Source organism: Pseudomonas sp. FW300-N1A1 (assembly GCF_058789115.1).
This window is the reverse complement of record NZ_JBYTBK010000014.1, coordinates 1-57,034: the sequence shown is the minus strand read 5'-3', so window position 1 is coordinate 57,034 and position 57,034 is coordinate 1. Positions and strand designations below refer to the sequence as shown.

General features: G+C 60.3%; 53 protein-coding genes (1 of these 53 cut by a window edge). 34 read left to right on the top strand and 19 right to left on the bottom strand.

The window, feature by feature from the left end:
• The 13 genes from AC3WQN_RS12370 to AC3WQN_RS12310 all read left to right on the top strand — a co-directional run.
• Nucleotides 1-515 carry the end of a cobalt-precorrin-5B (C(1))-methyltransferase gene (locus AC3WQN_RS12370; RefSeq protein ID WP_103400123.1) on the top strand. The gene continues 583 nt to the left of window position 1, outside the view, so the window shows 515 of its 1,098 coding nt (coding positions 584-1,098); its start codon lies beyond the left edge, outside the window; its stop codon occupies nt 513-515.
• Nucleotides 512-1,240 (top strand): cobalt-precorrin-6A reductase, encoded by a 729-nt coding sequence (locus AC3WQN_RS12365; RefSeq protein WP_103400124.1) that lies wholly within the window; start codon nt 512-514, stop codon nt 1,238-1,240. Before AC3WQN_RS12370 ends, AC3WQN_RS12365 begins: the two co-directional genes overlap by 4 nt.
• 202 nt (nt 1,241-1,442) lie before the next feature.
• Nucleotides 1,443-1,745, top strand: coding sequence for a type II toxin-antitoxin system RelE/ParE family toxin (locus AC3WQN_RS12360; protein ID WP_103400125.1), 303 nt, complete (start codon nt 1,443-1,445; stop codon nt 1,743-1,745).
• 3 nt (nt 1,746-1,748) lie between these two features.
• The gene (locus AC3WQN_RS12355) at nt 1,749-2,039 is read left to right on the top strand and encodes an addiction module antidote protein (RefSeq protein ID WP_095144803.1); all 291 of its coding nucleotides are present in this window, start codon (nt 1,749-1,751) and stop codon (nt 2,037-2,039) included.
• Nucleotides 2,040-2,135: 96 nt separating this feature from the next.
• Complete coding sequence (locus AC3WQN_RS12350) at nt 2,136-2,537, top strand: DUF2946 domain-containing protein (protein WP_103400126.1); 402 nt, start codon at nt 2,136-2,138, stop codon at nt 2,535-2,537.
• A 47-nt stretch (nt 2,538-2,584) separates the two neighbouring features.
• Nucleotides 2,585-3,079 (top strand): copper chaperone PCu(A)C, encoded by a 495-nt coding sequence (locus tag AC3WQN_RS12345; protein WP_103400127.1) that lies wholly within the window; start codon nt 2,585-2,587, stop codon nt 3,077-3,079.
• A gap of 27 nt (nt 3,080-3,106) precedes the next feature.
• The gene (locus AC3WQN_RS12340) at nt 3,107-3,565 is read left to right on the top strand and encodes a DUF2946 domain-containing protein (RefSeq protein ID WP_492589486.1); all 459 of its coding nucleotides are present in this window, start codon (nt 3,107-3,109) and stop codon (nt 3,563-3,565) included.
• Nucleotides 3,566-3,655: 90 nt separating this feature from the next.
• Nucleotides 3,656-5,785 (top strand): TonB-dependent copper receptor, encoded by a 2,130-nt coding sequence (locus AC3WQN_RS12335; protein WP_103400953.1) that lies wholly within the window; start codon nt 3,656-3,658, stop codon nt 5,783-5,785.
• Nucleotides 5,786-5,903: 118 nt separating this feature from the next.
• On the top strand, nt 5,904-7,286 hold the full coding sequence (locus tag AC3WQN_RS12330) for a PepSY-associated TM helix domain-containing protein (RefSeq protein ID WP_103400952.1): 1,383 nt from the start codon (nt 5,904-5,906) through the stop codon (nt 7,284-7,286).
• 210 nt (nt 7,287-7,496) lie between these two features.
• On the top strand, nt 7,497-8,285 hold the full coding sequence (locus tag AC3WQN_RS12325; protein WP_103400950.1) for an ABC transporter ATP-binding protein: 789 nt from the start codon (nt 7,497-7,499) through the stop codon (nt 8,283-8,285).
• Nucleotides 8,282-9,241 carry an ABC transporter substrate-binding protein gene (locus AC3WQN_RS12320; protein WP_103400949.1) on the top strand — a complete coding sequence of 320 codons (960 nt, stop codon included), beginning with the start codon at nt 8,282-8,284 and terminating at the stop codon, nt 9,239-9,241. Before AC3WQN_RS12325 ends, AC3WQN_RS12320 begins: the two co-directional genes overlap by 4 nt.
• Complete coding sequence (locus tag AC3WQN_RS12315; protein WP_103400948.1) at nt 9,238-10,248, top strand: FecCD family ABC transporter permease; 1,011 nt, start codon at nt 9,238-9,240, stop codon at nt 10,246-10,248. The genes AC3WQN_RS12320 and AC3WQN_RS12315 overlap by 4 nt, the downstream gene beginning before the upstream one ends.
• A gap of 275 nt (nt 10,249-10,523) precedes the next feature.
• Complete coding sequence (locus AC3WQN_RS12310; protein ID WP_103400947.1) at nt 10,524-10,946, top strand: hypothetical protein; 423 nt, start codon at nt 10,524-10,526, stop codon at nt 10,944-10,946.
• A gap of 183 nt (nt 10,947-11,129) precedes the next feature.
• Here AC3WQN_RS12310 and AC3WQN_RS12305 read toward each other — a convergent pair whose 3' ends face one another.
• Nucleotides 11,130-14,495 carry a hypothetical protein gene (locus AC3WQN_RS12305; RefSeq protein ID WP_103400946.1) on the bottom strand — a complete coding sequence of 1,122 codons (3,366 nt, stop codon included), beginning with the start codon at nt 14,493-14,495 and terminating at the stop codon, nt 11,130-11,132.
• A gap of 278 nt (nt 14,496-14,773) precedes the next feature.
• On the opposite strand from AC3WQN_RS12305, the gene urtA reads away from it, so the two are divergent.
• The 11 genes from urtA (at nt 14,774) to ureC (ending at nt 24,953) form a co-directional block, all read left to right on the top strand.
• The gene (gene urtA, locus AC3WQN_RS12300; RefSeq protein WP_103400945.1) at nt 14,774-16,039 is read left to right on the top strand and encodes an urea ABC transporter substrate-binding protein; all 1,266 of its coding nucleotides are present in this window, start codon (nt 14,774-14,776) and stop codon (nt 16,037-16,039) included.
• Between the two features lie 160 nt (nt 16,040-16,199).
• On the top strand, nt 16,200-17,702 hold the full coding sequence (gene urtB / locus AC3WQN_RS12295; protein ID WP_103400944.1) for an urea ABC transporter permease subunit UrtB: 1,503 nt from the start codon (nt 16,200-16,202) through the stop codon (nt 17,700-17,702).
• On the top strand, nt 17,702-18,781 hold the full coding sequence (urtC, locus tag AC3WQN_RS12290) for an urea ABC transporter permease subunit UrtC (RefSeq protein ID WP_103400943.1): 1,080 nt from the start codon (nt 17,702-17,704) through the stop codon (nt 18,779-18,781). Before urtB ends, urtC begins: the two co-directional genes overlap by 1 nt.
• A complete protein-coding gene (gene urtD / locus AC3WQN_RS12285; protein ID WP_103400942.1) occupies nt 18,778-19,650 on the top strand; it encodes an urea ABC transporter ATP-binding protein UrtD in 873 nt (290 codons plus the stop codon). The genes urtC and urtD overlap by 4 nt, the downstream gene beginning before the upstream one ends.
• A 130-nt stretch (nt 19,651-19,780) precedes the next feature.
• Complete coding sequence (gene urtE, locus AC3WQN_RS12280; protein ID WP_103400941.1) at nt 19,781-20,479, top strand: urea ABC transporter ATP-binding subunit UrtE; 699 nt, start codon at nt 19,781-19,783, stop codon at nt 20,477-20,479.
• 30 nt (nt 20,480-20,509) lie between these two features.
• The gene (locus tag AC3WQN_RS12275) at nt 20,510-21,349 is read left to right on the top strand and encodes an urease accessory protein UreD (RefSeq protein ID WP_103400940.1); all 840 of its coding nucleotides are present in this window, start codon (nt 20,510-20,512) and stop codon (nt 21,347-21,349) included.
• Nucleotides 21,350-21,408: 59 nt separating this feature from the next.
• Entirely contained in the window at nt 21,409-21,711 is a 303-nt protein-coding gene (gene ureA / locus AC3WQN_RS12270; protein ID WP_095144787.1) for an urease subunit gamma, read from the top strand.
• Between the two features lie 9 nt (nt 21,712-21,720).
• Entirely contained in the window at nt 21,721-22,254 is a 534-nt protein-coding gene (locus tag AC3WQN_RS12265; protein ID WP_103400939.1) for a GNAT family N-acetyltransferase, read from the top strand.
• Between the two features lie 6 nt (nt 22,255-22,260).
• On the top strand, nt 22,261-22,794 hold the full coding sequence (locus tag AC3WQN_RS12260; protein ID WP_103400938.1) for a GNAT family N-acetyltransferase: 534 nt from the start codon (nt 22,261-22,263) through the stop codon (nt 22,792-22,794).
• On the top strand, nt 22,791-23,099 hold the full coding sequence (locus tag AC3WQN_RS12255) for an urease subunit beta (RefSeq protein WP_103400937.1): 309 nt from the start codon (nt 22,791-22,793) through the stop codon (nt 23,097-23,099). The genes AC3WQN_RS12260 and AC3WQN_RS12255 overlap by 4 nt, the downstream gene beginning before the upstream one ends.
• Nucleotides 23,100-23,252: 153 nt before the next feature.
• Nucleotides 23,253-24,953 carry an urease subunit alpha gene (ureC, locus tag AC3WQN_RS12250; RefSeq protein ID WP_103400936.1) on the top strand — a complete coding sequence of 567 codons (1,701 nt, stop codon included), beginning with the start codon at nt 23,253-23,255 and terminating at the stop codon, nt 24,951-24,953.
• 65 nt (nt 24,954-25,018) lie between these two features.
• Here ureC and AC3WQN_RS12245 read toward each other — a convergent pair whose 3' ends face one another.
• From AC3WQN_RS12245 to AC3WQN_RS12235, 3 genes are all read right to left on the bottom strand, one after another.
• Nucleotides 25,019-30,106, bottom strand: coding sequence for an NEL-type E3 ubiquitin ligase domain-containing protein (locus AC3WQN_RS12245; protein WP_103400935.1), 5,088 nt, complete (start codon nt 30,104-30,106; stop codon nt 25,019-25,021).
• 198 nt (nt 30,107-30,304) lie between these two features.
• Nucleotides 30,305-30,610, bottom strand: a complete 306-nt coding sequence (locus AC3WQN_RS12240; protein WP_103400934.1) for a chaperone modulator CbpM — start codon at nt 30,608-30,610, stop codon at nt 30,305-30,307.
• A gap of 41 nt (nt 30,611-30,651) precedes the next feature.
• On the bottom strand, nt 30,652-31,593 hold the full coding sequence (locus tag AC3WQN_RS12235) for a DnaJ C-terminal domain-containing protein (protein ID WP_103400933.1): 942 nt from the start codon (nt 31,591-31,593) through the stop codon (nt 30,652-30,654).
• A 292-nt stretch (nt 31,594-31,885) separates the two neighbouring features.
• On the opposite strand from AC3WQN_RS12235, the gene AC3WQN_RS12230 reads away from it, so the two are divergent.
• Nucleotides 31,886-33,160, top strand: coding sequence for an Hsp70 family protein (locus tag AC3WQN_RS12230; RefSeq protein WP_103400932.1), 1,275 nt, complete (start codon nt 31,886-31,888; stop codon nt 33,158-33,160).
• 48 nt (nt 33,161-33,208) lie between these two features.
• Here AC3WQN_RS12230 and AC3WQN_RS12225 read toward each other — a convergent pair whose 3' ends face one another.
• Nucleotides 33,209-34,222 (bottom strand): AI-2E family transporter, encoded by a 1,014-nt coding sequence (locus AC3WQN_RS12225; protein ID WP_103400931.1) that lies wholly within the window; start codon nt 34,220-34,222, stop codon nt 33,209-33,211.
• Between the two features lie 120 nt (nt 34,223-34,342).
• The gene (locus AC3WQN_RS12220; RefSeq protein WP_103400930.1) at nt 34,343-35,128 is read right to left on the bottom strand and encodes an AraC family transcriptional regulator; all 786 of its coding nucleotides are present in this window, start codon (nt 35,126-35,128) and stop codon (nt 34,343-34,345) included.
• Between the two features lie 95 nt (nt 35,129-35,223).
• Here AC3WQN_RS12220 and AC3WQN_RS12215 point away from each other — a divergent pair, with 95 nt between their 5' ends.
• A complete protein-coding gene (locus AC3WQN_RS12215; RefSeq protein ID WP_103400929.1) occupies nt 35,224-36,099 on the top strand; it encodes a DMT family transporter in 876 nt (291 codons plus the stop codon).
• Between the two features lie 115 nt (nt 36,100-36,214).
• On the opposite strand, the gene AC3WQN_RS12210 is transcribed toward AC3WQN_RS12215, so the two are convergent.
• From AC3WQN_RS12210 to AC3WQN_RS12200, 3 genes are all read right to left on the bottom strand, one after another.
• Nucleotides 36,215-37,105, bottom strand: a complete 891-nt coding sequence (locus AC3WQN_RS12210) for an esterase/lipase family protein (protein WP_103400928.1) — start codon at nt 37,103-37,105, stop codon at nt 36,215-36,217.
• Between the two features lie 115 nt (nt 37,106-37,220).
• A complete protein-coding gene (locus tag AC3WQN_RS12205) occupies nt 37,221-37,526 on the bottom strand; it encodes a DMT family transporter (RefSeq protein WP_095078187.1) in 306 nt (101 codons plus the stop codon).
• Nucleotide 37,527: 1 nt separating this feature from the next.
• Nucleotides 37,528-38,166, bottom strand: a complete 639-nt coding sequence (locus AC3WQN_RS12200) for an FMN-dependent NADH-azoreductase (RefSeq protein ID WP_103400927.1) — start codon at nt 38,164-38,166, stop codon at nt 37,528-37,530.
• A gap of 122 nt (nt 38,167-38,288) precedes the next feature.
• Between AC3WQN_RS12200 and AC3WQN_RS12195 the strand changes: the two genes are divergently transcribed.
• The gene (locus tag AC3WQN_RS12195; RefSeq protein WP_103400926.1) at nt 38,289-39,191 is read left to right on the top strand and encodes a LysR substrate-binding domain-containing protein; all 903 of its coding nucleotides are present in this window, start codon (nt 38,289-38,291) and stop codon (nt 39,189-39,191) included.
• A 90-nt stretch (nt 39,192-39,281) separates the two neighbouring features.
• On the opposite strand, the gene AC3WQN_RS12190 is transcribed toward AC3WQN_RS12195, so the two are convergent.
• The 3 genes from AC3WQN_RS12190 to AC3WQN_RS12180 all read right to left on the bottom strand — a co-directional run bounded on the left by AC3WQN_RS12190 (nt 39,282) and on the right by AC3WQN_RS12180 (nt 43,154).
• Nucleotides 39,282-39,989, bottom strand: a complete 708-nt coding sequence (locus AC3WQN_RS12190; RefSeq protein WP_103400925.1) for a hypothetical protein — start codon at nt 39,987-39,989, stop codon at nt 39,282-39,284.
• A 62-nt stretch (nt 39,990-40,051) separates the two neighbouring features.
• Complete coding sequence (locus AC3WQN_RS12185; RefSeq protein WP_103400924.1) at nt 40,052-40,834, bottom strand: hypothetical protein; 783 nt, start codon at nt 40,832-40,834, stop codon at nt 40,052-40,054.
• A 250-nt stretch (nt 40,835-41,084) separates the two neighbouring features.
• Nucleotides 41,085-43,154, bottom strand: coding sequence for an AsmA family protein (locus AC3WQN_RS12180; RefSeq protein WP_103400923.1), 2,070 nt, complete (start codon nt 43,152-43,154; stop codon nt 41,085-41,087).
• A gap of 388 nt (nt 43,155-43,542) precedes the next feature.
• Here AC3WQN_RS12180 and AC3WQN_RS12175 point away from each other — a divergent pair, with 388 nt between their 5' ends.
• From AC3WQN_RS12175 to AC3WQN_RS12145, 7 genes are all read left to right on the top strand, one after another.
• Complete coding sequence (locus AC3WQN_RS12175) at nt 43,543-43,884, top strand: hypothetical protein (RefSeq protein ID WP_103400922.1); 342 nt, start codon at nt 43,543-43,545, stop codon at nt 43,882-43,884.
• A 167-nt stretch (nt 43,885-44,051) separates the two neighbouring features.
• Nucleotides 44,052-44,684: a TetR family transcriptional regulator gene (locus tag AC3WQN_RS12170; RefSeq protein WP_095078180.1), complete on the top strand. Its 633-nt coding sequence runs from the start codon at nt 44,052-44,054 to the stop codon at nt 44,682-44,684.
• 196 nt (nt 44,685-44,880) lie between these two features.
• A complete protein-coding gene (gene ureE / locus AC3WQN_RS12165; RefSeq protein WP_103400921.1) occupies nt 44,881-45,381 on the top strand; it encodes an urease accessory protein UreE in 501 nt (166 codons plus the stop codon).
• Nucleotides 45,378-46,052 carry an urease accessory protein UreF gene (locus AC3WQN_RS12160; RefSeq protein WP_103400920.1) on the top strand — a complete coding sequence of 225 codons (675 nt, stop codon included), beginning with the start codon at nt 45,378-45,380 and terminating at the stop codon, nt 46,050-46,052. Before ureE ends, AC3WQN_RS12160 begins: the two co-directional genes overlap by 4 nt.
• A 9-nt stretch (nt 46,053-46,061) precedes the next feature.
• The gene (ureG, locus tag AC3WQN_RS12155; protein ID WP_103400919.1) at nt 46,062-46,676 is read left to right on the top strand and encodes an urease accessory protein UreG; all 615 of its coding nucleotides are present in this window, start codon (nt 46,062-46,064) and stop codon (nt 46,674-46,676) included.
• 37 nt (nt 46,677-46,713) lie between these two features.
• A complete protein-coding gene (locus tag AC3WQN_RS12150) occupies nt 46,714-47,286 on the top strand; it encodes a HupE/UreJ family protein (protein ID WP_103400918.1) in 573 nt (190 codons plus the stop codon).
• Between the two features lie 128 nt (nt 47,287-47,414).
• Complete coding sequence (locus AC3WQN_RS12145) at nt 47,415-48,548, top strand: AGE family epimerase/isomerase (RefSeq protein WP_103400917.1); 1,134 nt, start codon at nt 47,415-47,417, stop codon at nt 48,546-48,548.
• Nucleotides 48,549-48,586: 38 nt separating this feature from the next.
• Here AC3WQN_RS12145 and AC3WQN_RS12140 read toward each other — a convergent pair whose 3' ends face one another.
• From AC3WQN_RS12140 to amaA, 7 genes are all read right to left on the bottom strand, one after another.
• Entirely contained in the window at nt 48,587-49,354 is a 768-nt protein-coding gene (locus AC3WQN_RS12140; protein ID WP_095144766.1) for an SDR family oxidoreductase, read from the bottom strand.
• A 746-nt stretch (nt 49,355-50,100) separates the two neighbouring features.
• Nucleotides 50,101-50,817: an ABC transporter ATP-binding protein gene (locus tag AC3WQN_RS12135; protein ID WP_103400915.1), complete on the bottom strand. Its 717-nt coding sequence runs from the start codon at nt 50,815-50,817 to the stop codon at nt 50,101-50,103.
• Nucleotides 50,814-51,686, bottom strand: coding sequence for an ABC transporter ATP-binding protein (locus tag AC3WQN_RS12130; RefSeq protein WP_095078171.1), 873 nt, complete (start codon nt 51,684-51,686; stop codon nt 50,814-50,816). Before AC3WQN_RS12130 ends, AC3WQN_RS12135 begins: the two co-directional genes overlap by 4 nt.
• The gene (livM, locus tag AC3WQN_RS12125; RefSeq protein ID WP_103400914.1) at nt 51,683-52,984 is read right to left on the bottom strand and encodes a high-affinity branched-chain amino acid ABC transporter permease LivM; all 1,302 of its coding nucleotides are present in this window, start codon (nt 52,982-52,984) and stop codon (nt 51,683-51,685) included. The genes AC3WQN_RS12130 and livM overlap by 4 nt, the downstream gene beginning before the upstream one ends.
• A gap of 3 nt (nt 52,985-52,987) precedes the next feature.
• A complete protein-coding gene (locus tag AC3WQN_RS12120; RefSeq protein WP_103400913.1) occupies nt 52,988-53,902 on the bottom strand; it encodes an ABC transporter permease subunit in 915 nt (304 codons plus the stop codon).
• A 167-nt stretch (nt 53,903-54,069) separates the two neighbouring features.
• A complete protein-coding gene (locus AC3WQN_RS12115) occupies nt 54,070-55,203 on the bottom strand; it encodes an ABC transporter substrate-binding protein (RefSeq protein WP_095078168.1) in 1,134 nt (377 codons plus the stop codon).
• A gap of 365 nt (nt 55,204-55,568) precedes the next feature.
• Nucleotides 55,569-56,852, bottom strand: a complete 1,284-nt coding sequence (gene amaA / locus AC3WQN_RS12110) for an L-pipecolate oxidase (RefSeq protein ID WP_103400912.1) — start codon at nt 56,850-56,852, stop codon at nt 55,569-55,571.
• Nucleotides 56,853-57,034: the final 182 nt, after the last annotated feature.

Sequence of the window (57,034 nt, the reverse complement as noted above, 5' to 3'; positions counted from 1 at the left end):
CGATCCACCAGGGCATCGATGTCGCCAAGACCAACGGCTACCTGCACATCGCCGCATGCACCGGCAATGCCAGCGAAGACACCATGCGCCGGGTCTATGACCTGCCGGAAATCGCCCTGATCGAAATGGGTGACTTCGTCGGGGCCGTGCTCAAGCACCTGCGCAAAGTGCCTGTGGATAAACTCAGCCTATGCGGTGGCTTTGGCAAAATCAGCAAGCTCGCCGCCGGGCACATGGACCTGCATAGCCGTCATTCGAGCATCGACCTGCCACAACTGGCCGAATGGGCCGCTGCCATCGGGGCCGACGAGGCGTTGCAGCAGAACATTCGCGAGGCCAATACCAGCCAGCAGGCCCTGGCGATGGCCAGCGACGCCGGTATCGCCCTGGGTGATGCGGTCTGCCAGCACGCGCTGGATTTCGCCCGCAGCGTGGTGCCCCGACAGGTACAGGTCGAGGTGTTTGCCATCGACCGCCAGGGTGGCATCGTCGGCCATGCGGGAGCATTGCAATGAAACGTCTGTTGCTGCTCGGTGGCGTCACCGAAGCCCTGGCGATTGCCCGCACCCTGGGCCCGAGCCACCTCTACAGCCTGGCCGGTGTGGGTCGAGTGCCCACCGACCTGAACTGTCAGGTGCGGGTGGGTGGCTATGGCGGCGCTGAAGGCCTGGCGCGCTTCATCCAGGAGCAAGGCATCGACTTGCTGCTCGACGCCACTCACCCCTACGCCGCGCAGATCAGCCAGAACGCCGCGACTGCCGCGCAACGCAGTGGCATCCCGTGCTGGGCCTTGCGCCGTCCTGCGTGGCAAGCGCAGGCCGGGGACGATTGGCGGGAAGTCAGCGACTGGGCCGAACTGGTCAAGGCACTGGAACCCTTCAAGCGCCCGTTGTTCACCCTGGGCCGCGAGCCGCTGCAGCACCTGGATGAAATTCCGCCCGAACAGTTCTGGACCCTGCGCGCGCTGGAGGTTTACCCCGGCAATGGGCGCTGCGAAGTGATCGGAGCCCGCGGGCCGTTCCACATTGAAGACGAACGCGCGCTGTTCGAACGCCGACAGATCGACGTGCTGATCAGCAAGAACAGTGGCAGCAGCGCCACCGAACCCAAGCTTGAAGTGGCGCGAGAGCGTGGGGTACCGGTGTTGATTCTCAAGCGACCGGTGCTGCCGGAGGTTGAGCGGGAGTTTGATTGCGTAGCGCAGGTACTGGAAGCACTGGCGCTGTCAGACCGTTCCTGACATTACCTCACATGAAAGAACAATCAGGCAAAACACCCAAAAAGGGCTGTCTGGCCTGACTTAACACGCCTGTTCTACATTGCTGCACCCTCTCGAAACACCTCAGGTTCTCAAACAGCATGAACCCTCTGCGATGGGCAACCGTGATTGCCCAGAGAAGAGTGTCGCTTGCCAACCTGTATCCCAAGGAATACGATCCGGCATGATCGACTTCGAACAGTCACAAGCATTTTCCGACTGGCTTGACTCAATCAAGGACACCATCGGCAAGGCCCGTCTTCTTGCCAGGCTTCGAGCCGCCGAACACGGAAACTTCGGCGATTGTGAGGCAGTTGGCGAAGCTGTTCATGAAATGCGTGTTCATTACGGTCCCGGCTACAGGATGTACTTCACCCGTAAGCACAAGGTGATTTACCTGTTGCTGGCGGGAGGTGACAAGTCGACGCAAAAACGTGACATCAAGCGCGCACAACATATGGCGCGAAACATCGGTAGTGAGGAGTAAGCCATGGCCGAACAATTTACCCGCTTCGACGCCGCCGAATATCTCAAGACACCAGAGGACATGGCGGCCTACCTGGACGCTTGCTTCGAAGAGGATGCAGGCGACGGCGTGTTGATACGGGCCGCACTCAATGACATTGCGCGAGCAAAGGGCATGACACTGGTTGCCCGTGATGCCGGACTGGGCCGAGAAAGCCTGTACAAGGCATTGGGCAGCACTGGCAATCCGGAATTCGCGACTATCATGAAGGTCATGAAAGCCTTGGGCCTCAAGCTTCACGCTACAGCCATCTGAGTGAGCTGCGACACCACACCGCACAACGGATTTTTACTTATCAATCCCGATCAGGCTAAATACGCCACCTGATCTCCCACTCGACCGGATATGACCATGTCCCGACAACGGCTCGCATTTGCCTGGATCGCCTGCTTCGCAGTGCTGTTCAACATGCTTGCAATGCCGATGTCCAGTGCGATGGCCAAAGCGTCCGGCCAGTCGCCGGCCGAGCAGTTGTTGTGGGGCAGTTTCTGTTCCTCCAGCGGCACCAAGCTGGTGGCGATATCCCTCGGTGATCTCGAGCAAAAAGCCCCGCAAAACGACGATCACTCCAACATGCAGCATTGCTGGTGCTGCTCCGGCTCGGCGCCCTTGATGGCGCTACCAGGCCATGCGCCGCACCTGTACTTCGCGCACTTCGAGAGCAATCGAAGCCTGCCACCGCCGACCCTCGACACTCCCACGCCTCGCCAGCAATGGCCCAGTCTCAACCCGCGCGCCTCCCCCCTGGCCTGATTCGATTCGCAATTGACCTGCGTTTTAAATCGTTCCGGAGAACTGCCATGTTGAAACTATCCCTGGTCAAGCAGTCGCTGCTGCTGGCCGCGTTGCTGTTGCCTGCCTGCTTTGCCAATGCCCACGAATACACCGTCGGCGACCTGCAGATCGCCCACCCCTGGTCGCAAGAGCTGCCGCCCAATGCACCGACCGTGGCAGCCTACTTCGTGATTCAGAACCACGGTAAAACCGCCGATCGCCTGCTCAGCGTCGCGTCGCCGATTGCCGGCAAGGCCGAACTGCACGAGCACGTGATGCAAAACGACCTGATGAAAATGCAGCAGGTCCCGAGTGTCGACATCCCGGCTGGCGGCACCGTCACCTTCGCGCCAATGGCGTACCACGTCATGTTGCTGGAGCTCAAGGACCGTAGCCTGCTCACCGACGGCAAGCGCTTCGCGCTGACCCTGCATTTCGAGAAATCCGGCGACGTGACCGTTGAGGTCGCGGTGCAGAAGCAACCGCCTGCCGGCAGCCAAGTGCACCAGCACGCCCAGTAGTCGCCGCCTGGGTTTCCCGTGAACGCATTGCGCTCACGCGGCCGCAGGCGATCCGTGCCACGCAAGACCTCGTTGACGGTCGCGCGCGGCAGCTGGATCAGCCTGTTCGCCATGCTGATGATCTTTATCGGTCCACTGATCTCTCAGTCGATGCCGATGGATCAACGCGCGCCGATGTCCATGAACATGTCCATGAATATGTCGATGGACATGAGCATGGACATGTCGCCCTCTGCCCATGCCGGGCATGACGTACAACCGGCCGCCGAACACTGCCCGCCGCAATCCGACCATCACGCCATCTGGGAAAAGTGCGGCTATTGCAGCCTGCTCTTCAACTGCCCCGCCCTGCCCGGCAGCCTGTCGCTGGCGCTCTTCGACACACCGCCCGCCCCTCACTTCATCAGCCCCTCCCCACGCCTGGGCCATGCCCGGCAAACCGTCTTCCCCGGCGCCCGCACCCGCGCCCCGCCCATCGTCACGTAAACCCCTTCACCACCACCGACACGGCCGACTGTCCAGTTCGACAGCCAAAGGCGGCTGGCCGTGTGTTTACGACTGATTGATGGAATCTTTATGTCCAGGTTTTCTGCTGACACACGCTTGAGCGCTGCTCAAGCATCCTTCACCCCGAACCCATGCCGGGTTCGTATCAAACAGGCCGTCACCGTGCTCTGCGGTGCCCTGCTCGCGCCAATGGCCGGTGCCGCCGAGTCACCGACCGATCACAGCCAGCACGCCGAAGAGCTGAGTCCGACGGTGATCACCGCCATCGCCCCCAGTTCGCCACTGACCATCGTCACCAACCCCAAGGACCCGCGCCAACCGGTGCCGGCCAGTGACGGCGCTGATTACTTGAAAACCATTCCCGGATTTGCCCTGGTGCGCAATGGCGGCACCAACGGCGACCCGGTATTGCGCGGCATGTTCGGCTCGCGGCTGAACATCCTCACCAACGGCAGCACCCTGCTGGGCGCCTGCCCCGGTCGTATGGACGCACCGACCTCGTACATCTCGCCAGAGACCTACGACAAGCTGACGGTCATCAAGGGCCCGCAAACCGTGCTCTGGGGCCCCGGCGCTTCGGCGGGAACCATCCTGTTCGACCGCGAGCCGGAAAGCTTCGGCGAGCTCGGCAGCCGGGTGAACGCCAGCGTGCTGGGCGGCTCCAACGGACGCTTCGACAAAGTGGTGGATGCCGCCGCCGGTGGCCCGCTGGGCTACGTGCGAGTGATCGGCAACACCGCCCATTCCGACGATTACCGCGACGGCAACAACGACACCGTGCCGTCGCGCTACGACAAGTGGAATGGCGATGTGGCCGTGGGCTGGACCCCGAGCGCCGACACACTGCTGGAGCTGACCGCCGGCAAGGGTGACGGTGAGGCGCGTTACGCCGGACGCGGCATGGACGGTTCGCAGTTCAAGCGCGAAAGCCTCGGCCTGCGTTTCGAGCAGTCGAACCTCAGCGACGTGCTGGAAAAGCTCGAGGCACAGGTCTACTACAACTACGCCGACCACGTGATGGACAACTACACCCTGCGCTCACCGTCCGGCACCGGGATGATGGCGGGGCCCATGGCCTCGAACGTCGACCGTCGCACCCTCGGCGCGCGTATCAAGGCCACCTGGCGCTGGGCCGACCTGCAACTGATCAGCGGCCTCGACGCCCAGACCAACGAACATCGCCAGCGTAAGGCGATGGGCATCGACACCTACAAGGACGTGCCACGCAACAAGGATGCGGACTTTCACAACTATGGCGCGTTCGGCGAACTGACCTGGTACGCCGCCGACCGTGATCGCCTGATCACCGGCGCAAGACTGGACCGTGCTTCGGCCAAGGATTATCGCCAGACCCTCGGCTCGGGAATGACCACCCGGCCCAACCCGACCGCTGACGACACCCGTGCCGACACCCTGCCCAGCGGTTTCGTGCGCTATGAGCACGACCTGGCAGACAGCCCGACCACCCTGTACGCCGGGCTGGGTCATGTCGAGCGCTTCCCGGATTACTGGGAGCTGTTCTCGCCCAAGTCCGGCCCGATCGGCTCGCTCAATGCCTTCGATTCGATCCAGCCGGAAAAAACCACTCAGCTCGACGTCGGCCTGCAATACAAGACCCAGGACCTCGAAGCCTGGGCCTCGGCCTACATCGGTGAAGTGCACGACTACATCCTGTTCGACTACACCCCGACCCCGATGGGCACGACCTCACGGGCCGAGAACGTCAACGCCCGGATCATGGGCGGCGAACTCGGTGCGGCGTACAACCTGACGTCCAACTGGAAAGCCGATGCGACCCTGGCCTACGCCTGGGGCAAAGACACCACCCACGACACGGCATTGCCGCAGATGCCACCACTGGACGCACGCTTCGGCCTGACCTACAGCGAAGACAAGTGGAGCACCGGGGCCTTGTGGCGCGTGGTGGCGGCACAGAACCGCATCGACCTGAACAAGGGCAATGTGGTGGGCAAGGACTATGGCAAGAGCTCGGGCTTCGGGGTGTTCTCGCTCAATGGCAGCTACCGGGTCAATCAGCACTGGAAGGTCAGCAGCGGCGTAGACAACCTGTTCGGCAAAAACTACGCCGAGCACCTGAACCTGGCCGGCAATGCCGGGTTCGGCTATCCGGCCAGTGACCCGCAAGCGATCAACGAACCAGGGCGCACGCTCTGGACCAAGGTGGACATGAGCTTCTAACGCATCGCGGGCAAGCCCGCGCATGAACACTGCCCTTGTGGCGAGGGCGCCTGCTCCCTCGCCACAGGTGTGCAGCTCGAGAACGACTACAAGATCCAAGCCCAGCGGAGCACATGTAATGAAGCAACCCACACCGAACTTCTACAACCTGGCCTGGCGCTGGCATTTTTATGCCGGGCTGTTCGTCGCGCCGTTCATGGTGATGCTGGCCCTGACCGGCATCATTTACCTGTTCAAGCCGCAACTCGACCCACTGATGTACGGCAGCCTGATGAATGTGCCGGCCGGCCATCACAGCCTCAGCGCCGACACGCTGCTCAACCGTGTGCAATCGGCTTATCCACAAGGCCAGGTCACCCAGTACCTGCCGCCGATCAATGCCGAACGCAGCGCGCAATTCGTCGTGAAGAACGCGGGCAGCGAACTGAACGTGTTCGTCGACCCGTATCAGGGCGATGTCCTGGGCGAGCAGGACGCGAAGAACAATCTGCAGGCCATCGCCCGGGCCATTCATGGCGAGCTGATGATCGGCACCGTCGGCGATCGATTGATCGAGATGGCGGCGGGCTGGGGCATCGTGCTGGTAGTGTCCGGCGTCTTCCTGTGGTGGCCACGAGGCAAGGGTGGCGCCGGAATTCTGTGGCCACGGTTGAGCAGCAAAGGCCGTGTGCTTTGGCGTGACCTGCACGCGGTCACGGGATTCTGGGGCGCCGCCCTGTTGCTGGTGATGCTGCTCAGCGGCATGACCTGGACCGGTTTCTGGGGCGCGAAATACGCTGAAGTCTGGAACCGCTTCCCGGCCGCGATGTGGGACAGCGTGCCCAAGTCCGACGAGCAAGCGCGCAGCCTCAACACCGCCACCCGCCAGACCGTGCCCTGGGCCATGGAAAATACACCGATGCCGATGTCCGGCGACCATGCCGAACACATGGCCCACGGAGGTGCCAGCACTGCACCGGCAGCACCAACCATCAGCCTGCAGGATGTGCAGGACATTGCCGCGCAACGCCAGGTCGAACCGGGTTACAGCATCACTTTCCCGAGCACTGCCAGCGGCGTGTTCACCATCGCAGTGTTTGCCGACGACCCCCGCAACGACGCCACCCTGCATGTCGATCAGTACAGCGGCGAAGTCCTCGCCGATGTGCGCTGGGAGCACTACGGCAACGTCGCCCGCGCCACGGAACTGGGGGTGGTGCTGCACGAGGGCAAGATGTTCGGCCTGTTCAACCAGATCGTCATCCTGCTGATCTGCCTGATGATCCTGCTCAGCGCCGTCAGCGGTGTGGTGATCTGGTGGAAGCGCCGCCCCCTGGGCAAGTTCGGGGTGCCGCCGCTGCTCCATGACCTGCCGACCTGGAAAACCGGGGTGCTGATCATGCTGGCCCTGGCCGTGATGTTCCCGTTGGTGGGGGCGTCGCTGGTGGTGGTGTGGCTGCTGGATCGTGTGCTGCTGATGCGTGCGGGTCGCCAGACTGAATCGGCTTCATCTTCATCCTGAACACCGCGAGATGCGCGCGGCGGCCGGAGCTGTAGAATGCCCGGCTGCCGCCCTGTTGTGGCGAGGGAGCTTGCTCCCGCTGGGTCGCGCAGCGGCCCCAAAAATCAGTCATTGGCCCAACGCTGGGATGGCAATGCAACACAGAGCGATTGCTTTGCAATCGAGCGGGAGCAAGCTCCCTCGCCACAGAGAACGCTCACAGGAAATGGCATGACCTCGCTGAACCTCACCCGCCTGGCCTGGACACCCCTGGGCCATGGCCACTGCCATCACCAGTTCCAGCTGCGAGAAGCCAGCCTGCACGTAGGCGCCGGGGAGTTCGTCGGCCTGATCGGGCCCAACGGCAGCGGCAAGACCAGCCTGCTGCGTTGCGCCTACCGTTTCACGAAACCGGAGTCCGGCGAGGTTGAGCTGGACCATCACAACGTGTGGAAGCAGTCGTCACGCTGGTGTGCGCAACGCATCGCCGTGGTGCTGCAGGAATTTCCCGATACCTTCGGCCTGACGGTCGATGATGTGGTCGCCATGGGCCGTACCCCGCATAAGGGCCTGTTCGATGGCGATACCCTTGAAGACCGGCGCATCGCCGAACAGGCATTGGTGTCGGTGGGCCTCAAGGGCTTTGAAGACCATGCCTTCGCCACACTGTCCGGGGGTGAAAAACAGCGGGTGATTCTGGCCCGCGCCCTGGCCCAGCAACCGCAATTGCTGATCCTCGATGAGCCGACCAACCACCTTGATCCACGTTATCAGCTGGAGCTGCTGCAACGGGTCAAGCGCTTGCGGATCGGCGTCCTGGCCAGCATCCATGACCTGAACCTGGCCGCCGCGTTCTGCGATCGGTTGTACGTGATCAACCACGGACGCATCGTCGCCAGCGGTACGCCCAAAGACGTACTGACTGCCGCCCTGCTGCGCGACGTGTTCGGGGTCGAGGCTCTGATCGATGAACATCCGCTGTCCGGCTACCCGCGAATTACCTGGATAACCCAACCATGACCTTGCGTACCCTGCTCCGCTCCAGCCTGTCCGTCGCCCTGCTGCTGGGCAGCGCCCAGGCGTTCGCCGAAGCGACGCACTATCCGTTGACGATTCAGAGCTGCAACCGTGAAGTGACCTTCAAGGAAGCGCCGAAACACGCCCTCAGCCACGACATCAACATGACCCAGATGATGCTCGCCCTGGGCCTCAAGCCGCGCATGGTCGGCTACAGCGGTATCAGTGGCTGGAAAGCCGTCACACCCCAGATGCAGAGTATCCTCGACGGCCTGCCGGAGTTGGCGGCCAAGTACCCGTCCGTGGAAACCCTGCTCAACGCCAATGTCGATTTTCTCTTCGCCGGCTGGGACTATGGCATGCGCATCGGCGGCGACCTGACGCCACACACCCTCGGCCCGCTGGGCATCAATGTCTATGAACTGACCGAGTCCTGTGCCTTTGTGATGAAGCGCCCGGCGGCCAGCCTCGACGACACCTACAACGACCTGCGCAACCTCGGCAAAATCTTCGACGTGCAGGACCGCGCCAACCAGCTGATCGCCGACATGCAGGCGCAAGTGGCTGCGGCGCGCAAACACCTGCCTGTCGAAAAGCCTCGGGTGTTCCTCTACGACAGCGGCGAAGACCGCGCCATGACCTCGGGTCGCCTGGGCATGCCGCAAGCGCTGATCGACGCGGCCGGCGGGCAAAACATTCTCGACGACGTCGACGCGAGCTGGACCCGGGTCAATTGGGAAAACGTGGTGGAACGCAATCCCCAGGTCATCGTGATCGTCGACTATGGCGAAGTCACCGCCGAACAAAAACAGCAGTTCCTGCTCGACAACAAAGCCCTGCAATCGGTGGACGCGATCAAGCACAAGCGCTTCATCGTCATCCCTTATGTGCAAGCCACGCCGGGGATCGACAACGTGTTGGCGGTGGAAACCCTGGCCAAGGGTTTCCAGGGCACATGATCAACCGTCGTTATGCCGGGCTGCTCACCGCGCTGGGCGCACTGTTGCTGGTTTCGTGCGTGGTGTCGCTGGGCTTTGGCTCGGCACGGGTGCCGGTGGACGTGGTCTGGGGGATCGTGCTGCACAAGGCGTTCGGTATCGGCGAGGTTGACTGGAGCGCAGGTCACGAACACATCATCTGGCTGATCCGCGTACCGCGCATGTTGCTCGGTGCCCTGGTGGGCGGTGGCCTGGCGCTGATCGGCGCGGTGCTGCAGGCGGTCACGCGCAACCCGCTGGCCGACCCGCACCTACTGGGCGTGACCTCCGGCGCGACCCTCGGTGCCGTGATCGTGATCCTGCATGTGGGTGAGATCGCCGGCCTGCTCACCTTGCCCATTGCTGCATTCGTCGGCGCGCTGCTGAGCATGCTGATGGTACTGGCCATCGCCAATCGCAACGGCCGGCTCGACAGTGACCGCTTGCTGCTATGCGGGGTTGCGGTGTCGTTCGTGATGATGGCTGTCGCCAACCTGCTGCTGTTTCTCGGCGATCACCGAGCAAGCTCGGCCGTGATGTTCTGGATGCTCGGCGGCCTGGGCCTGGCGCGCTGGGAGCTGCTCGCCTTGCCCGCTGCCTGTGTAGTGCTCGGACTGACGCTACTGGTGGGCATGGCCCGGCCTCTGAACGCCTTGATGGCCGGCGAACAGACTGCCGTGACCCTGGGCCTGAACGCTCGCACGGTGCGCTTGCAGGTGTTTTTGATTGCCTCGTTGATGACCGGGGTGCTGGTGTCCATCAGCGGCTCCATCGGTTTTGTCGGGCTGATGGTGCCACACATCGCCCGACGCCTGGTCGGCGCCGAACACCGGCGCTTACTGCCGGTATGCGTGTTACTGGGCAGTGTGTTTCTGGTGTGGGTCGACGTCGCGTCGCGCACCTTGATCGCCCCCGAGGACTTGCCCATCGGCGTGGCCACGGCGGCGATTGGCGGGGTGTTTTTCATCGGGCTGATGCGCAGGCGCTGAGTCCGGCAAACACTCATTTCCAAATCCCCTTCCAGATGGGCCAAAGGTATTTCAAAGCTGACTGAAATACCTCTGCGCCGGCCTCCCTTCATTAAAGTTAGCAGGCTTATATAGCACTGAAAAATCTTGTCTTTAACTTGTTTTGAGCAAAACACTGATCAACCCCATACTCTTCGAGCCGCGGTTTACTGATAGAAAGCTCGACTGTACTCATCGCGGACAACGCCTTACGACGTTAACTCTCACAACTCCCAGAAGAACAAAAAGAGGTCAACTTGATTAAGAAAATCGCAGTATCCATCGCATTCATTTCACTCCCCGCATTGGCGGCCCACCCCCCTTTCACAGGCACTGACTACACCGGCCAGTACCAATGCACCGGCATGGACAGCCACATTGGCGAATACAAAGGTACCGTCGATATAAAACTCAACCCAGAGCAAAGCACAGGACCGTACGGCGCCTACCGATTCACGCTGACGCTGGCTGACAAGTCCTTCTATGACGGTTTCGCCGCCGCACATGAGAAATCCATGGCCATCTACTTTGCATACTCCGACCCTACTCCGAAAGACTACGGCGTTGGTATTGCAAACTTTAAATCAGGCGCCGATGGCAAAGTCTCTTTTACCAAATACTACTACGGCCCGGAATATGAGGGCGGTGGTCACGGAATGGAAACGTGCATCAGACAGTAAGTCCACTGTGCAATTAGCTCATAGAGCCCTATGCCGCCATCCGCACTGACATAACCGCTAATACTTCTATTATTTTCCCTGCTGCAGTCAAAGACCTGGAATTTCAGTCCAGGTCTTTGACCGTGCAATTGAGCCGTGAGAGGAGCGACCTGAAGCATTCAGGCACCCCCGGGCTTGTGAGGGTTACAACTCGTCCCGATGGAACCTGACCGGCGCCAACGGGATCTGTTGTCGATCCCCCTTCCAGTTACTGCCAAGACGCCCGGTCTGATTCCAGTAGTGTGCCGCCGTCAGCACTCGCAACTCACCGATGTTCGCAAGTCGAGAGATAAAGTCCGCGGTAGAGAGCCGTGTGTGCCAAAGACCATCGACAAACTCCGCCTGCCGGGTCATTAACAATGTCTTCTCGTCTGTCGAATAGGTGGGCACGTACTTCAACAAAGCGCCATGGGGCGTCGAATAATAGTAGGCGCGAATATTGAACCCTTTGCCCTGCAAGGCATGGGTGTACAAATACATCTGCCCCGGCGAAACAAAGCTTGCGTAGATTTTTTCAGCATCGGTAGCCAGCGTGGTCGCATCCGAGTGATAGAGGTGGTGACTGGCCATCAGTTCGTAGCCGGCAGGAAAAACCGGCGGTTTATTCCTGCGATTGGTCGAGGGGTCACTCAGCGTGCGGAAAATTCGCTCGGACACCTCATTGTCGTCACTCCTCCAGACTCTGGGCTCCACCCCGCAATATGAGTTTGCATCCGGCTTGCCCACTATCGCGCTCTTATAGACCTCTGATTGCTCATACGCACTGCCCGCACGTCGCTGAATATAACGGGCGGCATCATCGGCATGATGGAAAATCGGCCCCATGGGCAGGTGCGGCCTCCAGCCCCAGATTTCCTGTTCGGCCACGCCCGTTTGGCGCGGTTGCCAATCGTGCTCAATGCGCCCCATGCCCCAGAAGGCACTTGGCACCACCACCTCCAAAGTCCCGGCCATGGCCATGCGCCGAATGTAGTCCTGAAGGCTGAAAGTGCCAAGGCGGATACTGCGTAAGTCCGTATTGGCCTGTTCAAGAGAGGCGAACGGATTAGGCTTGAACGCTGCTTGGGCCGGGTCGTAGTACTCCATCTCGAACCGCAACAATGCCCCGTCAGCGCAGGAAAACCAAACCGGCAGATAACCTTGGTTCGAATGCGCTCGCGCAAGTGCAAGGTGCACATCCATCGGTGAGAAGAAATGTTGCGTAACCGTGTCGGACGACGCAGTCGGCGCTTGCGCCGCGCACAGATACAAGCTTTCGACGACGTAGCCTTGCGGCACCAGTCCGTCGGGGAAGACCCGGTCATACGCCAGCTTCGACTGCTGCACCTCGATCGGCAAACTGGCGAAGAAAACCTTGTGCGGCTCGCGATGCAGAACGAAGCCGAAACTCTGCGAGGCTCGACTCCCGGCCTGTTCGTGGATGTAGCGACCTGCATCGAAATTTTGCGTGAACACAGGACCGTAGAGCGGCTCACTGCCGGCCTGGTCATACGTGTGAGTCGCACGCTCAGGGCTCGGAACGCCGAAGCGGCTCACCGCGCGTGGCCGGCCCCAGACCGGACTGCCGGCCACCACCTGCAGATAGCCGTTTTTTGCCAGCGAGTCGACCCATTCAGATGGTTTCAATTCCCCTTCATGGATGCGCTGTTTTATCCATGCGCTATCCAGGTCAGGGGGCAGCTTCTTGAAATCATTCAATGCATTGGCCAGATCGGCCCGCAATCGATCCCACGTACCGCTACGGTAACGAATCACCGAGCCGTCAGGACCGAACAGGTACTCATCCAGCAACGTTGACCCTCGCTTGAACGCCGTGTAGACGGTATCCACCGACAGCATGTTGAGGTAAAGCTGCTTATTCGAAGGAGACAACAACACCGGCACCTCCCTGGCATGACGCGAGCGATAGCGGGCGACAATGGAACATCCAGCAGGGAACAGTCCGGCGCTGATGCTTTCATCGGGGAAGATCCAATTCACATCAAAGTCTTCCTGTGGCGCGATCACCGGCTCAGTGGCGACAAACATGCCATCGGTGCGCTTCAGAATCAGACCGCCAAAGACGCTGTCGGTGGTTGCTGGGAGGTTGGTACGGGCATACAGCGCCGCGTCATCCTGAGTCGGGAAAACCGGTCCCAGGCGTCGACGTTCGATGTTCTGGGCGGGAGCCCATTGCGCATCGACCAAACCTTTCCTGTCCCAGCACACATTAGGGTGCAAGACCCTCAACTCGCCACTGTTGGCCACTACCCTGACAAAATCGGCCTGGGTCAACTTTTCACTGGCCAGGTTGGATTGGATATCCTCCAGCCCCATATTCGGCGTGCGGTCATCAAACAACTTGGTACTCTTGCGCGCGACATACTTCAGTAACGCGCCGTCCTGTGTCGCAATGTACGTGGGAATCGATTCGGGTCCCTCGATGACCGGTGGCCTCTTGGAGTCATCCACCACCACATACAGGTCTGCGGGCACAATAAAGTGCTTGGCCAACCAGAGTCGATTGGGTCGCCACGTCTGCGTTACCCGTTGACGTGCATAGAAATATGAATGACGCTGGAATGACTCTGGATATACATAAATCAAGCCTTCCCTGGTTCTGGGGAATAGACTCTGACGAGCAAACAGTTTGTCCCGACCGAAACCAGCCGCTACCAACTCCGTTGCAATGTACTCCTCCTTGCCTTGTTGCTTGAGGATGAATCCGAACCAGGTCTGCTCCGATTCATTCTGCCCAGTCCCCCGGGAAAAGCGATCATGTGCCGCTTCGTCCGCCGACGAAAAAATCGCGCCATAGGCAACCTGTATTGGTCTCCGCCATTCGGCCGGTTCGGGGAACGGTGCCCAGGCGTCAGTCACTTTCCCCCGGTTACCCCATAGCGCATTGTCGATGACAATCCGCAACTCTCCGGCTGCGGCCACCTGCTTGACAAGCTCGCCAGGCAAGACGCTGCCATCCTCAACACCCCGCGCAAGCGGCCCCGGATGGCTCACCGTGCCCAAACGCGACAGGAACTGTTGCCAGTGGCTGGAATCGGGCTCGAACCACAACAGGCTCTCGTCGGCACCTGACAGATAGACTGGAGTGCCCTGCACGACAATATGGAACAACTCGTAAACGCTGAACATCTGTAAGCTCACGATGGCGTCTGTGCGTGACCATTTCAATTCCTGCACTTTTGTTACATCGAGAGTCGAGAGCGCCCGGTGAGAGTAGAACAAACTATGTAACTGGTAATTCGACGGATCGATTGATCGGCCCATTCCGTCGACAGGAAACAGGGGCGGTGCCTTCGCTGCATCGGTTTCAGCCTCAGCAGGCTCAGTCACAGCAAACCGCTGATTGTTGAGCTTAATGATCATTGCGACAAACTCACGGTCACGCCGCTTGCCAACCTGCTCATGCGCATAACGCGCCGCATCGTCCGCCGAGAGGAACTCGTGGCTCATGAGGGGGGCGGCGACGCCTGACCGCATAGAGGCATCGTTTGGGTTTCTATTTTCATCCATGAAATAACTCCAACCTGTTTACAGACTGTGGTGAGCCACTAGGTTATCGAGCGAAAAAATTGCCTGGCGGTAGATATATAGGGTTAAGCACCACCTGAGCGCATCGCCATGCGCCACGCAGCAATACACGCCCGTCCATGGTGCAACCTGTCGTGCGCGACCATCAGCGACATCGCTAAACCGCACGCTTCAGCGCTTAGGCACAGCCCTTGCTATAGACCCTTCAGTCGTCCGCATCTGCCCACCAAGAAAACTCATGAGTTCATGGAGATCGCACAATGAAGCGTCGTAGCTTGATCAAGGCTTTCACACTATCGGCAAGCATTGCCGCGATGGGCATGACCTGGAGCCTCCAGGCCGCCGAGACCATCAAGGTCGGGATCCTGCACTCGTTGTCAGGGACCATGGCGATCTCCGAAACGTCGCTCAAGGACATGGCGCTGATGACCATCGACGAGATCAACGCCAAGGGCGGGGTCAATGGCAAGCAGCTGGAAGCGGTGGTGGTGGACCCCGCATCGAACTGGCCGTTGTTCGCCGAAAAGGGCCGTCAGTTGCTGACCCAGGACAAGGTCGCGGTGGTGTTCGGCTGCTGGACCTCGGTGTCGCGCAAGTCGGTGTTGCCGGTGTTCGAAGAACTCAATGGCCTGTTGTTCTATCCGGTGCAATACGAAGGCGAAGAGATGTCGCCGAATGTCTTCTACACCGGCGCCGCGCCAAACCAGCAAGCGATCCCGGCCGTTGAATACCTGATGAGCGAAGAAGGCGGCAGTGCCAAGCGCTACTTCCTGCTGGGTACCGACTACGTCTACCCGCGTACCACCAACAAGATCCTGCGCTCGTTCCTGCACGCCAAAGGTGTTGCCGACAAGGACATCGAAGAGGTCTACACCCCGTTCGGTCACAGCGACTACCAGACCATCGTCGCCAACATCAAGAAATTCTCGGCCGGCGGCAAGACGGCGGTCATCTCCACCGTCAACGGCGACTCCAACGTGCCGTTCTATAAAGAACTGGCCAACCAAGGCCTGAAAGCCACCGACGTCCCCGTCGTGGCCTTCTCCGTCGGCGAAGAAGAACTGCGCGGCATCGACACCAAACCGCTGGTGGGCAACCTCGCCGCGTGGAACTACTTCGAGTCGGTGGAGAATCCGGTGAACCAGAAGTTCGTCGCCGACTGGAAAGCCTACGCCCAAAAACACAATCTCCCCGGCGCCGACAAAGCTGTGACCAATGACCCGATGGAGGCCACCTACGTCGGCATCCACATGTGGGCGCAAGCGGCGCAGAAAGCCAAGTCCACCGATGTCGACAAAGTCCGCGAAGCCCTGGCTGGCCAGACCTTCGCCGCGCCGTCCGGCTACACCCTGACCATGGACAAGACCAATCATCACCTGCACAAGCCAGTGATGATTGGCGAGATCCAGGCCGACGGCCAGTTCAACGTGGTGTGGCAGACCGAAGGGCCGATCCGTGCCGAGCCGTGGAGCCCGTTCATTGCCGGTAACGACAAGAAGCCGGATTACGCAGTCAAGAGCAACTAAGCCACTGGATGTCGGGCCTGAACACCACGCCAGGACCCAACACAACCCCTGTGGGAGCGAGCTTGCTCGCGAAGTCGGCGGCACATCCAGCAACGATGTGACTGACACACCGCATTCGCGAGCAAGCCCGCTCCCACAAAGTCCGCGCAAGGCCACTGATATGCCCACCCCTCTTTACCGCTTGATCGTCGCTTGCCTGCTGTTGCTGCCTCTGGCGGTACAGGCAGGCGACGCTGAGGATTTCGCCGCGGCCAATCCCACACAGCAGGCCAGGCTGCTGGAAGGCTGGGCCGCGCAACCCGATCCAACACGTATCGAGTTGATCAACGCCCTGCAACAAGGGCAGTTGATGGTCGATGGCCAAGCCAAGATTCTGCGTCTGAACAACCGCCTGCGGGGTCTGATCGACACCGCGCTGGCCAGCCATCAACTGCTCGCCACCGATGGCAGAATCCGCCTGGCGGCCGCGCAACACCTGCAAAAAAGCGCCAAGCCGGCGCAGCTGAAATTCCTCGACCAGCGACTGGCGGGCGAACACGATGAATCGGTTAAAGCCGCGCTGAGCCTGGCCCTGGCCAACCTGCAACTGGTGGACAGCGACCCGGCCGTGCGCCTGGCCGCCGTCCGGCTGCTCGGTGAAACGGGTGATCCACTGGCTCGCACCCGCCTTGAAGGCTTGCTCGAGCCCGGCGTCGAAACCGATGCCGCCGTGCTCACCGCAACGCAAACCAGCCTGGGCCAGATCAAACGCAAGCTGCTGATGGGCGAGCTGCTCGGCCAGGCCTTCAGCGGACTGTCGCTCGGCTCGATTCTGCTGCTGGCGGCCCTGGGACTGGCCATCACCTTCGGCCTGCTGGGCGTGATCAACATGGCCCACGGCGAGATGCTGATGCTGGGCGCCTACTCCACGTACATGGTGCAGATACTGCTCCAGCGCTTCGCCCCGAATGCCATCGAGTTCTACCCGCTGATCGCTCTGCCCGTGGCGTTTTTCGTCACCGCCGGGATCGGCATGACGCTGGAGCGTACGGTGATTCGCCATCTCTACGGCCGCCCACTGGAAACCCTGCTCGCCACCTGGGGTATCAGCCTGATGCTGATTCAGCTAGTGCGTCTGATGTTCGGTGCGCAGAATGTCGAAGTCGCCAACCCGGCGTGGCTCTCGGGGGGCGTTCAGGTTTTGCCCAACCTGGTGCTGCCGTACAACCGCATCGTGATCGTTGCCTTCGCCCTGTTTGTCGTGGTGCTGACCTGGCTGCTGCTGAACAAGACGCGCCTGGGTCTGAACGTGCGTGCGGTCACCCAGAACCGCAACATGGCTGCTTGCTGCGGCGTGCCCACCGGACGCGTCGACATGCTCGCCTTCGGCCTCGGTTCGGGTATCGCCGGCCTGGGCGGCGTGGCGCTCAGCCAGATCGGCAACGTCGGCCCTGACCTCGGCCAGAGCTACATCATCGACTCGTTCCTGGTGGTGGTGCTGGGCGGTGTCGGCCAGTTGGCCGGCAGCGTGTTCGCCGCCTTCGGCCTTGGCATCGCCAACAAGATTCTCGAGCCACAGATCGGCGCCGTACTCGGCAAGATCCTGATCCTCGCGCTGATCATTCTGTTCATCCAGAAGCGTCCGCAAGGCCTCTTCGCACTCAAAGGACGGGTGATCGACTGATGAACCAGCCCCTGCTCGTTACCGCCACACAAAAAGCCGGTCCCGGCGTGACGATTGCCGTCGGCGCAGTGATTTTCGGACTGCTGCTCGCGCTGCCATTGCTCTCGCTGCTGCCCCCCGACAACACGCTGCACGTCTCGGCCTACACCCTGACCCTGATGGGCAAAATCCTTTGCTACGCCATCGTCGCCCTCGCGCTGGACCTGGTCTGGGGCTACGCCGGCCTGCTGTCGCTCGGGCACGGCCTGTTCTTCGCCCTCGGCGGATACGCCATGGGCATGTACCTGATGCGCCAGGCGTCGGGCGACGGCCTGCCGGCGTTCATGACCTTCCTGTCGTGGACCGAACTGCCCTGGTACTGGACCGGTACCAGCAGCTTTATCTGGGCCCTGTGCCTGGTGGTGCTGGCACCGGGTCTGCTGGCGTTGGCGTTCGGTTTCTTCGCCTTCCGCTCGCGGATCAAGGGCGTGTACTTCTCGATCATGACCCAGGCCCTGACCTTCGCCGGGATGCTGCTGTTTTTCCGCAACGAGACCGGGTTTGGCGGCAACAACGGCTTCACCAACTTCCGCACGATCCTGGGGTTCGGCATCACAGAGCCCGGGACGCGCGCCGTGTTGTTTCTGGCTACGGTGCTGTTGCTGGTGGCCAGCCTGTACATCGGCTGGCGCCTGGCGCGGAGCAAATTCGGCCGGGTGCTGACCGCCCTGCGCGATGCGGAGAACCGCCTGATGTTCTGCGGCTACGACCCGCGCGGTTTCAAGCTGTTCGTGTGGGTGTTGAGCGCAGTGTTGTGCGGTTTGGCCGGGGCGCTGTATGTACCGCAAGTCGGGATCATCAACCCGAGCGAGATGTCGCCCACCAACTCCATCGAAGCGGCGGTCTGGGTGGCCCTCGGAGGGCGCGGCACGCTGATCGGGCCATTGCTCGGTGCCGGTGTGGTCAACGGCATGAAGAGCTGGTTCACCGTGGCGTTCCCCGAGTACTGGCTGTTCTTCCTCGGTGCGCTGTTCATCATCGTGACCCTGTACCTGCCCAAAGGCGTGATCGGCCTGTTGAAGAAAAGAGGTGAGCAATGAGCGTGACGGCGAGCGCTGAATTCATGCTGGAACCGGCCTTCTTCCCGCCCCTGGAGCCGAACAAGGACGCCGGCAGCAGCCGTGACGCCATCGGCCTCGGCCAGCGTGTCGGCTCCGGCCTAAACACACGCCATGGCACGATCCTGACCCTGGAAGACATCAGCGTCAGCTTCGACGGCTTCAAGGCACTCAACGCACTGAACCTGTATATCGGCGTCGGTGAACTGCGCTGCATCATCGGCCCCAATGGCGCCGGCAAAACCACACTGATGGACGTGATTACCGGCAAGACCCGTCCCAGCCACGGCAAGGCCTGGTTCGGTGAAACCCTGGACCTGACACGCATGAACGAAGTGCAGATCGCCCAGGCCGGGATCGGGCGCAAGTTCCAGAAGCCGACGGTGTTCGAGGCCTTGAGCGTGTTCGAGAACCTGGAGCTGGCGCAGAACACCGACAAGTCGGTGTGGGCAAGCCTGCGGGCCAGACTCACGGGCGAGCAGAAAGACCGCATCAGCGACGTGCTGGACACCATTCGCCTGACGGCATCAGTCAATCGCCCGGCCGGCTTGCTGTCCCACGGTCAGAAGCAGTTTCTGGAAATCGGCATGCTGCTGATGCAAGACCCGCAACTGCTGCTGCTCGATGAGCCGGTGGCCGGCATGACCGACGCCGAAACCGAATTCACCGCCGAACTGTTCAAACGCCTGGCCGGCAAGCATTCGCTGATGGTGGTGGAACACGACATGGGCTTTGTCGGCTCGATTGCCGACCACGTCACCGTGTTGCACCAGGGCAGCGTGCTGGCCGAAGGGTCGCTGGCGCAGGTGCAGGACAACGAGCGGGTGATCGAGGTGTACCTGGGCCGCTGATGGTTAATGGTAGGAGCGAGCGTGCTCGCGATGGACATCAACGATGACGCGTTTTTTCTGCATGAATGTGTCGCCCTGACGTTCTTCACGAGCACGCTCGCTCCTACAGGGATTTGAGGAGAATTCGAACATGCTCCACGTCGAAAAACTGCACCAGTACTACGGCGGCAGCCACATCCTGCGGGGCCTGACGTTTGAGGCGAAGGTCGGTGAGGTCACCTGCCTGCTCGGACGCAACGGCGTGGGCAAGACCACCCTGCTCAAATGCCTGATGGGCCTGCTGCCGGCCTCGGATGGCTCCGTGAACTGGGAAGGCAAGACCATCACCGGGTCCAAGCCGCACCAGCGGGTGCAGGCCGGCATCGCCTACGTGCCGCAAGGCCGGGAGATCTTTGGCCGCCTGACCGTGGAGGAAAACCTGCTGATGGGGCTCTCTCGCTTCGGCGCCAAAGAGGCCCGGGAAGTACCGGCGTTCATCTACGAGTTGTTCCCGGTGCTGCTGCAAATGAAGCAACGCCGGGGTGGTGATCTCTCGGGTGGCCAGCAACAACAACTGGCTATCGGCAGGGCACTGGCCAGTCGGCCGCGCCTGTTGATCCTCGATGAGCCCACCGAAGGCATTCAGCCGTCGGTGATCAAGGAGATCGGCGCGGTGATCAAGCAGCTCGCGGCTCGCGGTGACATGGCGATCTTGCTGGTGGAGCAGTTCTACGATTTCGCCGCCGAACTGGCCGATCAGTACCTGGTGATGTCCCGGGGTGAAATCCTCCAGCAAGGTCGCGGAGCAAACATGGAAACCGAGGGTGTACGCGGGCTGGTAACGATCTAACCTGAAACCTCCTGACGATAATGAGAAAAGATGACTGCCGCAGCCCCTGACACCTTGTTCACCCCCAGCTGGCACGCCGAGCTGGAACTCGGCTACGCCCGATTCGGCGACAGCACGCGCCCGGTCCAGCGCCGCCACAAGGGCCCGCTGCGAGTGCAAAAGCACCTGTACGCTGAAGGCCCGCAAGTGTGCCAGCACATCATCGTGCACCCGCCGGGCGGAATTGCCGGCGGTGATCGACTGGATGTCAGCGTCAACGTCGCCACCGACGCCTGGGCGCAACTGACCAGCCCCGGCGCCGCCAAGTGGTATCGCGCCGCTACCCCCGCCTATCAGCAACTCGACTTGACGGTAGCTACTGGCGCCACGCTGGAATGGCTGCCGCAGGAAACCATCGTCTTCAGCGCCGCCCAGGCCGAGCTCGCCACCCGGATCGATCTGCAAGGCGATGCGCGGTTGTTCTTTTGGGACGTGGTCGCCCTGGGGCGCCCGGCCAGTGGTGAGCGCTTCGCGTGCGGGCACTTTCAATCACGACTCGACATCCGCCGCGACGGCCAGTTGCTCTGGCATGAACGTCAGCGCATTGTCGGTGGGGATGGGCTGCTCGATTCGCCGATCGGGCTGGACGGCTCGCCGGTTTGGGCGACCTTGCTGGTGACCGGAGAGATTGACACTGAACTGCTCGAACGGTGCCGCTCGCTGGCCAGCGACGTGCGCGGCGACCTGACCCAACTGCCCGGGCTGTTGGTCGCCCGCTGCCTGGCCAGTGAAGCACTGCTGGCACGAAACTGGCTAATTGCATTATGGACGTTGCTTCGCCCGGCCCTGCTCGGCCGCGAAGCGGTGCCGCCAAGAATATGGAGCACCTGACTCATGCTGTTGCCTGCATTTGCAAATCCCCATTTTTTATCTGCCTTGATGGATTGCCCATGGACCTGACCCCGCGCGAAAAAGACAAGTTGCTGATCTTCACGGCCGGCCTGGTCGCCGAACGGCGATTGGCCCGTGGTGTGAAACTCAACTACCCGGAAGCCATGGCCTACATCAGCGCGGCGCTGCTCGAAGGCGCACGTGACGGCCAGACAGTGGCCGAGCTGATGCATTACGGCACCACCCTGCTGACCCGCGAACAGGTGATGCAAGGCATCCCGGAAATGATCCCGGAGATCCAGGTCGAAGCCACCTTTCCCGACGGCACCAAACTGGTCACCGTCCACCAACCCATCGCCTGAGACCGCGCCATGACTTTTCACATCCGCGACGCCCTGCATGACGACCTGCCGGCGATCCGTGACATCTACAACGATGCGGTCCTGAACACCACGGCCATCTGGAACGAGCAGGCCGTGGACCTGGACAATCGCCAAGCCTGGTTCGTCGCCCGCCAATCCCAGGGCTACCCTGTCCTGGTGATCGTCGACGCCCACAACACCGTACTCGGCTATGCCTCATTCGGCGACTGGCGACCCTTCGACGGTTTCCGCCACACCGTCGAGCACTCGGTGTACGTACGCAGCGACCAACGCGGCCATGGTCTTGGTCCTCGCCTGATGGACGTGCTGATCGAGCGGGCCAGGGACTGCGGCAAACACGTGATGGTCGCCGCCATCGAAAGTGGCAACGCCGCTTCGATTCGCCTGCATGAGCGTGCGGGCTTCGTCATCACCGGGCAGATGCCACAAGTGGGCACCAAGTTTGGCCGCTGGCTGGACCTGACCTTCATGCAATTGACCCTCGACCCCGGTGCCCAGCCACCGGTCTTTCACAAGGAGTGAAACACCATGAACGCCGCCCAACTGCGACACGTCAATGCCGAGAGTTTTGCACACTACCGCCAGGGCCTGACCGAGCTGCTGTTCGATGCCGTCAATCACGGCGCCTCGATTGGCTTCATGGCCGACCTCGACGACAACCAGGCACGCGCCTACATCAAGGCGCTGCAGGCTGACCTTGAGAGCGGCAGCCTGTTGCTGTGGGTGGTGGTGGATGAGGAGAGGATCCTGGCCAGTGTGCAACTAAGCCTGTGCCAGAAAGCCAATGGCCGCAACCGCGCCGAGGTGCAAAAGCTGCAAGTGCTGTACGAGGCGCGGCGCCGTGGGCTTGGCCAACAGCTGATGAGCACCCTGGAGCTCGCTGCACGCCAACATAAACGCGGCCTGTTGTACCTCGATACCGAAGCCGGTTCGCCGGCCGAGGCGTTTTATCAGTCTCTGGGTTACACCCGTGTCGGTGAACTGCCCAACTACTGCCAAAGCCCGGACGGTCGCTACACCCCGACCGCCATCTACTTCAAGACCCTGGGGCAACCTGAATGATTCCTGGCCAATATCAGATCGCGCCCGGCGACATCGAACTCAACGTCGGTCGTCGCACCCTGAGCCTGACCGTCGCCAACGGCGGCGACCGGCCGATTCAGGTGGGTTCGCACTTCCACTTTTTCGAAACCAACGACGCCCTGACCTTCGACCGCGCCGCCAGCCGCGGCATGCGCCTGAACATCCCCGCCGGCACTGCCGTGCGCTTTGAGCCGGGCCAACGTCGGGAAGTCGAACTGGTGGACCTGGCCGGTCATCGGCGGGTGTTCGGTTTTGCCGGGCGGATCATGGGTGACCTCGACTGACAGACCTCCTGTGGCGAGGGAGCTTGCTCCCGCTCGAGTGCGAAGCGCTCGCAAAAAACCGTAGACGCGATCTATCTGATTAGCCGGGATGGCCGATTCCACGACTGCTGCGCCCGAACGCGGACTGCCGCACCTCACTTTCAAGGCAAGCACATGAAAATCTCAAGACAAGCCTATGCCGACATGTTCGGCCCCACCGTAGGTGACAAGGTCCGCCTGGCCGATACCGAGCTGTGGGTCGAGGTCGAAAAGGACTTCACCACCTACGGCGAAGAAGTGAAGTTCGGTGGCGGCAAGGTGATCCGCGACGGTCAAGGGCAAAGCCAGTTACTGGCTGCCGATGTCGTCGACACCCTGATCACCAATGCACTGATCATCGACCACTGGGGCATCGTCAAGGCCGACGTCGGCCTCAAGGACGGACGCATCGCGGCGATTGGCAAAGCGGGCAATCCGGACATCCAGCCCAACGTCGACATCGCCATTGGCGCCAGCACCGAAGTGATCGCCGGCGAAGGCATGATCCTCACGGCGGGCGGCATCGACACCCACATTCACTTCATCTGCCCGCAACAAATCGAAGAAGCGCTGATGAGCGGCGTCACCACCATGATCGGCGGCGGCACGGGGCCGGCGACCGGCACCAACGCCACCACCTGCACCCCGGGCCCCTGGCACCTGGCGCGGATGCTTCAGGCCGCCGATGCGTTCCCGATGAACATCGGCCTCACCGGCAAGGGCAACGCCAGCTTGCCGGAGCCGCTGATCGAGCAGGTCAAGGCCGGCGCCATCGGTCTCAAGTTGCACGAAGACTGGGGCACCACCCCGGCCAGCATCGACAACTGCCTGAACGTCGCCGACCAGTACGACGTGCAAGTGGCGATTCACACCGACACCCTCAACGAATCGGGCTTCGTCGAAACCACCCTCGCCGCCTTCAAGGGCCGGACCATCCACACCTATCACACTGAAGGTGCCGGTGGCGGCCACGCGCCGGACATCATCAAGGCCTGCGGTCTCACCAACGTGTTGCCAAGCTCGACCAACCCGACCCGACCGTTCACCCGCAACACCATCGACGAACACCTCGACATGCTCATGGTCTGTCACCACCTGGACCCGAGCATTGCCGAAGACGTGGCCTTCGCCGAAAGCCGCATTCGCCGTGAAACCATCGCCGCCGAGGACATCCTCCACGACCTTGGTGCGTTCTCGATGATCAGCTCCGACAGCCAGGCCATGGGCCGGGTCGGCGAAGTCATCACCCGCACCTGGCAGACCGCCGACAAAATGAAAAAACAGCGCGGCCCGCTACCGGGAGATGGCGAGGGTAACGACAACTTCCGCGCCAAACGCTACATCGCCAAGTACACCATCAACCCGGCGATCACTCACGGCATCAGCCACGAAGTCGGCTCGATCGAAGTGGGCAAGTGGGCCGACCTGGTGCTGTGGCGGCCGGCGTTCTTCGGGGTGAAACCGACGCTGATCCTCAAGGGCGGCGCCATCGCCGCCAGCCTGATGGGCGACGCCAACGCCTCGATCCCGACCCCGCAACCGGTGCACTACCGCCCGATGTTTGCAAGCTTTGGTGGCTCGCTGCACGCCACCAGCCTGACCTTCATCAGCCAGGCCGCCCACGATGCCGGCCTCCCTGAAGCGTTGGGTTTGAAGAAGAAAATTGCCGTGGTCAAAGGTTGTCGCGATGTGCAGAAAACCGACCTGATCCACAACGACTATCTGCCGAGCATCGAGGTCGATCCGCAGACTTATCAGGTCAAGGCTGACGGAGAATTGCTGTGGTGCGAACCGGCGGATGTGTTGCCTATGGCGCAGCGGTACTTTCTGTTCTAACTCGGCAAAAGCCCCGAATGCGGCACCTGCCAACATTCGGGGCTCGATTTAGCCATGGCGCATCGTCACGCGTCGTTACCGCCATCTTCCAGGCTGAGTATTTCTTGCGGGGTCAACAGGTCGACAAGCTTTTGCTCCACCTCCCGAGCCTCAGCGGCCAGCGCCTTGGACTGAGTGTTGTAGACATCACTTGTCATCGTTCCTTTGGTTACTTCAAGTTGCTCCAGGCGCTCATTGAGCGACTCATAGGCCAGATCGAACCTGGACCCGTACTTCTCTTTCAGGTATTCGGCCCAGAAGTCGCGGCGAGCAATCGAATCAATCTCTGCCTTCGAGTTTTCCAGGCTGTTCACATGCAACTCTGCCGCCTGCAGCTTGGCGTGAGGCACGTATTGCAGACCGGCGTAGTCAGCCTGGGTAGGCTGCCCCGGCAAATCAAGCCTCTCCCGAAGGTTCACCCGATAGGAAAGCCGCACTTCAATTTGATCCATCAAGATCAGCTGCCGGCCCATTTCCCGTGTGGCTGCATTGGAGCGGATGATCGCTTTTGTGCGTACTTTGATGTCATTGAGCGCAAATGCTTCAACCTCATCCAGGCGGAACAACCCTTTGGCCAATTTGAGCAACTCAGGCCCCGCGCCTTTGTCTCCGACACGTGCCAAGGCTTTGTGAATCTGTACCTTGATTTCCAGATCGCTGAACATCAGAGCAGCACGATCACTGCACGTCTCTGGCTCTCCGGCCGCCTTGAACAGTTCGTCACGCAACAGGGCATTATCCCCAGCCGCGTCCAGAACCGCCCAAACCCGAGCCTGGAGGTCGGGATAAGCCTTGTTGTACTCCGCTGTCTTACTCAGCTTTTCCAGTAATCGGAAAAACTCCTCGCTTTCACTAATCGATCTTCCGGCCACACCTCCGGCCGTTTCTCTATCGAGGGCCTCCCTGTCGAGGAGCGTCCACTGCTCCTTTCTTGCTGTGCGTTCAGCAGCAGGCGTATCACGTAGCCATCGATCGACCCGCTGCACCGATGGCGCCAAAGTGCCCCCTTCGGCACCACGATCGGCCGGCGTCTCGATGGGAGCCGGCATCAATCCCGTCTCGTCATTATCCAGGTATATGCGTACCAGAATGTCCGCATACTGCTCTACGCCATGCTCGGAAAGAGGATTCCCGTTCAGTTCGGTAACCCTCAATACCCGATTGATGGCCGCCGCCTGCTCCGGCGGAGGATTCACCGCCCATTCGGGAAATGAGGTGAGCTGGTTATCACGTAAGTCGACCATGGCCAGGCGGGGTTGATCAACGAGCCCGACCGGCCATTGACTGATCCCGGTGGCCTGCAATCGAACCTCGACCAGCGTCCTCATCTGACTGAAATCAGGAGTGCGCTCCAGCGGGTTATGGCTTAGCCGCAATTGTTTGAGACGACTCATGCGAGCCAGTGAAGCCGCGGCGTCGGCGGTTAACTGGATGCGGTTATTGGACATGTCCAGATAGACAAGCTCGGGCATCTCATCCAGTTGCGCAGGTATATCGACTAGCCGGTTCCCTTGGAGCTCCAGCCGTTGAACCTTGAAAAATGAATCGAGAAAGTCATTGGGTGCCGCCACAAGGTCCATGTCACTCAAGTCCAAAAAACCCACATGACTAAAGTCCACCTCCAGAGCAGGTAGCGCCCCGACAGTTCGTCCCCGCAGACTCAGCTCATACCCCCGGCGAACACCATATTGAGAGTACCTGATTGTCTGTTTTTGCCAGCAGCGTTTGAGTAACTCAACGACCACTTGTTTGTCATACTGCTCGATCGCTACCGTACTGCCATCTGGTAAAACACGCGTGGAAGGGGTCGACAGCCATTGGTCCGACCAACTCAAAAAGCGTTGAAACTCGGCCTCGAAATTCAGCAGATACAATTCACGCTTATCGACCAACAACTCCAGAAAACCGTCAATTTGCCCATCGGTGAAGTTGGGGAAAAGCCTGAGTACTCGGTCCCTGTCCGATACCCGCCGTGGACTCATGCCTGCCCCGCGCCCAGTCAGTGGATAGCCCAGGCGACCATCGACCCAGCGCTGAGGCGCCCTGAACCCGGGCCTGATGGGTTGCATGCCCAACAGCGAGCGCAATTCACCGCGAGCCAGCACATGCTGTCTGATCAACGCTTTCAACTCTGGCCCTTGCCCCACATGAGGCACGCCTATCGCCTGGCGCTGCGTGTCTGGCAAGGCATGCTGAAGCGCTGCATAGAAATCATCGGCTCCGTGCAAATGACCATCATCCTGATCACGAGCCTCGTACCGCCCATCTTCATTGCGCACCAGGACCTTTCGACTACCGGCACTTTCAGGACCGACACTGGCCCGCAGATCTCCGCTGAACAAACCGTCTCGAACTTCAAGACGCAAATCGTTCGACCAGCCTGGCAGCTTCTTGAGTGAGTTGAGTGCAAGTGCCTCTGCGTCCTGGTTCATCAGCGCGTCCAGATAAAGCCCCTCGTACGCACGCGACAGACGCACTTCGCGCTGGATCCAGCGCAGCTCCTCAGCCAGGCGCAAGGGAATGGGCTTGGTTTGCAACGTGTTGGTGAAATCCCATTTGGCCATTTGCTGTCGTTCAGTACTGTTGGCGTCGGCGAGCAACTGTTCAATCACACTCGTGGGCACGTTGGAAAAGCGCGATTTGATCAAATTGAGCCGTGGATCGCTGCTCCCGTTCCTGGTGTTGTAGACATCATTGAAGAACTCGACTATATGGCGTTCGGCAACCTTGGCGATGTTTGCACGCAACGTCTCGACGCGCTTATCCAGAGTATCGCGGGGGGTTCCAGGCCTTTGACCAAGCACAACATTGGCTTCACTTTCATCAAGGCACTCCAGGAGCGTTCCCAACAGACGCCCGCCACGTATCTGCGCATCATGGATCTGCACGATCCGTGTCTTGTCCGGAGTGCCCCGTGGATTGACGTATTCCCAGAGTGTCTTTGCCTGCCCATCGATAATCCGTATCGACACCGTGTCCGGCCACTTGCCATAACGCGTCATGACATGCAGTTGATTGATCGAATGATCCGTTCCCGGCCCGACAGGTAAATCACTCTTCATGTCGGCGATAAAGTTCTCGACCTGCTTGTACACGTCAAATCGACTGATCGTATCGACCAGTATCGGCGCCGGTGACTCGTTTTCGACGTACATCTTGCGCAAGACGTTTTCATCGGTGCCGCTGACTTCGCGAATCTGCACGAGTTCGGTATCGCTGAACTCGCTGACGCTATGCCCCAGGCGCCTCATGAGTTCGGGCTCCGTCCAGGTCCGCGGCTGCTCCACTTCATGGCTCCAGGCGCCGTGGCCGTTATGGTTCAACTCAGGTGCATAGGCATTTGCTCGGTCAGGATGTGCGATCCTGTATTTGCCGCTAACCGGGTCCTTTTTCACTGCATAGTGCTTATCGCCCAGAAGCACAAACGCCTGACCATCATGCCGCAGCAAGCCAAGCTCATCGGGCTTCAGGCCTTGGGGCAATGTTTCCCTATGCTCATAGGGTTTGAGATCGGGTTTCCACAAACGAGTCTCCCCGTTCGGCAAGGTGACCTGTTTCAACGTATCGAAAAAAGGAGATCGCTTCAAAGGCGTAACGGGCTCAGCGCTCTCAGCACCCACCGCCGACAAGATGGCAAGCTGAGCAACGTTTTGCGCAACATCCATAAGATACACAAACCCCTCATCCGTATCGCCCTGCGCCAATGACTCGATGCCCTCTACCAACTCATCAGTCAATTGAGCGGCCATGACCGCCATCATCGCCACACCCAAGGGCGGGACGAACAACGCAACCACGTTGAGGACAGACAACGCGATCCCTAAATAGCCGAGCAGTTTTTCATGACTGGCCTGTGCATCGACATCGGCCGTGGACACCGCAACATACTTCGCATCGTTGAGAAGTTTGTTCAGTTGCTGGTCGAAGAGAAATACCCAAAGCTCCCCTCGAACCGGCGTTTCCTCCATATGGATCCTGGCGGCAGGATCAGGAGTTGGTACATATACACTGCTGTTCGGTTCCTGCTTAAGGGGTGTCAGGCGCTCATTCAACCGCCTGAAAAACCGTGCTTTATCCTCCTGTTTGACAAACCGACTGAAAAAATCCTGATACCTGCGATCGCGTAGCCGCTCACGCAATTCGTTATGGAACTGCTGCGCGGATGCGTACTCTTTGATCGGGCTGACGGGGTCATGGGGAATGTAGACAATCAGGCGCTGCACATGATCACTGCTGATGCGATCAGGCCCGATCAGCAGGACCCCGAGCAGCTCGGTGTCGCCGAGCAGCTTCAAACCATTGAACTGAACAGGCTTCCCATCCAGCATCAGGTTATTCGGCTGTTCCGTGACCTTCGCCAGCAGGCGATAAACACTGCCGTCCCGATTGCCCCCATCGATGTCCCCCTGGAGTCGTGCAAGATCGATCGCTGCACTAAACGCATGCTGTTGGCTGAGTCGGACCCGAGCGTTCAAGACGCCCTCTGCCACCACGTCGCCCACCCCCAATACCGTATTGATATGCGCCTGATACTTACCCCCCAGGTCCAACTCTCGGCACAGCCCGGCAAACTGTTCAACCGTAAAAGGCAGTGCACCTTGCGGCGAAAGGAATAATGCTTTACCGCTCCGGGTCCTTGTGGCGATAAAGGCATCCGTTTCGTCGTCTTCGGTAAAGTTGTGCAAGGCTGCGTCCAGCAGGCTGCTTTTTAACACTATGGCATCGGCGAAAGGTTCAGGGCTCTCGACCGCGTGCCTCAACAACGTCTGGTCTACATCAACCGAAACCTTGAACTTCTCCAGGATCGCAGCCTGCAGGAGTGGACGGGCAAAGGCCTTGGCGTCCTTGAGGTCAAGCAGCATCTGATCGACTGAGTTCTGCGAAGTCCAACTCCGCTGACTGCTGTATTTAAAGGCATCCAGAAGATCCTGCGCGGCATGTTTATGCCGTCCTGGGCTAAATAGCCCGATATCGCGCAAGACTTTTCGCCGATGCGATGCCGTCTCCAGAAGCCAGGCCGGCAGTTTATTCCTGATGAATTCATAGTGCGAACCCATATATCCAGGGAGCGCGACAACACCGCTACTTGTAGATAGCTTATTTAACTTAACCATTGTCTGGATCTCTCAACACACGTTAAAGAGTGCCAAACTTACTAAAAATCCACCTCTATAAATAAACCAAATAGCCACGCATAAAACACCTAAGACACGTGTTAATTGCCGACTATTCGAATACTGAAAATATGTATGTACCACCCGCAATGATGGCCCTTGCAAAGACGGGCGGCAAACGGCGCCGCCCGATCCTGCCTAGACCACCACCAACCGCGCCAACCGCTGCTTGAGCATCCGGTTCTCGGCACGCAACTGCTGCACTTCTTCAAGCAGGTCCAGCGCCAGGGCGACGCCTTCCCATTCCAGCTCCAGGTCGCGCCGCAATTTCGCGGCGCGTTTGGCCAAGGCCAGTTCGACGTCGTTGAAACGCCAGTCCCCGGGCTGTGCGCCCTGAGGTTCGAGGATGCCGTGTTCGACGATTTCGATCACGTAGACGTCGGGTAAACCGGTCGCCTCACAGAATTCTGCCATGTCCAGTTGAACGATCAGGGGACTGCTCATAGTCAATGACTCCATTGCTCAGGCGCTGGAATGTGCGCCGATCAAAAGTGTTCTCGCGGATTGAACGCAGCCTTCTTCGCCAGTTCCTGCCACAAGGCCTTGACCTCGTCGTCGCTGTGCTTGGGCATCACCGCCTTCAGTTGCACGAACAGGTAGCCGCGTTCGCCCGCCTTGTTCAGCAGGCCATGACCCTTGGCGCGCATGCGCTGGCCGTTCTGGCTACCGGCCGGGACCTTGAGGTTGATCTTGCCCGTCAGGGTCGGCACTGCCACCTCGGCACCCAGCGCCAGTTCCCACGGCGCCAACGGCAAGGTGATGATCAGGTTTTCGCCTTCCACATCAAATTTCGGGTGCGGTGCAAAGCGAATGGTCAGGTACAGGTCGCCATTGGCGCCACCACCGATACCCGGTGCGCCCTGGCCCTTGAGCCGGATGCGTTCGCCATCGGTGACACCGGCCGGGATCTTCACGTTCAGGCTCTTGCTGGTGTTGCTGACGTGCTGTCCGCCAGCGTTGTACTGCGGCACCTGGAAGCTGATCTTCTTCGACTCGCTCGACAGGGTCTCCTCAAGAAAGACCGCCAGTTCCATTTCCACGTCCTGCCCTCGCCGACCGGCGCTACGGCCAGGCTGTCCACCACCGAAGCCCGGGCCACGGTTACCGAAGATCGAACTGAAGAAGTCCGAGAAGTCACCTGCGTCCTGACCGCCGCCAAAACCACCACGGCTCTGCCAGCCCGGAGGCCCCTGGAATGGCTGGCCATGCTGGCCGTAACGGCGCAAGTCATCGTATTCGGCGCGCTTGTCGGCGCTTTTCAGCGCTTCATACGCTTCCGAGGCATCCTTGAACTTGGCTTCAGCGTCCTTTTCCTTGCTGACATCCGGGTGGTATTTGCGCGCCAGCTTGCGATAGGCGGCCTTGATCGCCTTGTCGTCAGCGGTCGGCTCCACACCGAGTATCTTGTAATAGTCTTTGAAGTCCATCGCTCGAATCACCATCCGTTATCGATATCGCGCCGCCTGCCAGCTTGCACCGATGGGTCGCAGCAGGCTTGACCGATCTCAGGGTTGTGACCGGACAGCGCGTCAGAAGTTTATCGGCAGCCGGGCGAATCCGTTGATCGCGCAGTGGCTGCCAAGCCATGCCTGTAAGTTTGGGGAGCAAGGATAGTCTTTCAAGGCGCGGAAAGCTGAGATTTAGCGGATAGTCGGCCTTCGGTTCTGTGCCGCACTGGCATACACTGCGCGGCCGTTTTTTAACCGGAACTCGAAAGACATGAAAAACGCATCTGCGGCCCGTGCCTGCGGTATCGACTTCGGCACGTCCAACTCCACTGTCGGCTGGCTGCGCCCCGGCATGGAAACGCTGATCGCGCTGGAGGACGACAAGATCACCCTGCCTTCGGTGGTCTTCTTCAACATCGAAGAACGCCGCCCGGTGTACGGCCGCCTGGCGCTGCACGAGTACCTGGAGGGCTATGAAGGCCGCCTGATGCGCTCGCTCAAGAGCCTGCTGGGTTCCAGGCTGATCAAGCACGACACCAGCGTGCTGGGCACGGCCATGCCGTTCAAGGACCTGCTGGGGCTGTTCATCGGCCAACTGAAGCAGCGCGCCGAAGCCGAAGCCGGTCGGGAGTTCGAAGAAGTGGTGCTGGGTCGTCCAGTGTTCTTCGTCGACGATGACCCGGTCGCCGACAAGGAAGCCGAAGACACGCTGGTGGAAGTGGCGCGCAAGATCGGCTTCAAGGAAGTGTCGTTCCAGTACGAACCGATTGCCGCCGCCTTCGACTACGAGTCGACCATCGAGAAAGAAGAGCTGGTACTGATTGTCGACATCGGCGGTGGTACCTCCGACTTCTCGCTGGTGCGCCTGTCACCCGAGCGCCGGGGCCTGGACCAGCGTCAGGACGACATCCTCGCCACCGGTGGCGTACACGTCGGCGGGACCGACTTCGACAAGCAACTGAGCCTGCAAGGCGTGATGCCGATGTTCGGCTACGGCAGCCGGATGAAGAGCGGTGCCTACATGCCCACCAGTCACCACATGAACCTGGCGACCTGGCACACCATCAACTCGGTCTACTCGCAAAAATCCCAGATTGCCCTGGGCAGCATGCGCTACGACATCGAGGACACTGGTGGCATCGACCGTCTGTTCAAGCTGATTGAGCAACGCGCCGGGCACTGGCTGGCGATGGAAGTCGAGGAAACCAAGATCCAGCTGACCCACGCGGACAACCGGCATGTGCCGCTGGATCGCATCGAGTCGGGTTTGAGTGTGGAGCTGAGCCGGGCACTGTTCGAATCGGCCATCGATGGCTTGCTCGAGCGTGTGCGCAACAGCGTGACCCAACTGCTGAGCGATGCCAACGTGGGTGTCGAGCACGTCGACACGGTGTTCTTCACCGGCGGTTCGAGCGGGATCCCGGCCTTGCGCAACAGCGTCTCGGCCATGCTGCCGAACGCGCGCCATGTGGAAGGGAACATCTTTGGCAGCATTGGCAGCGGTCTGGCGATCGACGCCATGAAGCGTTACGGCACATTGGCCTAATGCCCCTCCATGATTGTTCCCGCGCTCGTGGGAACAATCATGGAGTAGTTAAACCAACCCCGCCTGCTTCAACTCGCTCTTCAGGTACGCGTAATAAATCGGCCCCGCCACCACCCCCGGCAGGCCGAACGCGGCCTCGAACACCAGCATCGCCAGCAGTAACTCCCACGACTTGGCACTGATCTGCCCGCCGACGATCCGCGCGTTGAGGAAGTACTCCAGCTTGTGGATAACAATCAGGTAACCCAGCGCCGCGACGGCCACCCAGATCGACAATGACAAACCGACGATGGTGATCAGTGTGTTGGAGATCAGGTTGCCGATCACCGGTAGCAGGCCCAACAGGAACGTCAGCACGATCAGGGTCTTGGTCAGCGGCAGCTGGATCCCGAACATCGGCAGTACCACCGCCAGGAAGATCCCGGTGAACGCTGTGTTGAGCAGGGAGATCTTGATCTGGGCGAAGACGATATTGCGAAAGGCTTGCACCAGCAGGTGCAGGCGATCGAACAGGGCGGCGGCCAAGGGTTTGCGCTTGGTGACATCCGGTATGCTCTGCAAGGCAATGATCGCCCCCAGCACCATGCCGATCAGCAACGTGACGAACATGTGCGCCGCGTCTTTGCCCACCAGTTGCAGATCACTCAGGTGTTTGCTCAGCCATTCGCCGATGGCCACGCGAAACTCCGCGGCACTGGCGGGCAGGTAGGCGTCGACGAACGGAGGCAGCTGCCCGCGTGCCTTGTCGACCACACCCATAAACTTGTCCAGGGAAGCCCCGGGATTTTCCGCCTCATGCAACAAAAAGCTGAACGCACCGGCAAAGATCAACGCCAGCACACTGACCACCAGGGTGCCGAGCAACGCCACGGCGAGCCAGCGTGCTCGCCGCCCCTCTATCAGCCGTTGCAGCTGTGGTGTGAGCATGTTGACCAGCTCGAACACCAGTAATCCGGCCAGCAGGCTCGGCAGAAGTCGCAGCGGCAATACCAGCAACAAACCACCAAAAATGATTACCCAACTGACTGACAGCAACACGTGACGCTGAGAAAACGTTGGCATACAGCCTCAAAACAAACGGCGTGAAAGGATCGGCAGTCTGCCAGCGTTCGGATGCCAGCACTAGGCATTGTGTCGGCAGACTTTTGGGCCTGAGTGTAGATAAAGCCTGCAACAGGTTCATCAACTATCCAGGCTGGTGCGACGATAGTGCTCGGGTGTGCAACCGGCCTGGCGCTGAAACATCGCAATAAACGCCGAGGCCGTGCTGTAGCCCATGTCAAAGGCGATTTCCTGAATGCTGCGAGGACTGTCCAGCGCCTCGATCGAGGCCAGGAACCGCAGGCGCTGACGCCATTCGCCGAAGCTCATGCCCAGCTCTCGCACACACTGGCGCGCCAGGGTTCGCTCACTGACGTGGATCTGCTCAGCCCATTGCGCCAGTGGTCGGTTGTCCCCCGGGTCGGCCTGCAAGGCTTCAAGTATGCCCAGCAGTCCGGCGCTGCTGGCGTAAGGCAAGTAACACTCATGCACCGGCGCCAGGTGCAGTTGGTCCACCAGCACCTGGGCCAGGCGAACATCGGCTGGGTGCTGCGCGATCTTCACGTCACGGGCGGCAAAGTCCTTGAGGATCGCCTTGAGGATGTCGCTGATCGCCAGGGTGCAGGCCTGCTGCGGCAGATCACGGCAGATCTCCGGCGCCAGGCACACCGCACGGTAGGTAATCGGTTGAGTGCTGTAAAAGCTGTGCTCGGTGTGCGGCGGAACCCACACCGCGTACTGCGGGGGCGACATGAAACGACTGCCGGCGATGTCCATGTGCATCACGCCGTGCGCCGAATATTCGAGGGTGCCCCAGGGGTGGCGATGGGCCAATGCGTGGCTGTTGGCGTCGAAGTCGGCGTAGCGGAAGTACACCGGCGCCGGTAAACCGCTGAAATCCAGCAGATCGATGGGCTTTCTGTTCATGCTGTCCGGATTCAAGGGTGGGTTGTCTGGATCGAAGTATAGGCATTGATCCAGACAGGGGATAATCGCGCTTCATCAACGTTCTGGTTTTTCCCATGCAATACGCTTATCCCCTGCTGGCCATATTCATCTGGGCCGGCAACACCGTGATCACCAAAATGTCGGCCGGTGCGATTTTCCCCGCCGAGATCGGTTTCTATCGCTGGCTACTCGCCGGGATACTGTTCACGCCCTTCATGCTCAAACCGGTGATCAACCATTGGCCAGTGATTCGCCCGAACCTGACCAGGATCTTCATCCTCGGCGTACTGGGCATGGCGGTGTATCAAAGCCTGGCGTACTTCGCCGCCGCCCTGACCACCGCCACCAACATGGGCATCATCCTGTCGCTGATGCCGTTGATGTCATTGGCCATGGCGATCGTCAGTCTTGGCCAACGGCTGACGGCCGGCGCGCTGGCCGGGGCAGTGTTGTCCTTGGCCGGGGTGCTGGTGGTGATCTCGTCCGGCAGTCTCGGTACGCTGCTGGAGCACGGGGTCAATCTGGGTGATGCGATGATGCTGATCGCGACCCTGGCCTACGCGATCTACAGCACCTTGCTGAAGAAATGGCAGCTGCGCCTGCCGCCCCTGGTGTTGCTCTACCTACAGGTGCTGGTGGCGGTGGTGGTGCTGTTTCCGCTGTTCGTGGCCTCGCCAAAGGTCGGCCCGACCTTGCAGAACATTCCGCTGGTGCTCTACGCCTGCCTGCTCGCCTCGATGGTCGCGCCCCTGGCGTGGATGCAGGCAGTGGTGCGCCTGGGACCGAGCCGGACCACGCTGTTTTTCAACCTGCTGCCATTGATCACCGCCCTGATTGCCGCCGTGGTCCTGCATGAGCAGTTGGCGCTGTACCACCTGGTGGGCGGGCTGATGACATTGGGCGGGGTGCTGCTGTCCGAGCGCTGGACCACGGTGCTCGGTCGCGCTTGATCTACTGTGGTTCCCGCTGGGCTGCGCAGTCGCCCTGAAGGCTGCGTCCCGGCTCGACTGGTTTTGCGAGCGCTTCGCGCTCGAGCGGGAGCAAGCTCCCTCGCCACAAAAGCGGCTACACCCCCGCTGCTTTCAACCGCTGCGCATGCTCGACAAACAGGCGCACCGGATCGGCGCCTTTGCCCACCAGCCCCAGCGACTGGTTAACAATGTCGAAATGATCCAGCGGGTAGTCATCGCCGATCACCGTCCCCAGGTGCGAGCTGTAACGCCCGACCATGCCGTCGCACTGCCCCGCCTCGCGGACAAAGGTATGAGCGAACAAGCGGCAGCTACGGTTGGTGCCGTCCAGCAGATTGCCGCCCCGGTCGGTCTTGCCGGGTTGCAAGGTGCCGGACCAGGAGTAGTAGCGCACACCGTTGACCCACTCAGGTCCCTGTCCACCCCACGTCTCGGGCAAGCCCTGCGGAAAACGCTGATTGAACAGGGCCACGCCTTCGCCGGTCAGGGAGTTGTGCGAGGCGTCTACATCCACCGGCCATTTGCGCACGTGATGACCGGTTTCCAGCACGCCCATCACCCACGCGACCAGGCGCAGTACCGCGCTCAGGACACGGCCCTTCGCACTGTCGGGCGGGTAGTGCCGGTGCAGGTAATCCGCCAGTTCCGAGCCATGGTTGGGGCCGGCGACCGACGTCACCGAGGCCACCAGGTCCGGACGCTTGGCCGCGGCGTATCGGGCGGTCAGCGCACCCTGGCTGTGGCCAATCAGATTGACCTTGCCGGCACCGGTTTCACGCACGATGTCCTCGATTTGCATCAGCAGTTCTTCGCCGCGGATTTCATTGGAGTTCACCGGCGAGACCTGTACAGCGAACACCAGAGCGCCACCCCGGCGCAACGCCGGGATGATCCCGTACCAGTACGGGTACACCAGCAGACGAACAAAACCGAGCATGCCCGGGACCAATACCAAGGGGTAGCGCGTGGCGGTTTCCTGCGACATGGGCAAACATCCTTGTGATCGTTGGGAAGGTCCAGGCTGGGATGCAAGACGTCGGCCACCCGCCTCGCCATCGAAGATGACACCTTTACCCTGCGTCTATGACATTCCCCGACGCCTATTTCAAGCCCGCCACCCCCGCCACGATCAAGGCAACCGACACCAGCTTGACCGGCGTCAGGCTTTCGCCCAACAAGGCGAAGCCCAGGAACACCGTGCCCAGCGAGCCGATGGCCGTCCAGATCGGGTAGGCAATGCTCACCGGCAATTCGCGCATGGCCAGGGTCAGGAAGTAGATCCCGCCCACGGCCGCCACCACGGTGATCAGCGACGGCCACAAGCGGGTGAAGCCTTCGGCGTATTTCATGCCCATGGCGAACGTCACTTCGAACCCGGCGGCGACCAGCAGGAACAGCCAGGCCACTTCAAAACACCCGGGCCAGCGCCCGCAGGCGTTGCTCGGCCTCGGCGGATGACACGGCAAAGGTGCGCTCGGCGGACTCTTCACCTTCGGCCGCAACCACCGTGACCTCGTCGATGCCGATAAACCCCAGTGCCGTGCGCAGCAGGGGATCAGCGTGGTTCATGGCTTCGTTCTCGCCACCCGGGCCGAAACCAAAACCACCACGGCTGGTGACAATCAGGGCTTTCTTGCCCTTCACCAGCGGTTCGTACTGGGCGATGCCGTTGTCCAGCGAGTGGTTGAAAGTCAGGCCCAGGCGCACGATCTGGTCGATCCAGGCCTTGAGGCCGCTGGGTACACTGAAGTTGTGCATGGGGGTGGAGATCACCAGTCCATCATGCTCGAGCAACTCAGCAACCAACTGATCGCTGAGCGCCAGATCGGCCTGCATCGACAGCGACCGAGCCTCGGGTTCTGGATGAAAGGCAGCCGCGATAAACGCTTCGCTTACCGGCGGAATCAACGCCCGCCCCACTTCGCGACGGGTCAGCTGTGCTTGAGGGTGTTGTGCCTGCCAAGCCGCCAAGAACACTTCGGCCAAGCGCCGGGAATGGGAGCGGTCGCCACGGGGGCTGGCGTGAATCGCAAGAATTTTACTCATCTCAATCTCCTGAAGACTAAACTGGAATAGCTTTCGATTTGCAGCTTGAAGCTCACAGCTGCCCGTCTTCAAATGAGTAAAAATCAGTCCGGATGAGTTGAATTCATCCATGGAGTCCCGCGATGTTCGCTTCGCTGCCCTTGACCGCCCTGCGTGCATTCGAGTCAGCCTCGCGCCTGCTGAGTTTCAAAGCGGCCGCCGAGGAGCTGTCAGTGACGCCAACCGCGATTTCCCACCAGATTCGCGCGCTGGAAACCTGGCTTGGCGTGCCCCTGTTCGAACGCCTGCCGCGCCGCGTGCAACTGACCGACGGTGGTGAGCGCTTGTTTCGCAGCCTGCACGGGGCCTTGCTGGAGGTGGCGCAGAGCGTCGACACCCTGCGTCCACAACGCAGCGGCACCACGCTGATGATTTCCACCACCGCGGCCTTCGCTACTCTATGGCTGGTGCCACGCCTGGGGCGGTTCTACGCCAGTCATCCGAACATCAAGCTGCGCCTGGACACCCATTGCGAAGTGATCGACCTGCACCAGGACGCCAGCGTCGACCTGGTCATCCGCTATAGCCTGGAGGACTACCCGAACCTCTATGGCCAATGCCTGTTCGACGAACAGTTCGGCGTCTATGGCTCCCCCGGGCAAGTAGCGCTGGCCAGTCATCGATCACCGACGTTGATCAGCGTGAATTGGCACAACTCCAAACTCTACGCCCATGGCTGGGCAGCCTGGTGCGCCCAGGCCGGGGAAGTCTGGCTGAACAACCACCCGGTCACCCGCGAATACGACGAAGAGCATTACGCCCTGCAAGCCGCGATAGCCGGCCAGGGCCTGGTGCTGGCCAGCAACATCCTGGTGTCGGAAAGTGTCGCCAGCGGTTTGCTGGTGGGGTATCGCCCGGAAGTTCAGGTCAATGGCGCCGGCTACAGCGCACTCTGTGTTCCGGGACGGGAACGGCATCCGTCGGTGCGGTTTTTCTTTCAATGGTTAGAGGAAGAGGCACGGCTTTCAGGGCATTCTTTACGTTGAGCTTCGGCCCCGAAGGGCCGATCACCAAATCGGATAGACACTTGGGAATACACTACACGCCAACGTCCATTGTTGAATGTGCGTGGCACCTCACTCCAACAGGCAACTGCACTCTGAAGACAGGTCAAGCACCAGCTCGTTCTTGGTATCAGGTAGTTCGTCCAGTATCTTCTCTCGCACTTTACTTCGCTTATAACTCACCTTATCCAGTACGTGCAGCGAAACGTCGAGACTGACCTTACCCACAATATGACTGCCCACAAAACGCTGATTGAAAAAGTCAACCTCAACCTCTTCAGTGGTGCTAAAGCAGGCAAATACTGAATAGACAACAGGCCCCGCGCCTAATAAACGCACCTGCAGCACAATGGTTGAAACCTCAGAAGCTTCCTCTGTCTGCACAGTGGCCACGGCATGTTCCTTAAGCATTGCCCATACCACCAGTGGATCGGGAGATTGCTCAATACACCCTATCATCCGCTCAAGCGGCTCAATCTGGTTATCGCCCAGGACATCAAGAATTTTTTTTCGGAGCAGGTCTTTTAATACAACGACCTCGTCCTTGTCTGGCTCAAAACTATCACTCCTGTATACTGGACGACTCCATTTCGCCATTCCCATCGCTGAGATATAGCGTGCATGCCACTGCTCCGTGCTAGAAAATTTATTTTCTTCCGAGCTTGCATATAACTGGGAGAAAAGCAGTGTGTTTAGTACATCCTCCCTCCACGACTCCGGAAAACCATCTAAAACACACAACAGACCGCCCGCAACCAGAAAAACACTGTCCTTGTTCATTATAAATCCCCGAACAAAATCAAAACGGGTTACTCACTGAGCAACCCGCCGAGCGCCTACATTTACTTGAGCTTAACCCCCTTAAAAAACTCCTCCGAACTTATATCCAGAGTTTCGTATATCATATCCCTGTTGCGCTCGTGCATACGCATATTGAGTTCAACCATGGTGGCTACTTTCTTTATTCTTGCTTCGGACATTTTCCATTTCCAGAACCAGGCACCACCCTCTTCTGTTTTGAGTTCACAATCAACAGCCAGATAGGCGGTTATCGCTGTTCCCTTGGCGGATTCAAGACAGGGAACAATCCTGAAGTCTGCGCTTTTACCATTCTTACTGTTACGATCAAACAGCGTTACAAGGCCGTCGTCGGACTTCACTTTGTCGAAGGCGCCACCCAACAAACTCAACATCGCCGGTGCATTCCTGCCAGCAACCGCCTTGATGATATCCAGCACAATGGAATCCATTGTGACGTTCACCTGTTTGTTCACATGCTCTTCATACTTGCTATTGATCAGCGTCCAACCACACTGCCGCATGGCCTCGCTATACTTTTCATGCCACTCAACAGGATTGGCCTTTATATTTGAATATGTATTGGCATAACGCTCAGAAAAATGAATACTGTCTGCTGCCGCTTGCCTCTTCTCTTCAGAGACATTATCTGCAAATCCCACCACGGTAGGAGAATCACTACCCATTAACAGATCGGATTCACCAACATCCCCCCCCTCTGAGCCCGCAAGCGACCTTATACCTCTGGCACTATACGTTTTCGGAACGAGCTCCACCTCATCAAAAAACGCCCGACTTTCATCGAGACTTGGAAATAACGCACTCATATGAACATCCTTATTCACTGGTCAATATCAGTCAAACATCAGCCGCCTAGCTGACACCTTCAACTTAACCACTCTATCCAATATCTTCCACGCTCGTCACACAACAAATTATTTCAAAGCAACAGCAACCCAGTAAAACAGTTGAACTCACATCAAACACACACAAGACTTACAACTCAGTGCCTCCATATCGCCCCGAGCATTGCAAGCAGCGACAAACGTAACTTAACTTTCCGCTCGACACACTCGCCTATCCTTTCACCGTCTTCGGCGCCTTGCCCTGTTTCATCTGCTGCAGCAACGGCGCACACTGGTTCGGTGCGTCCTCGCTCGGCGCCACCAGTGCCAGCAACCCCGCAGCAGGCCCCGCAAGCACCCCCAGCGCCACCATCCCCGCGCCGCGCAGCATCAACGGCACACCCTTGACCCCGGCTTCCGGCTTGATGAACGTGCCGCGAACATACAGTGGTGAACGCAGGGAAATCAGGCGCCAGCCCTTGGACTCGGGGGATATGGTCAGGTCCAGCTGTTCCGTGGCCATGTTGGCCGTGCCGTCGATGTAGACGATCGCGTTCTCGGTGTCGAACACAAACAGACGCGACGTCGCCAAGCCACTCTTGATACCGAAGTCGGCGGCGGCGCAGTTGATCTTCACGTCCTTGTCACCAAATATCTTGCCGACCACATAGTTGCCGACGTTCAGCCCCGCCAGTTCCATCAGCTCACGACTGATTGCACCATCGTTGATCAGCAGCTTCAGGTCGCCGTTGGCGCTGCCCAGCAACGCCGCCACCGAGTTGCCATGCCCCGTGATGTCGGCGTCACCGTTAAGCTCGCCCAAACTGGTCTTCATCAGTTCGAAGGTCGGGAACAACTGCTTGAGTTTGAAACCACGGGCGCTCAGTTTTGCCCGCCCTTCCAGTGGCGTGGTTCGACCGTCGAGGCGGACCTGTGCATCCAGCGCGCCACCCGCCACGCCAAAGCGCAGGGGCTCCAGATTGAGTTGGCCATCGTTGAGTATCACGTGCGCATACAGGTCATTGAATGGCAGTTTCTCGCTGTGCACGATGCGTTTTCCGGTGAACTCGACGTCGGCATCCATGTCGCGCCAGCGTTCGGTACGAAACGCCTCGACCGGCAGTACCTTGTCCGCCGGCTGCTTGCTGTCACCGCCGCGCGCCTTTTGCTTGGCATTGGAGTCGGCGCCGATCAACGGCGCAAGGTCCGCGAACAGCAGTTGATTGGAGACCAGTGCACCACTGAGCTTGGGACGTGGCTGACTGGCCACGTAAACCAGGTTGCCATGAATGTCACTGCCGCCGATGGTGCCATTGAAGCCCTCATAGCGGTACGTCGCACCCTCGCGCGCACGCAGGTTGGCGATCAGGTGACCGTCAGTAGCATAGGGTGAGGAGTCCGGCAGGGTGACACCGGTCAACGGATAGAGATTGCCCAGGCTGGTACCGGCCAGCTTCAACCGCAGGTCCAGCGCACCGAGGTTCAGTGGGTCGGTGAGGGTCCCCGCCAGCTCGACCCGGGTATCGGCAATCTGGACCTGTGCCTGCAACGGGAACGGCCTGGCTGCGTCCTGCAATGCCAATAGCCCGCCGATCTTGCCCTGGCCCGAAAGCGCCTGGCCGTGGTACAGGCCTTTGACCTTGAGCGCAAATGCATAGTCCTGCGGTGCGCCCCCCTGCTGCCGGGCTTTTTTGGCGGTCTTGTCCCCGACGATATCGCTGAACGGGATCGGCTTACCCAACGGATCGACCAGCAGGTCGAGCCGGGTTTTCAAGTGCTGATCGTCGAGGGTGACATGCCCCTTGTCGAAGCCGATTGCACCGATGTCCACCCCCCAGCGGGACGGTTCGGCATTCGGATCCTTGGGATCGAAGGTGAACGTCCAATTGGCGCGACCGTCCTCCAGGCGTTGCAGGTGTGCAACGGGTTCGGTGAGATCGATGCGTGGAATCACCACCTGCTGCACCAACAAGGCCAATGGCGAGATGCGCAACTCGACCCGCTTGAGACTGACCATTTGCGGCTGCTTCGACCAATCCGGGTTGCCCAGGCTCAGGTCCTCGGCCACCACATGAGGCCAAGGCACCCAGGCGCGCCAGCCTCCCTCGTCGACTTCACGCTGCCAGACCACCGACAGGTTGCCATTGATCGCGAAGGCACGGTGCAACTCTTCGGACACCTTGGCATTGATGTCGGGTTTGATCCGGTTCCAGTCAAAGAACAGGATGATCACAACCAGAGAGGCCATCAGCAGCACCAGGCTGGTGAAGGTCCAGGTGAGTATTTTACGGGTGCGCGTCATTGCACAGGACTCCTGATGACCACTCGGCGCCCGTACTGCGGCGCACGCAAGAAACGCCAGGCCATGAATCGACCTGGCATAAACACTACGACTGGCAAATGGCCCGCTGGTTTAACAAAAAAGCCGGGCTGCGCGCAAAAGGTTCGTTTTCCTTTCCGCCGCCCTCCCTTGCAGTGGTGCCTTGCCCGCCTGTTTCGACCCGCCAGAGAGTCTTCAATAACCCCTCGGTTGCCAGAACACTCTGCGCAAACACCCGGTCTAGAGGCGCTCAGCAGAACAATCAATTCTGTTGATTATTACCATTGCCCTTATGAACTTTTGTATCGATTTATCGAGCGTAGCATTGGCTCCGTACCCACTTTACCGCCCACCCACGGAGCACTCGATCATGAAACGCCAATTACTGCTTAGCCTTACCCTTTCGATCCTGGCCGCTAATGCGTTTGCCCTGCCAGCGGCCGAACAAGCCACTCCGCAAGTCAAAGGCAACCACTCGGTGTTCAGCCAGACCGTAGCTGAAGGTGGTTCTGAGCGCTTGCTGGAACGCAACAAAATCGCCGCCGATGGCTACGACCGTACCCCACAAGGCCAGACCGTTGCCGAAGGTGGCCGTGATCGCCTGGAAGAAAAAGGCCTGGTTGAAGATGGCTACAACCGCACCCCACAAGGCCAGACCGTTGCCGAAGGTGGTGGTGACCGCGTTATCGAACGCAACAGCGCTGTGAGCTAAGCCCATGGCGGCCCTGGAAAAAAGCCCGGTCCCAGGATCGGGCTTTGACATTGTGTAAGTTGCAGCGCCAGCCACACCCCGCCTGATTACACCCCACTCAAGATCGACGCCGGCAAAGCTGATTTGCTAGAGTGCGCCGCTGTCCTTGATTAGAAGTCAGCCGCCTGATGCTGCCCCGCGCCGAACAGAAACAACAGACCCGCAACGCCCTGATGGACGCTGCCCGCCACCTGATGCAGTGCGGCCGAGGATTCGGCAGCCTGAGCCTGCGCGAAGTAGCGAAAACCGCAGGTATTGTCCCGACCGGTTTCTACCGGCATTTTGCCGATATGGATCAACTGGGCCTGGAGCTGGTCAGCGAAGTCGGCCAGACCTTCCGGGAGACCATCCGCCTGGTGCGTCACAACGAGTTCGTCATGGGCGGGATCATCGATGCCTCGGTGCGGATCTTTCTCGACGTCGTCGCCGCCAACCGCTCGCAGTTTCTGTTCCTGGCCCGCGAGCAATACGGCGGCTCACTGCCCGTACGCCTGGCCATCGGCAAGCTGCGCGAGAACATCAGCTCAGACCTGGCGGCCGACCTGTCATTGATGCCCAAGCTGCAACACCTGGACTTTGCCGGTTTATCGGTGATGGCGGACCTCATCGTCAAGAGCGTATTCGCCACCCTCCCGGACATCATCGACCCACCCGCCGAGGCGCTCCCCGCTCACCTGACGCCCCAGGCAAAGATCACCCAGCAGCTGCGCTTTATCTTTATTGGTCTTAAGCATTGGCAGGGGTTGGGCAGTACGGAGTAACCCTCTGTGCTTGCTCATCCGCGCCGTGATTTGGTGCGCCACGAAAGTTTTTTGCACCAAATCACACCATCTCCTTCTCCGGTCTCCCGCCCCCTTTCCAGCATTCCCTAGGCAATAGCTGAAATCTCCTACGGCTCGCGCTATTGGCAAGCCCCTTGCTCTAGCCATTGCATAGTCTTTTGCTGGAAGCCTTCCAATGCTGGTGATTCATCGCAGAATCGACCCTCAACCCGCCTGGGCCGCAGAACTGCACTTGAACTTCGAGGCGCGCAGTAAAAGCCGTCTGCGCTGCTTCAGTGCCGAGGGTGAAGACGTCGGGTTGTTTCTAGAGCGCGGACAACCGCCGCTGCACGACGGTGAATGCCTGGAAGCCGAAGACGGCCGTATCGTGCGCGTCTGCGCCCGCCCCGAACAGCTGCTGCATGTCACCTGCGCCAACGCCTTCGAACTGACCCGCGCCGCCTACCACCTGGGTAATCGCCATGTAGCCCTGCAAGTCGGTGACGGCTGGCTGCGCCTGCTCGACGACTACGTACTCAAGGCCATGCTCGAACAACTGGGCGCCAGGGCAGACCGCATCGAAGCGCCGTTCCAGCCGGAACACGGTGCCTATGGTGGCGGCCATCATCATTCGCGGCACGGTGACGAGGATTTCAACTATGCGCCCAGGCTCCATCAGTTTGGTGTGCGCCAGTGAACCCGGCCTGGGCGTTGCTGCGCCTGGCCAGCCCGCAGCTGCCGATCGGTGGCTACAGCTATTCCCAGGGCCTGGAAATGGCGGTGGATAACGGCCGCGTGAGCGACCCGCTATCGGCCAAACGCTGGATCAGCGACCAGTTACTGCTCAACCTCGCGCGCTTCGAAGCGCCGCTGTTGCTCGCCCATTGCCTCGCCGCAGCCGACCAGGACTGGGCGCAGTTGTCGCAACGGTGCGAGGAGCATCGTGCCAGCCGGGAAACCCGCGAACTGCATCAGGAAAGCCGGCAGATGGGTTACTCCCTGCAGCAACTACTCAACGGTTTGCCGGAACTGGATGAGGCCGCGCGCCACTTCCTCGGACGACACCCCGAACCGCACCTGGCCCTGGGCTGGGCGCTGGCCGCCCGCGCCTGGCAGATCTGCCCGCAAGATGCCTTGGCCGCCTGGCTCTGGAGCTGGCTGGAGAATCAATTGGCAGTGCTGATGAAAACCCTGCCGCTGGGCCAGCAAGCGGCGCAACGGCTGACCAGCGAACTGCTACCGCTGCTGCAACAGGCTCAGCAGAGCGCTTCAAGCATTGAACCCAAACACTATGGCAGCGCCGCCTTCGGCCTGTCCCTGGCGTGCATGGCCCATGAGCGCCAGTACAGCCGTCTGTTCCGATCCTAGGAGAAACACATGAACGCACAACCTCTGCGCGTCGGCATTGGCGGCCCGGTCGGTTCCGGTAAAACCGCGCTGACCCTGGCCCTGTGCCTGGCGCTGCGCGAGCGCTACAACCTGGCGGTGGTCACCAACGACATCTATACCCGCGAAGACGCCGATTTCCTGGTGCGCAATCAAGCCCTGGCGCCCGAGCGGATCATTGGCGTGGAAACCGGCGGCTGCCCGCACACGGCGATTCGCGAAGACGCCTCGATCAACCTCGAGGCGGTGGATCAGCTGAACCGACGTTTTCCCGACCTGGACCTGATTCTGGTGGAGTCTGGCGGTGACAACCTGTCGGCCACCTTCAGCCCGGAACTGTCGGACCTGACCCTCTACGTCATTGATGTTTCCGCGGGCGACAAGCTGCCGCGTAAAGGCGGGCCGGGCATCTGCAAGTCAGACCTGCTGGTGATCAACAAGATCGACCTGGCGCCGCTGGTCGGTGCCTCGCTGTCGATGATGGACAGCGACACCCAGCGCATGCGCAACGGCAAGCCTTTTGTCTTCAGCAATCAGAAGACCGGCCAGGGGCTTGAGGAAATCATTGCCTTCATCGAGCGCCAGGGGCTGCTGAGCGCGGCCTGAAGTTATCCACACGTCTTTTCCACAAGGAAGCTCAGTCATGACACTCCATCGCCTTTTTGCCACCGCCGCGCTGCTGCTCACACCGACCCTGGCCTTCGCCCACCCCGGTCATGGTGACAACGGCTTGCTGGCCGGCATCAGCCATCCGATCGGTGGCCTGGACCATTTACTGGCCATGCTCGCCGTGGGGTTGTGGGCCGCGCAACAGCGAGGCGCCGCGCGCTGGGCGCTGCCGGGGACCTTCGTCGGTACCCTGCTGATGGGCGGGCTGCTAGGCTTTGAAGGCCTGAGCCTGCCGGCACTGGAAAGCGGGATTGCCGCCTCGGTGCTGGCCCTGGGCCTGGCCGTCGCCTTGGCAGTGCGCCCGCCACTGAGCCTGGCGGTTGGCGCGACCGCCTTGTTTGCCCTGTTCCACGGCGTGGCCCATGGCCTGGAGCTGCCGGCCATGTCCAGCCCCTGGACCTACGCCATCGGCTTCGTCACCGCGACCGCCGCCTTGCACGCCGCAGGTTACGCAGTGGTGAGGGGATTACCGCAAGCCGCCGCGCCGCTGGTTCGCATGGCCGGGGCGGCATCGGCGGCGACCGGGGCCTGGTTGCTCGCCGGCTAAGCGCCGCAAGCTGCAAGCTGACCGGCTCTTGCTTGCAGCTTGCCGCTTGAAGCTTGCAGCTTGCCCCCGGCCCCCCGCCCCTCTGCTACCATGTCGCGCAAACACTCCTGCCGTGACGACGCCAGCCAATGCCCCATGCTCCCCGCTCTGCCTCCCAGCCCGAACTGACCGCTCTGTTTGCCACCGTGCAACAGCATTTCCGGGACGTGATCGTGCCGCTCTGGCACGGCCCCGGCTGGAACAGCGACATGGCGCTGCCCTATGAGGCCCTGGATGCCGAGCACCGGCCATTACCGCCGCAGCGCTACCGGGCCATGGCCTGTGCACGGCAGCTGTACCTGTTCGCCAGCCTGATCGGTGAGGTGCCGGCGGCCGAAGCGCGCGCAGCGGCCTTGTTCCGCTCGTTGCAACGGCACTTCCACGATGCCGAGCATGGCGGTTGGTTCTACAGCATTGACCCCCACGGCGCGCCGCTGGATCAACGCAAGGACCTCTACACCCACGCCTTTATCCTCTTTGCCTGCGCCCACTACTGGAGCAAGGTCCGCGAGCCCTTGGTGGAGTCGGTGCTCAATGCTGCCCTGGAAGTGCTCGCTCAACGCTTTGCCACAGACGACGGTCTGTACGAAGCCAGCCTCGACCGTGACTGGTCTTCACTCGATTCCGGCCCCTTGCAGAACCCGCTGATGCATTTGGCCGAAGCATTTCTGGCGACCCTGTCGGTACGCGATGATGCCCCGGTCCAGGCGGCACTCACGGCGCTGTGCGCGGCCATGCAGCAGCAGTTCATCGACCCGCGGCACGGGGTGATGATGGAGAAGCCGCTCAAGGCTGTGGATAACTGGTTTGAGCCGGGGCACCAATTCGAATGGTTTTTCCTGCTCGACTCATCGCCAGTCCTGCGTGGCTCCACCCTGCATGCATCCCTGAACCGCGCCTTCGCCTTCACCGAGCAGTGGGGGGTCGATCCGCAGACTGGGGCCGTGGGGGCCATGCTCGACCTTGAACAGGGTGGAAGGCCTCGCGATGCTACCCAGCGTATCTGGGCACAAGCCGAATACCTGCGCGCCCTGACCCTGCGTCCAGGCAGCGAAGCCTCGCTGCTGCGCCAACTGAACGCCTTGGCGCACCGCTTCCTGCATGCTGGTGGCTGGTACGAATGCCTGGACGCCGGCGGCGCGGTCAGTCGCCGGGACATGCCCTCGACCACGCCTTACCACTTGGCCACCTGCTACAGCGGGCTAGCCGAGTATTTTGGCTGAGCCTTGGGTGATGAGGAGGGCAAGCCTCCTCGCCACACTTACGCCTTGCTGCTGCGGTCGATCGCGAACCCGCCCCAGGTCTGGCTGACCGGCATCAGCTCCAAGCGGTTGATGTTGATGTGCGCCGGGGCGTTGAGCACCCAGAAGATAGTCTCTGCAATGTCCTGCGGTTGAATCGGCTCGGCGCCCGCATACGTTGCGTCATAACGCGCCTGGTCACCGGCAAACCGCACCAGCGAAAACTCGCTCTCGCACAGGCCCGGCTCGATATTGCTCACGCGCACACCAGTACCCTGCAGGTCGCAACGCAGGTTCAGCGAGAACTGTTGGACGAACGCCTTGCTCGCGCCATACACGTGGCTGCCCGGGTACGGGTAGTTGCCGGCGATGGAGCCGAGGTTGATGATCCCCGCACCGCGGCCATGGGCGATCAGCCGTGGCAACAGCAGGCGAGTGCTGTACATCAGCCCCTTGATGTTGGTATCGACCATGGTGTCCCAGTCGTCCAGGTCACACTTGGGCGCCGGGTCCACACCCAGGGCCAGGCCGGCGTTGTTGATCAGTCCGCGCAAGGTGGCAAACGACGGCGGCAGGTTGGCAATCGCCGCCTCCATCGCCTTGCGGTCACGCACGTCGAGCACCAGGCCATGGACCTCGGTCTGCTTCGACAGCTCGGCACACAGGGCATTCAAGCGCTCTTCACGGCGCCCCGTCAGCACCAGCTTCCAGCCAGCCTCGGCAAAACGGCGGGCGCAGGCTTCACCAAAACCGGAGGTCGCGCCGGTAATAAACAGGGTGTTGGACATCGTGCTCTCCTGACTTGGGCTGATACACAGCCATTGGAATGGGAAATCAACCGGCAGCATGCCCGGCCATGTTCCTAGCGGCAACCTCGGGTTTACTGTACAAAAAACAGCCAACTCTTGTAGCGCCACGCCCGCCGCGGCTCACAGCCGGTTGCGCGCACCTTATCCACAGCCCCTTCCACAGTCTTTGGGGGCAAGTGCAAAACCCTGGACACCACTATCCACAAGGCTTTGCGGGCAGATTGAAAAGTTTTTTGCTTGACCCAGCGGGCCTCACGTGTCGCCCTCCCCGCTTAACGCGACCGATCAGTCAGACAGGCGATGGCGCCAAGCCAGCAATTGCGCTGCTTTGCGCAGTCTTTCCAGAGTTTAACCACAGACTTATCCACAGGCTGCTCGAAGGCTTTCGGGTGGCAACAGCCTGCCAATAAAAAGGTTGACAAGACAGGCTCGTGGTCGCGTAAAAGCACCTGATCGAAAAACAACCAACAACCTGCAAGCCACGTAGACAAAGGCCTGCAACGAGTTGCACCCACGTTACCCACAGCCCGTTCCACAGCAAACGGGGACAAGTCAAAACTGTGAAAAAACAGCTGTTTGCAGCGGCTTTATGTCGCGCTTTAACAGCTCTCGAAGATTGTTTTCCACATTTTCATGATTGAGGCCATGTATCGCCCCTACGCTGGAGCCGAAACGGAAAAAGCCCCGACGATTGCTCGTCGGGGCTTGTGCATGACCGCGTTGACTCAGTGCCCGCCGAGATAGGCGTTACGCACATCCTCGTTCGCCAACAGCTCCTTGCCGGTGCCGCTGAGGCGGATCTCGCCATTGACCATCACATAGGCCCGGTCCGACAAGCGCAACGCATGGTTGGCGTTCTGCTCGATCAGGAAGATGGTCATGCCGGTCTTGGCCAGTTCGCGCAGGGTGGCGAAGATCTGCTTCACCACGATCGGCGCCAGCCCCAGGCTTGGTTCATCGAGCAACAGCAGCTTGGGTCGGCTCATCAAGGCACGGGCGATGGCCAGCATCTGCTGTTCACCACCGGACATGGTCATCGCCCGCTGGTTGCGGCGCTCCTTAAGCCGTGGAAACAGCTCGAACATGCGCTGCATATCCTCATCGACGTACTTGTCACCGATCGGGATGGTGCCCATCTGCAGGTTCTCCTCGACCGTCATGTCGGGAAACACCCGTCGCCCTTCCGGCGACTGCGCGATGCCGTTGGAGGCGATGTAATGGGACGACTTGTGGGTGATGTCCACGCCCTGGTAAATGATCTGACCGTCAGCCGCCCGGGGTTGGCCGAAGATCGACATCAGCAGCGTCGACTTGCCGGCACCGTTGGAGCCGATCAGGCTCACGGTTTCCCCTTCGTTGATGTGCAGCGAGACTTTCTTCAGGGCCTGGATCGGCCCGTAGAACACGTCCAGCGCCTTGAGTTCGAGGATCGGTTGACTCATACCACCTCCTCTTCGTCAGCACCCAGGTAGGCGGCGATCACTTTCGGATCGTTGCGGATCGCTTCGGGTCTGCCCTCGGCGATCACGTTGCCGTGGTCCAGCACCACGATGTGGTCGGAAATGCTCATTACCATGCCCATGTCGTGTTCGATCAGCACCACGGTCAGATCGTGCTCGTCACGCAGCAGCCGGATCATCGCGCTCAGTGCTTCGGTTTCCTGAGGGTTGAGGCCAGCGGCCGGTTCGTCGAGGCAGATGATCTGCGGCCGCGTGCACATGGCCCGGGCGATTTCCAGACGGCGTTGCTGGCCGTAGGACAGTTCACCGGCCAGGCGGTTGGCACAGTCCACCAGGTCGACCACCTCCAGCCAGTAGAACGCGCAGTCCAGTGCGTCGCTTTCGGCCTTGCGATAGCCCTTGGTGTTGAGGATGCCGGCCAGCATGTTGCGGTTGACCCACATGTGCTGGGCCACCAGCAGGTTCTCCAGCACCGACATTTCCCGGAACAGGCGAATATTCTGGAAAGTCCGTGCCAATCCGGCGCGGTTGATCAGGTGCGTACCACCGAACATCTTGTAGTAGAGCCGACTGGCGAAGCTTTTCGGCGAAACGAAATCGGTCGCCTTGAACGATTCCCCAAGCATTTTGATGACGTTGGTTTTCTCGCCACGGGTATTGAGTTCGATCTTGCCACCGGAGGCTTTGTAGAACCCGGTCAGGCAGTTGAACACCGTGGTCTTGCCCGCGCCGTTAGGGCCGATCAGGGCGAAGATCGAGTTGCGTTCGACCTTCAGGCTGACGTCACTCAGGGCCTTGATGCCGCCGAAGTGCATCATCAGTTTCTCTACCGAGAGTACGACTTCACTCATGAGGTTTTCCTCTCATACGCGATGGCACCTTTACGCGGCGTCACACCGGTACGGCTGATCCGAATCAGCCCGCGCGGTCGCCAGATCATCATCAACACCATCAGCATGCCGAACAGCAGCACGCGATACTCAGCGAAGCCGCGCAGCAGTTCCGGGGCGACAGTCAGCACGAACGCCGCGATCACCACGCCAATGGTCGAGCCCATGCCGCCGAGCACCACGATGGCGAGGATCAGCGCCGACTCGAAGAAGGTGAACGAGGTCGGGTTGACGAAGCCTTGATAGGTGGCAAAGAACACCCCGGCCAGACCGGCAGTCGAGGCACCGATGGTGAACGCGGAGAGTTTCACCAGTACGTGGTTCAGGCCCATCGAACGGCAGGCGATTTCATCTTCGCGCAAGGCTTCCCAGGCACGGCCGACCGGCATGCGGGTCAGGCGGTCCTTGATGTACAACACCGCCAGCACGACGAGGAACAGCACGGCGTAGATGAAGTAGTACTTCACGTCAGGGTTGTAGGCGATACCGAAGAACTCATGGAACGGCACACCGCCCTCCTTCGCCCTTTTGCCGAACTCAAGACCGAAGAACGTCGGCAAAGGCGCCGCCATACCGTTCGGGCCGCCAGTCAGCGACAGCCAGTTGTTGAGGATCAGGCGAATGATTTCACCAAAGCCCAGTGTCACGATGGCCAGGTAGTCGCCATGCAGACGCAGCACCGGGAAACCGAGGATGCAACCGGCCAGCCCGGCAGTGATGGCCGCCAGCGGCAACACCGTCCAGAACCCCAGCCCGAGGTATTGATAACCCAGCGCCAGGCCGTAGGCGCCGATGGCGTAGAACGCCACGTAACCCAGGTCCAGCAGCCCTGCCAGACCGACCACGATGTTCAGACCCAGGCCGAGCAACACGTAGATCAACCCAAGGATCACCACCCCCAGCAGGTACGAGTTGGAGAAGAACGGGAAGACCACGGCGATCACGATCAGCAGCGGGATGATCCAGCGCAGCTGCGATTTGTAGTCCGGCGCCAGCACATGCACGCCAGAGCCGGTGCTCTCGAAGCCTTCGAGAATCTGCAGGCCCTTGGTGGTTTGCAGAAACAGGCTCAGAGCGAAGCGACCGGCCATTACCACGGCAACGATCCAGGCAACACGCGTGGGCTCCAGAACAAAGCTGTAACCATCCAGCACGACCCCGACAATCGGGCCGAACACAATCAGGGCAATGAGGCCGGCAAGAATCGCGTCGACCAGGCTTTGTTTGATATCGATCGATTTTTTATGGGTTGAAGACATCGCTTACACCTTCGACACAAGAGGGCGGCCGAGCAGGCCTTGAGGCCGAAAGACCAGAACCAGAACGAGCAGCGAGAAGCTGAAAACGTCTTTGTAGTCCGAGTTGACCAGGCCTGCGAACAGCGACTCGGAGATCCCCAGAATAATCCCGCCGAGCATCGCACCCGGCAGCGAACCGATGCCGCCGAGTACCGCTGCGGTGAACGCCTTGATGCCGATGACGAAGCCTGCGTAGAAGTCGAAGGTGCCGTAGTTCATGGTGATCAGTACACCGGCCAGCGCCGCCATGGCGGCGCCGATGATGAACACGTAGGAAATCACCCGGTCGGTGTTGATCCCCAGGATCGAGGCCATCTTGCGGTCTTGCTGGGTGGCACGGCACATGCGGCCGAGCTTGGTGTACTTGATGACGTAGGTCAGCAGCGCCATGCCGGCGAATGCCGCGACCAGAATGAAGATCTTGGTGTAGGTGAGCTGGACGAAGCCCGTGCCGATATCAACTCGCCATGCACCGGTGAGCAGCGTCGGGACCCCTTGCTGGCGGGCGCCCTGGCTGATCTGTGCATAGTTTTGCAGGATCAGGGAAATACCGATGGCGCTGATCAGCGGTGCCAGTCGTGTGGAGTTGCGCAGCGGTTTGTAGGCGACACGCTCGATGACCCAGCCATACACCGCCGTAACGATGATGGTGAAGACCAGTGTACCGAGCATCAACAGCGGGAAGGATTCAATACCGAAGTAAGCCAGCAGTGCCAGACTGATTGCCGCGAGGTAAGCGGAAATCATGTAAACCTCGCCGTGGGCGAAGTTGATCATGCCAATGATGCCATAGACCATTGTGTAGCCGATGGCGATCAGGCCATAGACCGACCCGAGGGTCAGGCCATTGACCAGTTGCTGCAGGAAAATACCATCCATAACGCAATCTCACGCATTTGAGAGACTGCACAAGCACCCGCTGCCACGGCCTGGGGTTCAGCCAACCGAAATACAGAGGCGTGTGCAGCTCTCCGAGAAAAGACAGGTACTGCACGGACACGTTGCAGCCGGCCGCTCCATCAGGGCGACCGGCTCAAACGCTCAGGTCACTTCTGTTTTTCGAGCTGGTGGTATTTGCCGTCCTTGTCCCACTGGTAAACCACATAGTCGGAGATTTTCAGGTCGCCCTTGCCATCCCAGGTCTTCTCGCCCATCACGGTTTTGACCGGGTTGGCTTTCAGCCATTTGGCAGCGTCTTCGCCCTTGTTGGACTTGGCACCGTTAAAACCGGCGGCCAATGTCTGGACCGAAGCGTAGGCGTACAGGGTGTAGCCCTCAGGCTCGGTGCCGGCCTTGCGGAACGCATCCACCACGGCCTTGCTCTCTGGCAGCATGCGCGGGTCGGCGCCGAAGGTCATCAGCACGCCATCGACGTATTGCGCACCGCCGGCTGTGGTGACCAGCTCGTCGGTGACGATGCCGTCATCGGACATGAACTTGACGTCCTTGAGGCCTTGTTCACGAATCTGGCGAACCAGCGGGCCGGCTTCCGGATGCAGGCCACCGAAATACACCACATCGGCACCCGCGCCACGGATCTTGGTGACCACGGCGCTGAAGTCTTTCTCGCCACGGGTCAGGCCTTCATATAGGACAGGTTCCACACCGCGCTTGACCAGTTGAGCCTTGGTGGCGTCCGCCAGGCCCTGACCGTAGGTATCCTTGTCATGCAATACGACGACTTTCTTGCCCTTGAGTACATCGACGATGTAGTCGCCGGCAACGATGCCCTGCTGGTCGTCACGACCGCACATACGGAACATGGCGCTCAGACCGCGCTCGGTCACCTTGGGGTTGGTGGAGCCCGGAGTAATCGTAATGATCCCGGCCTCGTCGTAGATCTCGGACGCTGGAATGGTCGAAGAAGAGCAGAAGTGCCCGACCACGCCTGCGACTTTCTGGTTGGTGAGGTCCTTGGCGACCGTCACGGCCTGTTTTGGCTCGCAGGCGTCATCGCCTTTGACCAGAACGACTTTCTCCCCGTTGACGCCACCTGCCGCATTCACGGCGTCAGCCGCTGCCTGTGCACCCTTCATGTACTGCTCGCCAAATGCCGCGTTGGCGCCAGTCATCGGACCCGCCACGCCAATTTTCACATCGGCCTGGGCAAACGCAGAAACACCCAACGCAGCTGCCACTGCGAGGGTCAGAAAACCTTTCTTGTAAAACGTCTGGGACATGAGGTGGTGCTCCAAGGTTTTTTTATAGTTGGCACTGCGACTTCACTGAATGCTCAGAGCAAGGGGCGTGCCATCGGTTTTTTATTCTTAGAAAAGTCGCTGCCTGATTGTTATTTCGACTGAATCGGGCCCTTTTTCATTGGGCGTGCAACCGTCTAAACCGCAGAAGGTGAAACCAATATTTTTTAAAGGCGCAACCTCAGCGTGCCACCATTGCAACCATCAGCAGAAACGACGTGCAACCAGCTTGTAACAGCCTGCGTCACCGAACTGCACACTGCGGGTGCGCCACTGCTACAACGCGCACCACTACAGGCTAGTCGCTGCGCCAAAAAGCGCCGCTTCCAAGGAGCAAATTCACCGGATCAAATGACAATCCGCAGGCACTGGCCCGCGTGATAGAGGGAAAAACCCGCCTCGTACAAACAACTGCGCAAGCCCACCCCGGCCAATGGCTGCATGGGAGCGAAAGGAATCGGCAAGGCTTGAGGATTGCCGTTACACAGGTAATCGGCGAAGGCTTTGCCGACCACCGTGCCCGTGGTGACGCCGCGACCGTTGTAACCGGTGACAGCCACCAAGCCGGGCGCCGGCTCGAACAATCGCATCAAATGATCGGGCGTGAACGCGATACGGCCGGTCCAGGTGCACTCCCAATCCACCGGTTCAAGGTACGGAAAATAGTGCTGCTGAACCCGGTCGGCCCAGGCCTTGAGAAACCACGCCGGTTTCTGGCTGCCGTTGCCCAGGCTGCCGAGCAACAGCCGGCCGTCTTGGTCACGACGAATGCTGCTGAGCACCTGACGGGTGTCCCAGGACCCCTGCCCCCCCGGCAGAATCTGCTGTGCCGCCTCCTCGGTCAGCGGCGCGGAAGCCACCTGGTAGTAATAACCAGGGAAGAAATTACGGCGCAGCTCGGTCCAGTCGCCTTCGGTATAGGCGTTAGAGGCAATCACCACTTGCTCGGCCATGACCGAACCCTGGGCGGTTTGCACCGACCAGCGCTGGCCCTGGCGCTCCAGCCGGGTGACTGCCGAGTGGTCGAACAACTGGCCGCCCAGGTCCGCCGCGGCCTTGGCCAGACCGCTGGTGTAGGCCATCGGGTTGAGGGTACCGGCACGGCGATCAAGCAACGCGGCCGCGATCTTTTTAGTCCCTGTGGCCTGTTCGCAGGCAGCGCCAGTGAGCAACTCGACGGGGGCGCCGCGGCGTTTCCATTGTTCCTCGCGACTGCGCAGATCGGCTTCGCCACGGGCGTTATGCGCCATGTGCAGGGTGCCTTCGCGGCGTAGCTGGCAATCGATGTTGTATTTGTCGATCAGGCTGAACACCAGGGCAGGTGCCGCACCGAGCATCCGGTTGAGCTGGCTGCCCACCGCCTCGCCAAACCCGGCCTCGATCTCGTCCGGAGGGATCCACATGCCCGCGTTCACCAGGCCGACATTGCGCCCGGAACCACCCTGGCCGCAGCGTTGGGCCTCCAGTACGCAGACGCTTTTGCCCTGCTCCAGCAAATGCACCGCCGCCGACAAACCGGTGAAGCCGGCGCCAATGACGCAGACATCCGCCGTCACTTCGCCCTTGAGCGCCGCACGGTCAGGCCGTTGCGGCGTCAGTTTTTCCCATAAGCACTCTTCGCGTAACGGCATTGCCAGACTCCAACAGAAACCTAACCAACCCACACAAATCAGTGTGGGAGCGGGCTTGCTCGCGAAAGCGGTATGTCAGTCACCATTAATGTCGGCTGACAGATTGCATTCGCGAGCAAGCCCGCTTGTATGTTTAGACTTGTAGGGGTGGTGGGACTAAAAGCCAGCATCTGACTCTAGCC

What these genes read in the sequence shown, in the direction of transcription:
- AC3WQN_RS12365 (WP_103400124.1), top strand. Translation starts at nt 512, where the DNA reads ATGAAACGTCTGTTGCTGCTCGGTGGCGTCACCGAAGCCCTGGCGATT.
- AC3WQN_RS12360 (WP_103400125.1), top strand. Translation starts at nt 1,443, where the DNA reads ATGATCGACTTCGAACAGTCACAAGCATTTTCCGACTGGCTTGACTCA.
- AC3WQN_RS12355 (WP_095144803.1), top strand. Translation starts at nt 1,749, where the DNA reads ATGGCCGAACAATTTACCCGCTTCGACGCCGCCGAATATCTCAAGACA.
- AC3WQN_RS12350 (WP_103400126.1), top strand. Translation starts at nt 2,136, where the DNA reads ATGTCCCGACAACGGCTCGCATTTGCCTGGATCGCCTGCTTCGCAGTG.
- AC3WQN_RS12345 (WP_103400127.1), top strand. Translation starts at nt 2,585, where the DNA reads ATGTTGAAACTATCCCTGGTCAAGCAGTCGCTGCTGCTGGCCGCGTTG.
- AC3WQN_RS12335 (WP_103400953.1), top strand. Translation starts at nt 3,656, where the DNA reads ATGTCCAGGTTTTCTGCTGACACACGCTTGAGCGCTGCTCAAGCATCC.
- AC3WQN_RS12330 (WP_103400952.1), top strand. Translation starts at nt 5,904, where the DNA reads ATGAAGCAACCCACACCGAACTTCTACAACCTGGCCTGGCGCTGGCAT.
- AC3WQN_RS12325 (WP_103400950.1), top strand. Translation starts at nt 7,497, where the DNA reads ATGACCTCGCTGAACCTCACCCGCCTGGCCTGGACACCCCTGGGCCAT.
- AC3WQN_RS12320 (WP_103400949.1), top strand. Translation starts at nt 8,282, where the DNA reads ATGACCTTGCGTACCCTGCTCCGCTCCAGCCTGTCCGTCGCCCTGCTG.
- AC3WQN_RS12315 (WP_103400948.1), top strand. Translation starts at nt 9,238, where the DNA reads ATGATCAACCGTCGTTATGCCGGGCTGCTCACCGCGCTGGGCGCACTG.
- AC3WQN_RS12305 (WP_103400946.1), bottom strand. Translation starts at nt 14,495, where the DNA reads ATGGATGAAAATAGAAACCCAAACGATGCCTCTATGCGGTCAGGCGTC.
- urtA (WP_103400945.1), top strand. Translation starts at nt 14,774, where the DNA reads ATGAAGCGTCGTAGCTTGATCAAGGCTTTCACACTATCGGCAAGCATT.
- urtB (WP_103400944.1), top strand. Translation starts at nt 16,200, where the DNA reads ATGCCCACCCCTCTTTACCGCTTGATCGTCGCTTGCCTGCTGTTGCTG.
- urtC (WP_103400943.1), top strand. Translation starts at nt 17,702, where the DNA reads ATGAACCAGCCCCTGCTCGTTACCGCCACACAAAAAGCCGGTCCCGGC.
- urtD (WP_103400942.1), top strand. Translation starts at nt 18,778, where the DNA reads ATGAGCGTGACGGCGAGCGCTGAATTCATGCTGGAACCGGCCTTCTTC.
- urtE (WP_103400941.1), top strand. Translation starts at nt 19,781, where the DNA reads ATGCTCCACGTCGAAAAACTGCACCAGTACTACGGCGGCAGCCACATC.
- AC3WQN_RS12275 (WP_103400940.1), top strand. Translation starts at nt 20,510, where the DNA reads ATGACTGCCGCAGCCCCTGACACCTTGTTCACCCCCAGCTGGCACGCC.
- ureA (WP_095144787.1), top strand. Translation starts at nt 21,409, where the DNA reads ATGGACCTGACCCCGCGCGAAAAAGACAAGTTGCTGATCTTCACGGCC.
- AC3WQN_RS12265 (WP_103400939.1), top strand. Translation starts at nt 21,721, where the DNA reads ATGACTTTTCACATCCGCGACGCCCTGCATGACGACCTGCCGGCGATC.
- AC3WQN_RS12260 (WP_103400938.1), top strand. Translation starts at nt 22,261, where the DNA reads ATGAACGCCGCCCAACTGCGACACGTCAATGCCGAGAGTTTTGCACAC.
- AC3WQN_RS12255 (WP_103400937.1), top strand. Translation starts at nt 22,791, where the DNA reads ATGATTCCTGGCCAATATCAGATCGCGCCCGGCGACATCGAACTCAAC.
- ureC (WP_103400936.1), top strand. Translation starts at nt 23,253, where the DNA reads ATGAAAATCTCAAGACAAGCCTATGCCGACATGTTCGGCCCCACCGTA.
- AC3WQN_RS12245 (WP_103400935.1), bottom strand. Translation starts at nt 30,106, where the DNA reads ATGGTTAAGTTAAATAAGCTATCTACAAGTAGCGGTGTTGTCGCGCTC.
- AC3WQN_RS12240 (WP_103400934.1), bottom strand. Translation starts at nt 30,610, where the DNA reads ATGAGCAGTCCCCTGATCGTTCAACTGGACATGGCAGAATTCTGTGAG.
- AC3WQN_RS12235 (WP_103400933.1), bottom strand. Translation starts at nt 31,593, where the DNA reads ATGGACTTCAAAGACTATTACAAGATACTCGGTGTGGAGCCGACCGCT.
- AC3WQN_RS12230 (WP_103400932.1), top strand. Translation starts at nt 31,886, where the DNA reads ATGAAAAACGCATCTGCGGCCCGTGCCTGCGGTATCGACTTCGGCACG.
- AC3WQN_RS12225 (WP_103400931.1), bottom strand. Translation starts at nt 34,222, where the DNA reads ATGCCAACGTTTTCTCAGCGTCACGTGTTGCTGTCAGTCAGTTGGGTA.
- AC3WQN_RS12220 (WP_103400930.1), bottom strand. Translation starts at nt 35,128, where the DNA reads ATGAACAGAAAGCCCATCGATCTGCTGGATTTCAGCGGTTTACCGGCG.
- AC3WQN_RS12215 (WP_103400929.1), top strand. Translation starts at nt 35,224, where the DNA reads ATGCAATACGCTTATCCCCTGCTGGCCATATTCATCTGGGCCGGCAAC.
- AC3WQN_RS12210 (WP_103400928.1), bottom strand. Translation starts at nt 37,105, where the DNA reads ATGTCGCAGGAAACCGCCACGCGCTACCCCTTGGTATTGGTCCCGGGC.
- AC3WQN_RS12200 (WP_103400927.1), bottom strand. Translation starts at nt 38,166, where the DNA reads ATGAGTAAAATTCTTGCGATTCACGCCAGCCCCCGTGGCGACCGCTCC.
- AC3WQN_RS12195 (WP_103400926.1), top strand. Translation starts at nt 38,289, where the DNA reads ATGTTCGCTTCGCTGCCCTTGACCGCCCTGCGTGCATTCGAGTCAGCC.
- AC3WQN_RS12190 (WP_103400925.1), bottom strand. Translation starts at nt 39,989, where the DNA reads ATGAACAAGGACAGTGTTTTTCTGGTTGCGGGCGGTCTGTTGTGTGTT.
- AC3WQN_RS12185 (WP_103400924.1), bottom strand. Translation starts at nt 40,834, where the DNA reads ATGAGTGCGTTATTTCCAAGTCTCGATGAAAGTCGGGCGTTTTTTGAT.
- AC3WQN_RS12180 (WP_103400923.1), bottom strand. Translation starts at nt 43,154, where the DNA reads ATGACGCGCACCCGTAAAATACTCACCTGGACCTTCACCAGCCTGGTG.
- AC3WQN_RS12175 (WP_103400922.1), top strand. Translation starts at nt 43,543, where the DNA reads ATGAAACGCCAATTACTGCTTAGCCTTACCCTTTCGATCCTGGCCGCT.
- AC3WQN_RS12170 (WP_095078180.1), top strand. Translation starts at nt 44,052, where the DNA reads ATGCTGCCCCGCGCCGAACAGAAACAACAGACCCGCAACGCCCTGATG.
- ureE (WP_103400921.1), top strand. Translation starts at nt 44,881, where the DNA reads ATGCTGGTGATTCATCGCAGAATCGACCCTCAACCCGCCTGGGCCGCA.
- ureG (WP_103400919.1), top strand. Translation starts at nt 46,062, where the DNA reads ATGAACGCACAACCTCTGCGCGTCGGCATTGGCGGCCCGGTCGGTTCC.
- AC3WQN_RS12150 (WP_103400918.1), top strand. Translation starts at nt 46,714, where the DNA reads ATGACACTCCATCGCCTTTTTGCCACCGCCGCGCTGCTGCTCACACCG.
- AC3WQN_RS12145 (WP_103400917.1), top strand. Translation starts at nt 47,415, where the DNA reads ATGCCCCATGCTCCCCGCTCTGCCTCCCAGCCCGAACTGACCGCTCTG.
- AC3WQN_RS12140 (WP_095144766.1), bottom strand. Translation starts at nt 49,354, where the DNA reads ATGTCCAACACCCTGTTTATTACCGGCGCGACCTCCGGTTTTGGTGAA.
- AC3WQN_RS12135 (WP_103400915.1), bottom strand. Translation starts at nt 50,817, where the DNA reads ATGAGTCAACCGATCCTCGAACTCAAGGCGCTGGACGTGTTCTACGGG.
- AC3WQN_RS12130 (WP_095078171.1), bottom strand. Translation starts at nt 51,686, where the DNA reads ATGAGTGAAGTCGTACTCTCGGTAGAGAAACTGATGATGCACTTCGGC.
- livM (WP_103400914.1), bottom strand. Translation starts at nt 52,984, where the DNA reads ATGTCTTCAACCCATAAAAAATCGATCGATATCAAACAAAGCCTGGTC.
- AC3WQN_RS12120 (WP_103400913.1), bottom strand. Translation starts at nt 53,902, where the DNA reads ATGGATGGTATTTTCCTGCAGCAACTGGTCAATGGCCTGACCCTCGGG.
- AC3WQN_RS12115 (WP_095078168.1), bottom strand. Translation starts at nt 55,203, where the DNA reads ATGTCCCAGACGTTTTACAAGAAAGGTTTTCTGACCCTCGCAGTGGCA.
- amaA (WP_103400912.1), bottom strand. Translation starts at nt 56,852, where the DNA reads ATGCCGTTACGCGAAGAGTGCTTATGGGAAAAACTGACGCCGCAACGG.